General features: G+C 61.3%; 53 protein-coding genes (2 of these 53 only partly in view). 32 read left to right on the top strand and 21 right to left on the bottom strand.

Features of this window, described 5'->3' with window-relative positions:
- The 3 genes in view from dcm to AB8A27_RS16105 are tightly spaced (each overlapping or abutting the next) and all read left to right on the top strand, a layout consistent with a single transcriptional unit that may run on beyond the window.
- Positions 1-898, top strand: partial view of a DNA (cytosine-5-)-methyltransferase gene (gene dcm, locus AB8A27_RS16115; protein WP_441242756.1) — the 3' portion only. Its footprint begins 455 nt before the window's first position; only the last 898 of its 1,353 coding nucleotides appear in the window; the start codon falls outside the window, past its left edge; it ends in the stop codon at positions 896-898.
- Positions 891-1,382 carry a very short patch repair endonuclease gene (locus AB8A27_RS16110; protein ID WP_441242755.1) on the top strand — a complete coding sequence of 164 codons (492 nt, stop codon included), beginning with the start codon at positions 891-893 and terminating at the stop codon, positions 1,380-1,382. Before dcm ends, AB8A27_RS16110 begins: the two co-directional genes overlap by 8 nt.
- Positions 1,343-2,560 (top strand): type II restriction endonuclease, encoded by a 1,218-nt coding sequence (locus tag AB8A27_RS16105; RefSeq protein WP_441242754.1) that lies wholly within the window; start codon positions 1,343-1,345, stop codon positions 2,558-2,560. Before AB8A27_RS16110 ends, AB8A27_RS16105 begins: the two co-directional genes overlap by 40 nt.
- Positions 2,561-2,565: 5 nt before the next feature.
- Here the strand turns inward: AB8A27_RS16105 and AB8A27_RS16100 are convergent, their stop codons facing one another.
- On the bottom strand, positions 2,566-3,450 hold the full coding sequence (locus AB8A27_RS16100; protein ID WP_441242753.1) for a hypothetical protein: 885 nt from the start codon (positions 3,448-3,450) through the stop codon (positions 2,566-2,568).
- 110 nt (positions 3,451-3,560) lie between these two features.
- On the opposite strand from AB8A27_RS16100, the gene AB8A27_RS16095 reads away from it, so the two are divergent.
- Positions 3,561-3,791, top strand: coding sequence for a hypothetical protein (locus tag AB8A27_RS16095; RefSeq protein ID WP_441242752.1), 231 nt, complete (start codon positions 3,561-3,563; stop codon positions 3,789-3,791).
- A 14-nt stretch (positions 3,792-3,805) separates the two neighbouring features.
- Here AB8A27_RS16095 and AB8A27_RS16090 read toward each other — a convergent pair whose 3' ends face one another.
- Both AB8A27_RS16090 and AB8A27_RS16085 read right to left on the bottom strand, forming a co-directional pair.
- On the bottom strand, positions 3,806-4,513 hold the full coding sequence (locus tag AB8A27_RS16090; protein ID WP_441242751.1) for a hypothetical protein: 708 nt from the start codon (positions 4,511-4,513) through the stop codon (positions 3,806-3,808).
- Between the two features lie 281 nt (positions 4,514-4,794).
- Positions 4,795-6,696: a sigma 54-interacting transcriptional regulator gene (locus AB8A27_RS16085; protein ID WP_441242750.1), complete on the bottom strand. Its 1,902-nt coding sequence runs from the start codon at positions 6,694-6,696 to the stop codon at positions 4,795-4,797.
- A gap of 172 nt (positions 6,697-6,868) precedes the next feature.
- On the opposite strand from AB8A27_RS16085, the gene AB8A27_RS16080 reads away from it, so the two are divergent.
- The 4 genes from AB8A27_RS16080 to cynS all read left to right on the top strand — a co-directional run bounded on the left by AB8A27_RS16080 (position 6,869) and on the right by cynS (position 10,682).
- Positions 6,869-8,248 carry a CmpA/NrtA family ABC transporter substrate-binding protein gene (locus AB8A27_RS16080; RefSeq protein ID WP_441242749.1) on the top strand — a complete coding sequence of 460 codons (1,380 nt, stop codon included), beginning with the start codon at positions 6,869-6,871 and terminating at the stop codon, positions 8,246-8,248.
- Positions 8,249-8,430: 182 nt separating this feature from the next.
- A complete protein-coding gene (ntrB, locus tag AB8A27_RS16075) occupies positions 8,431-9,270 on the top strand; it encodes a nitrate ABC transporter permease (RefSeq protein WP_441242748.1) in 840 nt (279 codons plus the stop codon).
- Between the two features lie 5 nt (positions 9,271-9,275).
- Entirely contained in the window at positions 9,276-10,163 is an 888-nt protein-coding gene (locus AB8A27_RS16070) for an ABC transporter ATP-binding protein (RefSeq protein WP_441242747.1), read from the top strand.
- Between the two features lie 30 nt (positions 10,164-10,193).
- Complete coding sequence (gene cynS, locus AB8A27_RS16065) at positions 10,194-10,682, top strand: cyanase (protein WP_441242746.1); 489 nt, start codon at positions 10,194-10,196, stop codon at positions 10,680-10,682.
- Positions 10,683-10,790: 108 nt separating this feature from the next.
- Here cynS and AB8A27_RS16060 read toward each other — a convergent pair whose 3' ends face one another.
- Entirely contained in the window at positions 10,791-11,783 is a 993-nt protein-coding gene (locus AB8A27_RS16060; protein ID WP_441242745.1) for an O-methyltransferase, read from the bottom strand.
- Positions 11,780-13,162, bottom strand: coding sequence for an ATP-binding protein (locus tag AB8A27_RS16055; RefSeq protein ID WP_441242744.1), 1,383 nt, complete (start codon positions 13,160-13,162; stop codon positions 11,780-11,782). Before AB8A27_RS16055 ends, AB8A27_RS16060 begins: the two co-directional genes overlap by 4 nt.
- Before the next feature lie 127 nt (positions 13,163-13,289).
- Between AB8A27_RS16055 and AB8A27_RS16050 the strand changes: the two genes are divergently transcribed.
- Positions 13,290-14,381: a DNA cytosine methyltransferase gene (locus AB8A27_RS16050; RefSeq protein WP_441242743.1), complete on the top strand. Its 1,092-nt coding sequence runs from the start codon at positions 13,290-13,292 to the stop codon at positions 14,379-14,381.
- Between the two features lie 5 nt (positions 14,382-14,386).
- A complete protein-coding gene (locus AB8A27_RS16045; RefSeq protein WP_441242742.1) occupies positions 14,387-14,830 on the top strand; it encodes a very short patch repair endonuclease in 444 nt (147 codons plus the stop codon).
- On the opposite strand, the gene AB8A27_RS16040 is transcribed toward AB8A27_RS16045, so the two are convergent.
- A complete protein-coding gene (locus AB8A27_RS16040; RefSeq protein ID WP_441242741.1) occupies positions 14,827-15,303 on the bottom strand; it encodes a hypothetical protein in 477 nt (158 codons plus the stop codon). The two genes, AB8A27_RS16045 and AB8A27_RS16040, sit on opposite strands and share 4 nt — an antisense overlap.
- Positions 15,304-15,787: 484 nt before the next feature.
- On the bottom strand, positions 15,788-16,453 hold the full coding sequence (locus AB8A27_RS16035; protein WP_441242740.1) for a hypothetical protein: 666 nt from the start codon (positions 16,451-16,453) through the stop codon (positions 15,788-15,790).
- A 218-nt stretch (positions 16,454-16,671) separates the two neighbouring features.
- Here AB8A27_RS16035 and AB8A27_RS16030 point away from each other — a divergent pair, with 218 nt between their 5' ends.
- Positions 16,672-17,736, top strand: a complete 1,065-nt coding sequence (locus AB8A27_RS16030; protein ID WP_441242739.1) for an alpha/beta fold hydrolase — start codon at positions 16,672-16,674, stop codon at positions 17,734-17,736.
- A 34-nt stretch (positions 17,737-17,770) separates the two neighbouring features.
- On the opposite strand, the gene AB8A27_RS16025 is transcribed toward AB8A27_RS16030, so the two are convergent.
- Positions 17,771-19,792 carry a phospholipase D-like domain-containing protein gene (locus AB8A27_RS16025; RefSeq protein WP_441242738.1) on the bottom strand — a complete coding sequence of 674 codons (2,022 nt, stop codon included), beginning with the start codon at positions 19,790-19,792 and terminating at the stop codon, positions 17,771-17,773.
- Positions 19,793-20,065: 273 nt separating this feature from the next.
- On the opposite strand from AB8A27_RS16025, the gene AB8A27_RS16020 reads away from it, so the two are divergent.
- Positions 20,066-21,088 carry an LLM class flavin-dependent oxidoreductase gene (locus AB8A27_RS16020; RefSeq protein ID WP_441242737.1) on the top strand — a complete coding sequence of 341 codons (1,023 nt, stop codon included), beginning with the start codon at positions 20,066-20,068 and terminating at the stop codon, positions 21,086-21,088.
- Positions 21,089-21,253: 165 nt separating this feature from the next.
- Here the strand turns inward: AB8A27_RS16020 and AB8A27_RS16015 are convergent, their stop codons facing one another.
- From AB8A27_RS16015 to AB8A27_RS16005, 3 genes are all read right to left on the bottom strand, one after another.
- Positions 21,254-22,279: an extracellular solute-binding protein gene (locus AB8A27_RS16015; protein WP_441242736.1), complete on the bottom strand. Its 1,026-nt coding sequence runs from the start codon at positions 22,277-22,279 to the stop codon at positions 21,254-21,256.
- A gap of 2 nt (positions 22,280-22,281) precedes the next feature.
- Positions 22,282-24,492 (bottom strand): TonB-dependent siderophore receptor, encoded by a 2,211-nt coding sequence (locus AB8A27_RS16010; protein ID WP_441244927.1) that lies wholly within the window; start codon positions 24,490-24,492, stop codon positions 22,282-22,284.
- A 518-nt stretch (positions 24,493-25,010) separates the two neighbouring features.
- The gene (locus AB8A27_RS16005; RefSeq protein WP_441242735.1) at positions 25,011-25,334 is read right to left on the bottom strand and encodes a DUF1476 domain-containing protein; all 324 of its coding nucleotides are present in this window, start codon (positions 25,332-25,334) and stop codon (positions 25,011-25,013) included.
- Between the two features lie 357 nt (positions 25,335-25,691).
- Between AB8A27_RS16005 and purC the strand changes: the two genes are divergently transcribed.
- The 8 genes from purC to AB8A27_RS15965 all read left to right on the top strand — a co-directional run bounded on the left by purC (position 25,692) and on the right by AB8A27_RS15965 (position 33,248).
- A complete protein-coding gene (gene purC / locus AB8A27_RS16000) occupies positions 25,692-26,459 on the top strand; it encodes a phosphoribosylaminoimidazolesuccinocarboxamide synthase (protein ID WP_170849540.1) in 768 nt (255 codons plus the stop codon).
- Positions 26,460-26,469: 10 nt separating this feature from the next.
- Positions 26,470-26,712, top strand: a complete 243-nt coding sequence (purS, locus tag AB8A27_RS15995; RefSeq protein ID WP_441242734.1) for a phosphoribosylformylglycinamidine synthase subunit PurS — start codon at positions 26,470-26,472, stop codon at positions 26,710-26,712.
- 18 nt (positions 26,713-26,730) lie between these two features.
- Positions 26,731-26,985, top strand: a complete 255-nt coding sequence (locus AB8A27_RS15990; RefSeq protein WP_441242733.1) for a hypothetical protein — start codon at positions 26,731-26,733, stop codon at positions 26,983-26,985.
- Positions 26,982-27,683, top strand: coding sequence for a phosphoribosylformylglycinamidine synthase subunit PurQ (gene purQ, locus AB8A27_RS15985; RefSeq protein ID WP_092146703.1), 702 nt, complete (start codon positions 26,982-26,984; stop codon positions 27,681-27,683). Before AB8A27_RS15990 ends, purQ begins: the two co-directional genes overlap by 4 nt.
- Before the next feature lie 47 nt (positions 27,684-27,730).
- Positions 27,731-28,651, top strand: coding sequence for a tripartite tricarboxylate transporter substrate-binding protein (locus tag AB8A27_RS15980; RefSeq protein ID WP_441244926.1), 921 nt, complete (start codon positions 27,731-27,733; stop codon positions 28,649-28,651).
- Positions 28,652-29,002: 351 nt separating this feature from the next.
- Positions 29,003-30,022, top strand: a complete 1,020-nt coding sequence (locus tag AB8A27_RS15975; RefSeq protein ID WP_441244925.1) for a patatin-like phospholipase family protein — start codon at positions 29,003-29,005, stop codon at positions 30,020-30,022.
- A gap of 4 nt (positions 30,023-30,026) precedes the next feature.
- Positions 30,027-31,481 carry a GntP family permease gene (locus AB8A27_RS15970; protein WP_441244924.1) on the top strand — a complete coding sequence of 485 codons (1,455 nt, stop codon included), beginning with the start codon at positions 30,027-30,029 and terminating at the stop codon, positions 31,479-31,481.
- A 225-nt stretch (positions 31,482-31,706) separates the two neighbouring features.
- Positions 31,707-33,248: a L,D-transpeptidase gene (locus AB8A27_RS15965; protein ID WP_441242732.1), complete on the top strand. Its 1,542-nt coding sequence runs from the start codon at positions 31,707-31,709 to the stop codon at positions 33,246-33,248.
- A gap of 98 nt (positions 33,249-33,346) precedes the next feature.
- Here AB8A27_RS15965 and AB8A27_RS15960 read toward each other — a convergent pair whose 3' ends face one another.
- The gene (locus tag AB8A27_RS15960) at positions 33,347-34,243 is read right to left on the bottom strand and encodes a LysR substrate-binding domain-containing protein (protein WP_441242731.1); all 897 of its coding nucleotides are present in this window, start codon (positions 34,241-34,243) and stop codon (positions 33,347-33,349) included.
- 145 nt (positions 34,244-34,388) lie between these two features.
- On the opposite strand from AB8A27_RS15960, the gene AB8A27_RS15955 reads away from it, so the two are divergent.
- From AB8A27_RS15955 to catC, 4 genes are all read left to right on the top strand, one after another.
- On the top strand, positions 34,389-35,387 hold the full coding sequence (locus tag AB8A27_RS15955) for a Bug family tripartite tricarboxylate transporter substrate binding protein (protein WP_441242730.1): 999 nt from the start codon (positions 34,389-34,391) through the stop codon (positions 35,385-35,387).
- A gap of 93 nt (positions 35,388-35,480) precedes the next feature.
- Positions 35,481-36,686: an ABC transporter substrate-binding protein gene (locus AB8A27_RS15950; RefSeq protein WP_441242729.1), complete on the top strand. Its 1,206-nt coding sequence runs from the start codon at positions 35,481-35,483 to the stop codon at positions 36,684-36,686.
- Between the two features lie 106 nt (positions 36,687-36,792).
- A complete protein-coding gene (locus tag AB8A27_RS15945) occupies positions 36,793-37,944 on the top strand; it encodes a muconate/chloromuconate family cycloisomerase (protein WP_441242728.1) in 1,152 nt (383 codons plus the stop codon).
- Between the two features lie 27 nt (positions 37,945-37,971).
- Positions 37,972-38,262, top strand: coding sequence for a muconolactone Delta-isomerase (catC, locus tag AB8A27_RS15940; RefSeq protein ID WP_441242727.1), 291 nt, complete (start codon positions 37,972-37,974; stop codon positions 38,260-38,262).
- A gap of 72 nt (positions 38,263-38,334) precedes the next feature.
- Here catC and AB8A27_RS15935 read toward each other — a convergent pair whose 3' ends face one another.
- The 4 genes from AB8A27_RS15935 to AB8A27_RS15920 all read right to left on the bottom strand — a co-directional run bounded on the left by AB8A27_RS15935 (position 38,335) and on the right by AB8A27_RS15920 (position 41,980).
- Entirely contained in the window at positions 38,335-39,531 is a 1,197-nt protein-coding gene (locus AB8A27_RS15935; RefSeq protein WP_441242726.1) for a serine hydrolase domain-containing protein, read from the bottom strand.
- Positions 39,531-40,436 (bottom strand): PhzF family phenazine biosynthesis protein, encoded by a 906-nt coding sequence (locus AB8A27_RS15930; RefSeq protein ID WP_441242725.1) that lies wholly within the window; start codon positions 40,434-40,436, stop codon positions 39,531-39,533. Before AB8A27_RS15930 ends, AB8A27_RS15935 begins: the two co-directional genes overlap by 1 nt.
- Before the next feature lie 115 nt (positions 40,437-40,551).
- Complete coding sequence (locus AB8A27_RS15925) at positions 40,552-41,427, bottom strand: helix-turn-helix domain-containing protein (protein ID WP_441242724.1); 876 nt, start codon at positions 41,425-41,427, stop codon at positions 40,552-40,554.
- Positions 41,428-41,494: 67 nt separating this feature from the next.
- Positions 41,495-41,980 carry a PaaI family thioesterase gene (locus AB8A27_RS15920; protein WP_441242723.1) on the bottom strand — a complete coding sequence of 162 codons (486 nt, stop codon included), beginning with the start codon at positions 41,978-41,980 and terminating at the stop codon, positions 41,495-41,497.
- A 227-nt stretch (positions 41,981-42,207) separates the two neighbouring features.
- On the opposite strand from AB8A27_RS15920, the gene purL reads away from it, so the two are divergent.
- From purL to AB8A27_RS15905, 3 genes are all read left to right on the top strand, one after another.
- On the top strand, positions 42,208-44,412 hold the full coding sequence (gene purL / locus AB8A27_RS15915) for a phosphoribosylformylglycinamidine synthase subunit PurL (RefSeq protein WP_441242722.1): 2,205 nt from the start codon (positions 42,208-42,210) through the stop codon (positions 44,410-44,412).
- 201 nt (positions 44,413-44,613) lie between these two features.
- A complete protein-coding gene (locus AB8A27_RS15910; protein WP_441242721.1) occupies positions 44,614-46,122 on the top strand; it encodes a porin in 1,509 nt (502 codons plus the stop codon).
- An 81-nt stretch (positions 46,123-46,203) separates the two neighbouring features.
- Positions 46,204-47,961 carry an MOSC domain-containing protein gene (locus AB8A27_RS15905; RefSeq protein WP_441242720.1) on the top strand — a complete coding sequence of 586 codons (1,758 nt, stop codon included), beginning with the start codon at positions 46,204-46,206 and terminating at the stop codon, positions 47,959-47,961.
- Positions 47,962-47,990: 29 nt separating this feature from the next.
- On the opposite strand, the gene AB8A27_RS15900 is transcribed toward AB8A27_RS15905, so the two are convergent.
- The 3 genes from AB8A27_RS15900 to AB8A27_RS15890 all read right to left on the bottom strand — a co-directional run bounded on the left by AB8A27_RS15900 (position 47,991) and on the right by AB8A27_RS15890 (position 50,655).
- A complete protein-coding gene (locus AB8A27_RS15900) occupies positions 47,991-48,950 on the bottom strand; it encodes a 2-hydroxyacid dehydrogenase (protein WP_441242719.1) in 960 nt (319 codons plus the stop codon).
- A 60-nt stretch (positions 48,951-49,010) separates the two neighbouring features.
- A complete protein-coding gene (locus AB8A27_RS15895) occupies positions 49,011-50,183 on the bottom strand; it encodes an acyltransferase family protein (protein WP_441242718.1) in 1,173 nt (390 codons plus the stop codon).
- Positions 50,184-50,292: 109 nt separating this feature from the next.
- Positions 50,293-50,655, bottom strand: coding sequence for a DUF427 domain-containing protein (locus AB8A27_RS15890; protein ID WP_441244923.1), 363 nt, complete (start codon positions 50,653-50,655; stop codon positions 50,293-50,295).
- Positions 50,656-50,849: 194 nt separating this feature from the next.
- Between AB8A27_RS15890 and AB8A27_RS15885 the strand changes: the two genes are divergently transcribed.
- A complete protein-coding gene (locus AB8A27_RS15885; RefSeq protein WP_441242717.1) occupies positions 50,850-51,086 on the top strand; it encodes a BolA family protein in 237 nt (78 codons plus the stop codon).
- 139 nt (positions 51,087-51,225) lie between these two features.
- Here AB8A27_RS15885 and egtD read toward each other — a convergent pair whose 3' ends face one another.
- Positions 51,226-52,191, bottom strand: a complete 966-nt coding sequence (egtD, locus tag AB8A27_RS15880; protein WP_441242716.1) for an L-histidine N(alpha)-methyltransferase — start codon at positions 52,189-52,191, stop codon at positions 51,226-51,228.
- 42 nt (positions 52,192-52,233) lie between these two features.
- Entirely contained in the window at positions 52,234-53,490 is a 1,257-nt protein-coding gene (egtB, locus tag AB8A27_RS15875; protein ID WP_441242715.1) for an ergothioneine biosynthesis protein EgtB, read from the bottom strand.
- A 325-nt stretch (positions 53,491-53,815) separates the two neighbouring features.
- Here egtB and grxD point away from each other — a divergent pair, with 325 nt between their 5' ends.
- The 4 genes in view from grxD to AB8A27_RS15855 are tightly spaced (at most 45 nt apart) and all read left to right on the top strand, a layout consistent with a single transcriptional unit that may run on beyond the window.
- The gene (grxD, locus tag AB8A27_RS15870) at positions 53,816-54,151 is read left to right on the top strand and encodes a Grx4 family monothiol glutaredoxin (protein WP_092146743.1); all 336 of its coding nucleotides are present in this window, start codon (positions 53,816-53,818) and stop codon (positions 54,149-54,151) included.
- Positions 54,151-54,693 (top strand): O-acetyl-ADP-ribose deacetylase, encoded by a 543-nt coding sequence (locus AB8A27_RS15865; protein ID WP_441244922.1) that lies wholly within the window; start codon positions 54,151-54,153, stop codon positions 54,691-54,693. Before grxD ends, AB8A27_RS15865 begins: the two co-directional genes overlap by 1 nt.
- Positions 54,694-54,738: 45 nt before the next feature.
- Positions 54,739-56,037: a serine hydrolase domain-containing protein gene (locus AB8A27_RS15860; protein WP_441242714.1), complete on the top strand. Its 1,299-nt coding sequence runs from the start codon at positions 54,739-54,741 to the stop codon at positions 56,035-56,037.
- Positions 56,018-56,581, top strand: partial view of a serine hydrolase domain-containing protein gene (locus AB8A27_RS15855; protein ID WP_441242713.1) — the 5' portion only. It continues 717 nt past the right edge of the window; the window shows 564 of its 1,281 coding nt (coding positions 1-564); the start codon lies at positions 56,018-56,020; its stop codon lies off the right edge, out of view. Before AB8A27_RS15860 ends, AB8A27_RS15855 begins: the two co-directional genes overlap by 20 nt.

Below are 56,581 nucleotides of genomic sequence, written 5' to 3'. Positions count from 1 at the left end.
CAACCATGAGATCGGCGGCGACATCCGCAAGTTCTCCGAAAACCCGGACCTGATCCCGCATCACGACGTGCTGCTCGCTGGCTTTCCTTGCCAGCCCTTCTCGCTAGCAGGTGTTTCCAAGAAGAATTCGCTTGGACGCCAGCACGGCTTCCTGGACGAGACGCAGGGCACGTTGTTCTTCGACACAGCCCAGATCATCAAGCACCACAAGCCGGCAGCCTTTGTACTGGAAAACGTGAAAAACCTTGAGAGCCACGACGGCGGCAAGACCTTCAAGACAATCATGAAGGTGCTCACCGATGACCTAGGATATCACGTCCAGTCCCGTATCATCAGCTCAGAGTCATGGGTACCGCAGAAGCGTCAGCGTATCTTCATCGTGGGGTTCCTTAATCCGACGACGTTTGATTTCAAGGCGTTGCAGGTGCCGCCGCCCGAGAATGGTCCCAAGCTCGGAAGTATTCTTGAGGAGGATGTTGATCCGAAATACACTCTATCCGTGAAGCTCTGGGAATATCTTCAGAACTACAAGAAGAAGCACGAAGCCGCAGGAAATGGCTTCGGTTGCAGCGTGTTCGGGCCGAATGATGTCACTCGTACGCTGTCCCAGCGCTATTACAAGGACGGTTCGGAGATACTTGTTGAGCAGAAGGGCAATCGCCCGCGCCGGCTGACACCGCGGGAATGTGCACGTTTGATGGGTTTCGAAGAGAAGGGCGGTACGCAGTTCAAACTGAATGATGTGTCAGATACTCAACTCTATCGGCAGTTCGGAAATGCCGTTGTCGTGCCGGTGGTCAAGTTCGTTGCAACGGGTTTGAAGCCACATATTATCCAAGCCGTTAGCAATAAGTCCGCGGTGCCCGACGCACCGCCTCTCATTGCTGCTAATGGCTGACGTCGTCTCCCCGGAAGTTCGCAGCCGGATGATGTCCGGAATCCGGGGAAAGAACACCAGGCCCGAGATCATCTTGCGCAAGGCTCTCCACGCGGAGGGCTTTCGCTTTCGTATCCACGCGTCACTGCCTGGCAAGCCGGATATGGTATTCCCCAAATGGAAGGCCGTGCTTTTCGTCCACGGCTGCTTCTGGCATGGCCACAAATGTCACCTGTTCAAATGGCCGAAGACTCGCACGGAATTCTGGCTGGCAAAGATCTCCGGCAATATCGCTCGCGACGAGCGCAATATCGCTGCCCTTTTGGATAACGGATGGCGGGTTGGTATCGTTTGGGAGTGCGCGCTGAAGGGCCGCACCCGGCTTGACTCTGACCTCGTAATCAAGCGGTGTTCGACGTGGCTGAAGTCAAACAAGAAGCGGTTCGAGCTTGCTGGGGATGAAGAATGCGCCGGGGTCTCCTCTCCGACTACTTTGAAGGGGTAGCTGTCAAACGTTTGAGTGCTGTCGAGGCCGACCCTGAGAGATCGCACCAGCACGAATTCCAGGGCGGACACATCCGCAAACTCATGGGCGATGATGACAGGCTAAAATTTCCTGCCCGCTTCATCTGGTTGAGTGACGAGCAGGAAGGCATAACCGAGGACAGCGTCGTTAGTTGGTACGATTCCCGTCGTAAACAGCCTCACCGTTCCGCAGAATATCGCCTCTACTATTATGAAAACAGCATCACCGCGCTGATGTCGGAGGGCGACACCTTCTTTCTGGCGATGCGGCCGGACGGTTCCGCGCTGATCATCATCACGCGCAAGGACAGCACAATCCAGAGCCAGTTGATTTACCTGTTCGGGCTGGACGAACAGCCTGACCTGACATTCAGGGTCAAGGAGATCCCGGAAGATCAGTCATCCCGTCTAGACTTCGCCGCACGCTATATCCTGGATGAGATCGGCATCGATGCCGAGGAGCCGGAATCCGAAAAACTCGATATGATCCTCGAACAGTTCGGGTCCGTCTTTCCTGCTACGGCTGAGTTTTCGAAGCTGGCGCGAGATTCCCTCAAGGACGTGGATGTTCGTGACAATGCCGATGCTGCGTTGATGGCGTGGATTGAGCGCGAAGAACTTCTGTTTCGGCGGCTGGAGCGCCGCGTAGTCGCCGATCGACTGAGAGCTGGTTTCTTGGCAGATGCCGTGCCCGACGTGGACGGCTTCATCGCCTTTTCACTCAGTGTTCAAAATCGCCGCAAATCACGGGCTGGAAAATCGCTCGAGCACCATGTTGCGGCACTGTTCTCTGCGAGGAAGCTTAAATTCGAGCGCGGTGCCGAGACCGAGCACCGCAACAAGCCGGACTTCCTTTTTCCGGGGCATGCCGCATATCACGATGAGGCATTCAAGTCAGAGAATCTGACAATGCTGGGCTCCAAATCCACATGCAAGGATCGATGGCGACAGGTGTTATCGGAGGCGCAACGCATTCCCCACAAGCACTTGCTCACCCTAGAACCGGGCATTTCCGAGAATCAGACTGATGAGATGAAGGCGAAGCAACTCCAACTTGTTCTGCCTGCCTCTCTGCATACAACCTACCGTGAAGCGCAGAGAAGCTGGCTGATGAACGTCGAAGACTTCGTGAAGGTCGTTCAGGCTAAGCAGTCATGAGGCCCTTAGAGGTCGAAGCTAGACCGACCAACGACACGGCGCATATCTTCGCCAAAAATGCTCAAGGGCCTGTAAAGTGAAGTGCCGTTAAGATTGACAGCTCTTACTTCATCACCGTCTGCCTTGAGCTTGGCAAATATCGCCTCATGTGTCGTGTCTGGAAGATAGATGGCCGTGAATCCCATACGCTTGAACAGCAGCATCCGGCTCTTGGTCCAGAATTCTTTGGCCTCCTTGAAGAAGCCAAATCCGATGCCTTCGATGCTGTTCGCGGAATACAAAAGACGCTCACGCGCAGCTTCCGTTTTCACCGAAATAAGCAGGTTGGTCGGCGCGCAAGGAATTAAGATGTCGCCCAACGCCTGAAGGGCGCGCATCTTGCTCTCGTTAAGTAACATGTGTCCCGGTGAACGCCATACAGGCCATCCATCCTCATCTAGCGGCATGCGAGGAACACCCTCATTCTCCAGCACTTCGCTGCACAGCATTTCCATGACTGTGCCGCCAATTCTGCATCCTTCAATGGGCGGGAATTTGAACGTCTCTTTCTTAGGATATTGGACTAGAAAAGCATCGTAGACATTGGAAGCATTGATGGTCGTGCCCAGCGTAATCTCGCAAAGATGTACGATAGCCTCCGCTGTCGCTGGCACATCGATCTGATTGAAAAGACACGGGCACAAATGAAGCAGTCGGCTGACTAGGGCTTGATTCGGAACTGGAAGCGCTTTCGCGACCGGGACAGATGTAAGAGCGCCGAAATCAGCCTTAAGAGCCGCAAGTAGAACGGGCTTGTCGTCCTTTCTTGCTTTCAGCTCCGGTGAATCGACAACTTCGTCCCAACTCGCGGCTCCTTGCCCATTTGGGCAATACGGATGCAGACATTTCATGGCGCTCTCCCCCATTGAGCACCTGATAGGCGATTCACGTTCTCACATGGAGTCTAGACATGCTGTCCCGGCTCGGTGCTGATTGACAACACTAAGAGAAGGAAAGGACAATGGGCTACATCGCGAAGCAAAGCGAAATGAAAGAATACCTTAGCAACGCCGAGCGTCCTTCGGGCTCATGCGACCTCCGTCTCGTGCTGAATGATCTTGAAATCGTTTGTGGCCGATTGGCTGAACTTCACGGTGATACTTCGGCCGGGATTGATCTCGTGCTCGCGCAGATTGCGTCGGCCTGCGGGGCTACTCATCAGCTTCGGGCTACTGCGGGCTCGTCTTTGTAATGTACCGCAGTCGTCTATCGCCTCCTCCTCGGCCCCCTCGGCCGTAGCGCCGGGTGGTCCCGCTCCGGCGGCGTATGCGCGTCTTCCAGCAGGGCCATGGCTTCATCGGGGATGCGGTCGATATTGACGCCGCCCCGGCGCATTTCCTTCAGCGCGGTGCGGATCGCGGTGTCGCGGTCGATCCAGTCCTGGCCGGTGCGCGCCGGCGCATCGGGGTGGCGGCGCGGGCGGCGGTTGCCCATGGCTTCCAGCCGCGCCATCTTCACCACCTGCATGGCCTGGATCAGCCGGTCGAGATCGACCGTGGGGCTGTTCCACAGCTCAAGGACGCAGCGCTCGGCCAGCGCCTGCAGCTTCTCGCGCAGCACGCGCAGCTTCAGCCGGCGGCCGGCGCGGGCGCCCCGCAACGTATCGCTGGCCACAGGCGCAAAGGGGTGACGCTGCCAACCGCCCTCGCGGGCCCAGCGCCCGACGGTGCTGTGGGTCGCGCCGGTCCTCGCCGCGATCTGCTTGTAGGTCAGCGTGGTCTCCTCGATCAGGCGGCGCACCGCGGCGACCGTGGCATTGGTGTGCAGCCGCTTGCAGCCCTTGGGGCGGCCGCCCGGAACGGGTGGCGGTCCGTTGTCCACATCATCAGTCACCCGCAGGCGCGCCACCGGGTCCGCGGAGGAGTCGATGACGCGGATCCTGGTGTCGAAGAGCGGGACGAGGGGATATGGCATGGCAGGGAATATAAACCCATTTGCGAGAAGTGCAAGTGGGGCTTCACTTAACCTCTCCCCGCTTTTTGCGGGGAGAGGTCGCCGCGTCTTCGCGGCGGGTGAGGGGCGGTCGCCGGTGCTGCGGCATGCACGGGCTCTCGGGTCGGAAAGTATCGATGGGATGGTGCGATCCGAGAATGGTTCTTCGCCGCATCGCTCTTGCCATGCCCCTCATCCCACCCTTCTCCCCGCGCAGTGCGGGGAGAAGGAGCGCGCCGCCGGTGCGCCGTCTCGGCTGAGTGTTAGCCAGCCCGCTCGCGCGTCGCTTCGATCCCCAGCGCCTTCATCCTTGAAGCCAGTGTCGTCGGCTTAATATCGAGCAGCTCCGCAGCACCACCCGGCCCGAACACCTTGCCCGAGGTCGCCTGCAATGCTGCGAGAATGTTGCTGCGCTCGTGATCACGCAGTTCGCTCGACGTCATCACCGCCGGTCGCGCATCCGTCTTGCTGCGGCCAATGCCCGACGCAGTTTGCGGCCCCGCCGCATCTGGCAGGTCGATCCGCAGCCGGCCGTTCTGCGCCAGGATCACCGCGCGCTCGATGACGTTCTGCAATTCGCGCACATTGCCTGGCCAGTCGTAGCGCGACAGCCGGCGTGCATCGCCTTCGGACAGGCGCAGATCGGATTTCAGCTTCTCGCTGAGCAGGAAGTGCTGCGCGAGCAGGGGAATGTCCTCGCGGCGGTCGCGCAGCGGGACGGACTCCACGGGAAACACGTTGAGCCGGAAATACAGGTCCTCGCGAAACCGTCCGCGCGCCACTTCCTGCTTCAGGTTGCGGTTGGTCGCGGCGATCACGCGGACGTCGACCTCGCGCGTGCGCTCCTCGCCGACGCGTTCGAAATTGCCTTCCTGCAGCACGCGCAGCAGCTTGCCCTGCAGCTCCAGCGGGATCTCGCCGACCTCGTCGAGAAACAGCGTGCCGCCATTGGCGAGTTCGAAGCGGCCGATGCGGTCGCGCACCGCGCCGGTGAAGGCGCCGCGCACATGGCCGAAGAATTCGCTCTCGAACAATTCGCGCGGGATCGCCGCGCAATTGACGCGGATCAGCGGCCGGTCGCGGCGGCCGGAGGCTTCGTGGATCGCGCGCGCAATCAATTCCTTGCCGGTGCCGCTTTCGCCAGTGATCAGCACGGCGGCGGTGGTCGGCGCCACCAGCTTGACCTGCCGCAGCGTCTTCTGGATCGCCGCTGATTGCCCGATGATGCCGCGCGGATTGGTCTCGATGCGGATTTCCTCTTGCAGGTAAGCGTTTTCGAGCTCCAGCCGCTCGCGCAACCGATCCACTTCGGTCAGCGCCGCATGCAGCTTTTCATCCGCCTCGCGGCGCTGGCTGACATCGCGAAACACGATGACGGCGCCCACCACCATGTGGCGGTCGCGGATCGGCGTCGACGTGTATTCGACCCAGACCGGCGTGCCGTCCTTGCGCCAGAACACCTCGTTGTCGACATTGTGGATCGCACCGTCGCGAAACGCCGCATAGATCGGGCAGTCGTGATCGGGATAGTGGCTGCCGTCGGCGTGGCTGTGATGCATGATGGCGTGGATTTCGCGGCCGACCAGTTCCTCGGCGGTCCAGCCCAGCATGCGTTCGGCAGCGGGATTGACGAAGGTCGCCTTGCCCTCGGCATTGACGCCATAGATGCCTTCGCCGGCGGCGCGCAGGATCAGCTGGTTTTCACGTTCGATATCCTGAAACACCCGCTCGACGCGCTGCCAGGCCTTGAGCCCGTCATGCATGTAGTCATCGGCATCGGCGTCGACATGGCGGCGTCGGCGCTCCTCGAGATTGCTCATGGTGAGCACGATCAGCGTGCGCTCGCCCTGTGGAAGGAGCGCGCCGGCATATTCGAGCTGCAGTGGCTGGCCGGTGGCATGGCGCGGCGTCAGCGTGCGGGTCCAGTAGCTGCCCTTGGCGAGCACCGCCTGCGTGAACACGATCAGCGCCGGCAATTGCCCGGCATGCAGCGCGCTGATCTTGATCTCGCGCAGCGTCATGCGGTCATAGCCGAGCAGGGTGCAGGCCGCCGGATTGGCGTCGATGATCGCGTCGGCATGGGGATCGAGCAGCAGGCTGGGCTCGATCGCGTAATCGAAGGCGATGGCGCGGATATCGGGCTCGCGGGTCAGCCGCTCGGCCATCTCCATCTCTGGTAAACTCCGAAAATTCGTAATGCTGCTACGAATTTTCGTGTAGCACGAAATCTCGTGATGGCCAATCCATTGCGGAAATCCCTGCGGCACTTGGGCATTTCGGCAGCGGCGTGGCTGGCACACTCCTTGAATACTCCCTGGGATCACCGGAGGAGGTCTCATGTCCACATTCGACAATCCGTTCGATCCGAACCGCCGGCTCGCCGGCTGCGCTTGCGGCCAGCATGTCAGCCAATCAGATCATGAGGCCGCCTTGCGGCTGCAGTGCGATGTGCCTGCGAGCGAGGACAAACGCTATGAGGGCGTCGTCGCCTCGGCGGTCATGCGGGCCGTGTTTCCGAAAGAGGTCGCGCGCCGCGCCTTCCTGAGGTCGGTCGGTGCGTCGTCGGCGCTGGCGGCGCTGTCGCAGTTCTTCCCGATCAAGACGGCGACCGAAGTGTTCGCGCAGGGCGCGGGCAAGCTCGAGAAGACCGATCTCAAGGTCGGCTTCATTCCGATCACCTGCGCGACGCCGATCATCATGGCCGATCCGCTCGGCTTCTATAAAAAGCAGGGGCTCAATGTCGAAGTGGTGAAGACCGCCGGCTGGGCGGTCATTCGCGACAAGACCATCAACAAGGAATATGACGCCGCGCATATGCTGGCGCCGATGCCGATCGCGATCTCGCTGGGCCTCGGCTCGCAGCCGATCCCCTACACCGTGCCGGCGATCGAGAACATCAACGGCCAGGGCATTACCCTGGCCATGAAGCACAAGGACAAGCGCGACCCGAAGGACTGGAAGGGCTTCAAGCTCGCCATCCCGTTCGACTATTCGATGCACAATTATCTCTTGCGCTACTATCTCGCCGAACATGGCATCGATCCCGACACCGATGTGCAGCTGCGCTCGGTGCCGCCGCCGGAAATGGTCGCCAATCTGCGCGCCGACAATATCGACGGCTTCCTTGCGCCCGACAATATCTGCCAGCGCGCAATCTATGACGGCGTCGGCTTCATGCACATCCTATCAAAGGAAATCTGGGACGGGCATCCGTGCTGTTCGTTCGCCGCTTCGAAGGAGTTCATCACCACCTCGCCGAATTCCTTTGCCGCGCTGACGCGCGCCATCGTCGACGCCACGGCCTATGCCTCGAAGGCCGAGAACCGCAAGTCGATCGCGGAAGCCATCGCGCCGGCCGCCTATCTCAACGCGCCGCCAGTGGTGCTGGAGCAGGTGCTGACCGGCACCTATGCGGATGGACTCGGCGGCATCAAGACCGATCCGAAGCGCGTCGATTTCGATCCGTTCCCGTGGCAGAGCTTCGCGGTGTGGATGATGACCCAGATGCAGCGCTGGGGGCAGATCAAGGGCGACGTCGACTACAAGACCGTCGCCGAGCAGATCTATCTCGCCACCGACACCGCCAAGGTGATGAAGGAGATGGGCCTCACGCCGCCGGCGACGAGCTACAAATCCTTCGCGGTGATGGGCAAGAGTTTCGATCCGGAAAAGCCGAAGGATTATCTGGCCAGCTTCAAGATCAGGAAGGCGACGTGAGTCGATAAGCCTCCACCAACTCCGCATGTCGTCCCCGCGAAGGCGGGGACCCATAGCCTCTGAGGAAGAGATGCAGAATGTCGGTGAGTACTGCGTTTCACATGAGAGTTTGGCGGCTATGGATCCCCGCCTTCGCGGGGATGACAGCCGGAGTATTGGGCGACGTTGAAAGAAACAACTAGATGACCACATCCCTTCGCTTCCGCGCCGCCGTCGTCTCCATCGCGCTATTCCTCGCCTTCATCGGCGTGTGGCACCTCGCCACGCGGCAGACGGCGAGCACCACCACCATGTCGCCGGAATACGCAAAATTGATGGGCATCACCGCAACATCGGGCAAATCCGCGATGCCTGGCCCGTTGGACGTTGGCGTCAAGCTCTGGGAGCACCTGAAGCGGCCGTTCTATGACAACGGCCCGAACGACAAGGGGCTCGGCATCCAGCTCGCTTATTCGATCGGCCGCGTCGGGCTCGGCTATCTCATCGCGGTCATCGTTGCGATCCCGCTCGGCTTCCTGATCGGTATGTCGCCGCTGATGAACAAGGCGCTGGATCCCTTCATCCAGGTGCTGAAGCCGATCTCGCCGCTCGCCTGGATGCCGCTCGCGCTCTACACCATCAAGGACTCCTCGCTGTCGGCCATCTTCGTGATCTTCATCTGCTCGGTCTGGCCGATGCTGCTCAACACCGCCTTCGGCGTCGCCGCCGTGCGCAAGGAATGGATCAATGTCGCGCGCACGCTGGAAGTCGGCACCTTCCGCCGCGCCTTCACGGTGATCCTGCCTGCGGCTGCGCCGACCATTCTCACCGGCATGCGCATCTCCATCGGCATCGCCTGGCTCGTCATCGTCGCCGCCGAGATGCTCGTGGGCGGGACGGGGATCGGTTACTTCGTCTGGAACGAATGGAATAATTTATCGATCACAAATGTGATTATCGCGATCTTGATGATCGGGATCGTCGGCATGTTGCTCGATCAGATATTAGCGCGCTTCACCCGCATGGTCACGTTTCCGGAGTGAATGCGATGACGAACAAATTCATCTCCATCGAGGGCATCGCCAAGCGCTATCCGCAGGCGTCGGGCGGCGCCACCACGATCTTCGAGGATCTCTGGCTGTCGATGCCCTCGGGCGAATTCGGCTGCATCATCGGCCATTCCGGTTGCGGCAAGACCACGGTGCTGAACATCCTGGCCGGGCTGGATGAGCCCTCCGAGGGCACCGTGATCGTCGATGGCCAGGCGATATCAGGCACCAGCCTCGACCGCGCGGTAATCTTCCAGAGCCACGCGCTGCTGCCGTGGCTGACGGTCATGGGCAACATCGCCTATGCGGTGTCGTCGAAATGGCGCAAGTGGGACAAGGCAAAAGTCCGCGCCCATGCGCAGACCTATATCGACAAGGTCGGCCTCACGGGTTCGGAGCACAAGCGGCCGTCGGAACTGTCCGGCGGCATGAAGCAGCGCGTCGGCATCGCGCGCGCGCTGTCGATCACGCCAAAAATCATGCTGATGGACGAGCCGTTCTCGGCGCTGGACGCGCTGACACGTGGGACGCTGCAGGACGAGGTGCGGCGCGTCACGCTGGAGACCGGCCAGACCACCTTCATGATCACCCATGACGTGGATGAGGCGATGTATCTCGCCGACAAGATCTTCCTGATGACCAACGGCCCCGGCGCCGTGCTGGCGGAGATCGTCGAGAACCCGCTGCCGAAGGATCGCTCGCGCATCGATCTGCACAAGCACCCGCATTATTACGCGCTGCGCAACCACATCATCGATTTCCTGGTGACGCGCAGCAAGACGTTCACCGCCACCACGCCGCACCATGATCCGCGCCACGTGCCGGTGGTGCGGCCCGCTTTCACCGAGGCGCCAACGATGCCGTCTCTCACCAGCGCTGTGCGCTAACAAACTGCACGAAGCCTAAGGAGAACCATCATGCTGCGATCCGACCTCACCGAAAAGCTGCTCGACATCAAGCGCGAGAAGGAATGGACCTGGAAATATATCTGCGAGCAGATCGGCGGTTATTCCGACGTGCTGATCGTCGGCGCCATTCTCGGCAACATGAAGCTGACCAAGCCGCAGGCGGCCAATGCCGGCGAGCTGTTCGGCCTCTCGAAGAGCGAGACGGCGATGCTCAACGAGATCCCGATGCGCGCCGAAAACGTGCAGATGCCGCCGCAGGATCCCCTGATCTATCGCTTCTACGAGATGGTGATGGTGAACGGCCCGGCCTGGAAGGCGCTGATCGAGGAGGAATTCGGCGACGGCATCATGTCGGCGATCGATTTCGACATGGTGATGCAGCGCATCGCCAACCCCAAGGGCGACCGCGTGCAGATCACGATGTCCGGCAAGTTCCTGCCGTACAAATATTACGGCGCGTCGGGCAATGTGCCGGAATATGGGTTCAAGGAGGGGTAGGAGCTGCGGGCGCCTATGAGCCGCGAATGGGTTCGTAGTCCATCGCGGCTCTTAATTGTCAGGAAGTATAAAATTTCAAAGGGCATTTCTAGGTTTCCGGAACTGGGTTTAGTCTTCCACGTTCCGAAATTGCGGATAGTAACGATGGAGCAGGCGGTAGCTTTTAATTGCCGAAAGCGAAAGCTCTTCATCCACGGCGGGTAGAAACCTTAAGCCCGAAAGCATGCGCTTGGCGCCGCGATGAAGGTTGGCGTCAAGACGGTATTGCTCCTTCAAAGAGAGCAGCGGTGCCTTAATCTGTGTGATGTGCCTCCAACCTGCGCATGTAAATTTCCACTTGTTGACTTGTGTAGTTGGAAACGTCTCTTTCTCGTTGGTGTCTTGTACTGCGCATGTAATCGTGAGCATGGGCGTTCCGTCGCTATATGACGTCACCAATAACGGTACAAAACGCAAATTATTAGCAAGTCCTTCGGCAGCGCTGGCTGCCAACTCGAAGCTTAACGCTAGTGCCGATGCGAGCTCATCTTTCGAAATCGCAGTGAGATGCGTTGGCATATATTCGGCTATTTGAGCTCGCAGCAATTCGGCGCGATACTCTGCTGGCCCCGATGATCCATTCTTGTTCCAATCTTCGACTTTCAGTGTTCGCGGATCGGCATTTAACGTAATCCGAAAGATGTCGCCATGACGCAATCTCGTCATGGTTTGTATGGCTTCCTGAAGTTGTGTGCGGCGATCGGGTGTCGTGTAGTCCAGCCAGACAATGACGTTCTCCTTCGAGGGAAAACGGGCCATGATCGAATCGATCTCTGACGGTAGATCAGCGCTATTCATTTCGACGCAAATCGTTCCGCCCGTGGGGCGATTTATGCGTTGCCTCGCTACTTCATTCGGGTCGATGTCGAATGAAAAGAGGGCTTGAACGCCGAGCTTGCTGTACATGGCGTGATGGTCGATCAAGTGCCGGCCGCCCATCGATACGTAAATGTATTTTTCGATGCCTCGTGACGCCAAAGTACGTGAAAGAAGCTCGACGAACAGTTGTCTATCGACAAACTTGTTTGGACGAAGCTGATAGGGGATATCCGCCCCACTCATTTTTTAGACGCCTTCAGCATACGATCGAAGCATTCTTGGCCGACGTTCGAAGGTTTCTCGTCCGGTTCGCCGAATAGGTGGGTCGATACTTTTCGAACAACGTCTTCTTTTCGTGTAAACGAAATACGGCGCATGGGATTGCGTTTTTCTGGGATCGGGAGTCCTGCAGAAAGCTTCCTTGCTGTCTTGTCGCCGCGAACGGCGGTGCCGTGTTTCGCAGCTAAGGCAACCTCGGTTCGCACATCCTGTCGTTTGGCTTCGCCGAAGAATTTGCTGGCTTCGTCTTCCATCCCTTTCCACTTATTTGTGAACTCCGTGCACTCTCGGAGTCCTTCCATGCAGAAGCGTCGCGCGTGGAGAAAGAGATCAGTGCCTACGTCCAAGTCGCGTTTGGTAGTTGATATCGGTAATTTCTCTGGATGGTCTGTAGAGAAAATAATGAAGCCTGCGATGCCTCGAAATTGGGGGTGGTATTTGGGAACGCCACCGTCTCCCCATCCAGTCTTGATCGTAATGTCGTTCAAAAGAACTAGGCGGTCATTGCAGATCACGGAGATGCCCGCTTGTTCGGTTTCATGAGGTCGTTCCGCTTCTTCATCTATTTCTTCGATACGGACGAGTGGACGGTAGAAGCCAACGGTCACTCGAATATGGACGCCATCATCGTCCGACTCAAAGTCGTAGGGCCGGATCCCAATGTGCTTTGGAGAATTGGTCGAGAATAGTTGCAATGTACGAGGGCGCAAAGCTTCGCCATTTACATGGATGGAAAAGCCTTTTTGTATCAAGTAGCCGAAATGTTCGGAGATCGCGGTGCGTAGGCCATTTATAAAAGTCGCATTTCCAAATTGGCGGGCTACGTCCGGCCGCAATGTAGGGATGACGACCGTAACGCCCTTCTGCTTTTTATTGCGTACAGTTTCGATCGGTAGATCCCATTCATCATTTTCCGGATCCAGCCAGTCTCTCGTGTAACTAACATGGAAGGCGCCGTCGGCAGCGTAGGACTCTACAGATGCTTCTTCACCGATCTTGAATATCGCGCGTTTCATGCCGATGCCGTACATCCCGATTGTTGGGATGTTTTGCTCGACTTTGGGGCGGCCCAAAAGGAAAGCGTCCTTTATCGCGGCTTGCGGGATGCCGCCACAGTTGTCCGAGATATCGAAGGACTTATTTGAGAGTGTTAGATGGGCGATGTAGCCGTCGTAGGGCCTCGCGCCTTTTAGTTTCCCCTTCAATTGTCGCGTGGCGCCATCCACGCAATTGTCGATCAAATCGAGAATCGCATCTCTCAATTCGATGTCTCTAGTGAGCATTGATACGAAGAAGCGTTTGGTTGGTCCCCCCCAAATCGTTTCGCCAAGCGGTTCCGCCATCGTGCTAATTGTCCCCAAGAATGTTGCAGTGCAGCAAAAATAATCCCGTGTGTTAGGTCTGTATCGCGCTACTCTGGTTGATAAATTCGCTATCAGTCCGGGAGATCATCGGGTCAGGAATGAATTCGTGCAAGAGCAACCTCGGATTGTCGATCTTTTTTCTGGTTGCGGCGGATTTTCCTTGGGCGCGCATGCCGTTGGTCTAGGGCCCACATTGGCATTCGATGTCGATCCTATTCTGACCTCTTCATTCTCGCTAAATCATCCGCATGCGCGCTTGAAACTCGGCGACCTATCAGCTGTGATCGGAGCTGACATCCGCCGGGAGATTGGCGGCCGAGTTGATGGAGTATTCGGTGGCCCGCCTTGCCAAGCGTTCAGCTCGATCGGTCATCGTAATGCGAACGATCCTCGACGTAACCTTCTTGGGCACTTTTTCCGCTTGGTAGCAGAACTTGAGCCGGCCTTTTTCGTAATGGAGAACGTGAAGGGGCTTGGATATGCTGACGCTCGTCCCGTTCTCGATGCGGCGCTTAGCTTGCTGCCCGGTAGATACAAGATTTTGGGGCCGCTCGTGCTGGATGCTGCCGACTTTGGAGCTGCAACACGCCGTCCACGATTGTTCGTGATCGGTTACGATCCTGACCGCGTCGGTGCCATTAGTGAAGCAGATGTAGAAACAAAAAAGCTAAAGCCCACTACCGTTCGTGCAGCAATTTCCGATCTCGCGACGGCTGTTCAGATCGAGAACGACGGGTTGTTTGATCTTTGGAAAATCAAACAACCGGGGCGGCCGAGCGACTATGCAGCCGGACTTCGAGCCGAGGAGGGAGTATTTACTGGTCACAAGCGAACAGCCCATACTCCCGAGGTGATCAAACGGTTCAAAAAAGTGGAACAAGGGGGTGTTGAAGCGATTGGCCGCCATCCTCGCCTGAGTTGGGGTGGTCAGTGCCCGACTTTGCGGGCTGGTACTGGCAATGATCGTGGATCGTTTCAATCAGTGCGTCCCCTTCATCCGGAAGAGCCGCGCGTGATTACAGTTAGAGAAGCGGCAAGACTTCAAGGCTTTCCGGACCATTTTCGCTTTCATCCAACTGTCTGGCACAGCTTTAGAATGATCGGGAACAGCGTGTCTCCGATAATGTCAAAAGCCATATTCTCTTTGATCGCCGAGCGTATAGATAGAAAGATAGGAATGCAGGTCGCAGCGGAGTAGGGATATTGGTAGATCGGCTAACGCCAGCGCGGCGGTCATGGCTGATGTCTCGCGTAAAGGGGAAGAATACGACACCTGAAGTCGTCGTAAGAAAGATTGCTCACTCTTTAGGCCTCAGATTCCGCCTTCATCGGAAGGATCTTCCGGGTACGCCGGATCTCGTGTTTCCCAAGTGGCAAACGGCAATTTTCGTTCATGGTTGTTTTTGGCATCGACATCCCGGGTGCTCAAAGGCGAGCACTCCTAAAACTAGAGTCAGATACTGGCAGGAGAAATTTGACGCCAACGTGAGGCGCGACAACAAGAACATAAGGTTGTTGCGCAAACAGGGGTGGTCGGTGCTTACGGTTTGGGAATGCGAGACAAAAAATCTCGAGAGACTTGGAAGCAAGTTGTCTCGAGCATTTAGGAAGAGGGCTGCGTCTCGTTCAAGCGCCTGGGAAGCTTAGATCTTCCAGCGCGGCACGTAGGTTTGAACGACGATACATTCGCGCTGCTGCCCTTGCCGTTCGGGAAAGACCAAGTACATTCCGCCCGGTAGCAAGGGTCGGTTCGGAACGGGAACCTCTTCCGTCGTAGCCATGCTTTTCCGAATTCCATATTCGCATTCGGCCAGTATCAGATATGCCTGTTCGATACGCGCACCGGGGAAGTCCGCCCAATCATAGCCTTGCATTCGCTTGAAGCACGTAAGTACTTCATCGCTTAAGAAGTAGAATTCTTCTCGTGTAAGACCGCGTTCGACTGCGTCATCCGTAAGGATGCTGTAGAGCCGCTCCATCTTATGGAGTTTTTCTCCATTTTGTGCATCTACAGGCAGGCCCAAATCGGGTCGCCCATTAAAACCTTCGTGCATCTCTTTGTGACAGGAGGTGCAGAGCGTTATGCCGTTTCCGGTTTGAAACTCTGCTGCCTTCAGCAAGGATTTGCGACAGATATGGTGTGCGGATAATCGAAGGCGCGAGTGGCAGTCGACGCAACGGTGTCCGTCGCGCTCGCGAATGAACTCGCTCCAATGCCGCAAGCATCGTTCGCGGGAGGAGCCAGCCGCGATGGCGGTATGGAGCCTTCCCAACTTTGTCGAAATCATTTGGACGTCGGTGGTATCGCTATTTCGCAACTGCGCCCCCGAATAGAAGGTAATTTAGGAATAGCACTTCAGTATTGGGGAAGCGAGCGATGCGTCACCAGCTTCGCACAGCAAGACCGATCAAGACACCGCCACGCCGACGCTGCCGGGCGCGGTGATCGATTTCTATCTGCCGGTGGAGGTGTGAGGGGCTCCGTCCTCTCCGCGTCATAGCCGGATAGCGCGAAGCGAGCTTCGCTGGATGTTCTGGTCATCTACGCCTTCTTTGCGTGAGGCCAGGACGTGGATATCAGGGAAGCCCGCGCATGACGGCGCGCTAATATCGCCGGCTGCCCCGCGGCCGCAGGGCCGGATGATCCCATTCCGGCGGCGTATGCGCGGCTTCCAGCAGCGCCATCGCGTCGTCCGGAATCTGTGTCACATCGACACCGCCGCGGCGCATCTCCTTCAGCGCGGTGCGGATCGCAGCGTCGCGCTCCATCATCTCGCGGCCGGTGCGCGCGGGCATGTCGATGTGGCGGCGCGGGCGCCGGCGGCCCATGGCCTCCAGCCGCGCCATCTTCACGACTTGCAACGCCTGCATCAGGCGATCGATGTCGACATCGGGCTGCGCTTCCAGCTCGCGCACGGCGCGTTCCGCCAGTGCATGGAGCCGCTCGGCGAGTTTTCGCAGTTTGAGTTTCTGCGAGGCGCGGGCGGAGGGCACGGTGTCGGTGGCGCGGGGCGCGAAGAGCGGGCGCTTCCAGCCGCCGTCGCGGGTCCAGCGGCAGATCGAGGCGCGGCCGACGCCGGTTTGCTTGGCGATCTCGCCATAGGTCAGCACCGTCGTCTCGATCAGGCGGCGTACCTGCGCGCATTTGGCATCCGCATGCGGCCGCCTGGAGCCGCGCACGCGCGGGCCGCCCACAAAGGCATCCGGCGCCTCGGGCTCATCGGGCGTGACGCGGAGGCGGAGGATGGGGCCGAAGAAAGGATGGGTCATGCCAGAGAATATATACCTAGTTCCGGATTGTGCAAGCCGGGCGCGTTTCGCCGGCTTTGCCACTGTCCGTCGCCACGGGTGGCGTGGGGGCGCGCATCCGGTCACTTGGCTGCAGCTGTGATGGCGCGATAGGCTGCCGCACGCCGGTCGTGCCTGCCCCGCAGAGGCATGGTCGGCGCGATGCGGAGGACACCCGGCGGGACCAGCAGGGGGACGCCATGGCCAGTGTCGATTACCTGATCACCGCGCGCGGCATCTCGGGCGCTGCGTTCAACGAGAATGTCGGCACCATCCGCTATCTCAGGGTGCCGTCCAATGTGGCGATCCCGACGCCGGCGATGGCGACATCCAGCAAGACCGATCTCGCCAAATGGGTGAAGGAGGTCCGCGACATCGCCGATGGTGATCCCAACCAGAATTCGATCAGCGTGGCCGGCGACATCCTCGTCTTCATCCACGGCTACAACAACGATCTCGACATCATCATGAAGCGCCAGCGCCAGCTGGCGAAGGATCTCAAGGCCGAGGGGTGGAAGGGCCTCGTCATCGGCTTCGACTGGCCGAGCGACAACGAGACGCTGGCCTATTGGCAGGATCGCTCCAAGGGCGCCGAAGTGGCGGTGAAGCTGGTGAGCGATTGCATCACCGTGCTGGCGCAGGGGCAGGAGAAGGACTGCGTCACCAATGTCCATCTGCTCGGCCATTCCACCGGCGCCTATGTGGCCATGGAAGCCTTCGTGCAGGCGGAGAAGGACGGCGCGCTGTTCAAGAGCAACTGGCGCGTCAGCCAGGTCGCCTTCATCGCCGGCGACGTGGCGTCGTCGAGCCTGTCGGTGAATGACTCCTGGTCGGGGCCGATGTTCAAGCGCATCCTGCGGCTGACCAACTATTCAAATCCCTATGACAGCGTGCTGGCGGCCTCCAATGCCAAGCGGCTCGGCGTCGCGCCGCGCGCGGGCCGCGTCGGCCTGCCGGCGGATGCGCATCCCAAGGCCACCAATGTCAATTGCGGCGACTATTTCGCCACGCTCGATCCGAACAAGAGCACGTTCTTCGGCGACTTCACCCATTCCTGGCACATCGGCAACCGCGTCTTCGCGCGCGACCTCGCCATGACCCTCGAAGGCGCCATCGACCGCGACGCGATCCCGACACGCGCGCTGGTCGGCGGCGCGCTGGTGCTGCAGGACAAGCCGCGGCCGAAATTCATGGCCGGTTGGGGCATCAAGGCCGCCGCCACCCGCGGCGGCGCGCCGCGCGACGGGACGGGCGTGCTGAGCTAGCGCCGGGAGCGGGGGCTCCGGCGTGTTGTCGCGCTCAGCGTTTCGACTTGGCTTTTGACTTCTTGGCCTTTGACGTCTTGGTCTTGGCTTTCTTCGACTTGGCCGTCTTGGTCTTTGCCTTTTTGACCTTGGCCTTCGCAACCTTCTTGGATTTGACGGTCTTGGCCTTCTTGGCCGCGGCGGCCTTCTTCACCGTCTTCGCCTTGGCTGTCTTTGTCTTCGCTGTCTTGGCCTTGGCCTTCTTCGCTACAGCCTTCGCCTTCTTCTTTTTCGGCGGACGCACCGGTTCGTCATCGCTATGGGTTGCGGCATTGACGGTCCAGTTGGACGCCGGGATCGTGAAGAACATCTCGCGGCGCCGCGACTTGAAGCCGCCGGGCTTGAAGTAGCTCGTGGTCCATCGGTCGTCCGGATCGAGGAACACCTTTTCCGGCTTCTCGCCTTCCTTGCGTTTGTTGGCCGCGTCATTGGCCACATCGCGGAAATAGAAATGCCGGAACAGCCGGTCGAACTCGGTCATGTAGATGTCCGCCACGCGGGTCGAGCCGCGGATCAGGATCATGTTTTCGTCGTTGGTGGTCAGCGATCCCTCCGAGAAATTCGCCGAGCCGGTGCAGATGAGGGGATCCTTGCTCAGGGGATCGATCAGCAGATATTTCGTATGGACGAAGAAGATATTGCCTTCGTCGCGCGTGAGCTCTTCCTTGAGGAACCAGCGGTCCAGCGGAAATTCCTTCACCTTGCGCTTGGCCTCCAGCTTGCCGTCGACCACCTTGAACTCGGCGCCCAGCACGGCGCCGAACGAGATCTGCAGGTCGCGGTCGCCCTTGAGCGCCTTGCGCTCGTCGGCAGTGGGCGGCTTCTCCTTGAGCACAAAGCGCAGGAAGTCGCGGTCACGCGCCAGCGGCTCGATGAAATCGGCGGCGACGTTGAACGCGGCCGTGAACATGATCGACGAGGTGGCGTCGCTCATCCGGTCGGCATACCAGTTCAGCATCGAGGCCGTCTGGCGCGGCGAGAAGATGCAGGTCATCGATCCCGGCTTCACGAGGGCAGGCGGGTAGGGCGAAATCTCCGCGACGCCTTCCTTCGCCGGCTTGCCGGTCGGGTTGTCGCTCAGGATCGTCCAGTATTTCAGATATTGTTCGGCGACGTCGCTGTCATGGACGAGGTGGCCGACATTCGACTGGCCGAGGAATCCGGACGGCGTGATGTTGGTCGAGCCGGTCCAGACTTTCTGCGGCGCGTCGCCGTCGAGCTTGATGATGAACTTGTTGTGCGGGATCGGCGGCCGCGTGCGCCAGATCACGACCGGCTCGCCGTTATGCTTCGCCTTGACGTCGAGGCCGGCGGCCTTCATCGCCTTGCGGTTCTTGCCCTTCTTGTCGTCATGCACGATCAGCCGGACGTCGAAGCCGTCATCGATCTTCGCCTTGAACGCCTCGATGATGGGCGCATAGGTGAATTCGTAGATGCAGGCGCGCAGCGCCTCGCTCTTCTTCGTCGTGTCGATATAGTCCAGGCAGGCCTCCAGCAGGCCGCGCGAGAGCCAGACCGTGTGCTCGTCCTTCGGATTGTCCATCTCCGCGTCGGTCGGCTTGTGGTTCTTGAACTTGCGCGCATAGGCCTGGCTGGCGATGGCGCCGCGGTTGAACCAGATGCCGTGCTCACCATCGTCCTCCTTCTCCGTCGTGACGGTGAAGGCGAGCTTCTCGGCCTCGCGCAGTTCGGGGGCGGTCGGGTCGCCAAATACGGGTATGACCTCGAAGTGATAGGTCGTGCCGGGATCCGCGGTGTAGTCGCTCCAGAGGAAGCTCTGGATCGGAAACTTGTCGGTGAAATACTCGCCGTGCTCGGTGTCGGGCTCTGGCTCGACCTCTTCGAACACTTTCAGCGAGCGCAGGAATTCGGGCTTTCCGGCACCCTTGGCGCGCTGGAACGCAAATCCCAGCAGCCCCTTGCACGCTGCCTCCTGGCAATTGAGGGCGATCATGATTGCGCGCGTGCCGGCAATCGCGCTCGCTTCGAAATCTCCGGCAGACTTTGTGACACGCATGGCCCCGTCCCCCCGTTTTTCGATGTGACGATGATGCTCGCCCAACGCCGTGTTGTGGTCAACCTATAGAAGATTTATGACAAACTACACGCTTAAGGCGTGAGGGCTGGGAGCGGTGCAACGTCGCGCCGGGGCATGCGGACGTGGGCACGGATCTGGCAGTCCACGAAGATGATCGCTGTACTGGAAACGATACGTTTCCATCGTTTCCCTTTTCTTGCTGCCAATCTGGTCTAGATAGGGAGGCAGCAATTCCACCCCGAGACCATTCCCATGAAAAACATCGGCTTCCTCTCCTTCGGCCACTGGACCCCGTCCGCCTCGTCACAGACGCGCTCGGCGGGCGATGCACTGCTGCAGTCTATCGATCTCGCCGTTGCCGCCGAGGAACTCGGCGCTGACGGCGCCTATTTCCGGGTGCATCATTTCGCGCGCCAGCTCGCCGCGCCGTTTCCGCTGCTCGCCGCTGTAGGCGCACGTACCAAAAAGATCGAGATCGGCACGGCCGTGATCGACATGCGCTACGAGAACCCGCTCTATATGGCGGAGGATGCCGGCAGCGCTGACTTGATCGCGGGCGGACGGCTGCAGCTCGGCATCAGCAGAGGCTCGCCGGAGCAGGTGATCGACGGCTATCGTTACTTTGGCTACGCGCCGGCAGACGGCCAGACCGACGCCGACATGGCGCGGCGGCACACCGAGGTGTTTCTCGACGTGTTGCAAGGCAAGGGCTTTGCGCAGCCCAATCCCAATCCGATGTTTCCGAACCCGCCGGGCCTGCTGCGGCTCGAGCCGCATAGCGAAGGCCTGCGCGAGCGCATCTGGTGGGGCGCCTCCACCAATGCGACGGCGGAATGGGCGGCGAAACTGGGCATGAACCTGCAGTCATCGACGCTGAAGATCGACGAAAGCGGCAAGCCGTTTCATGTGCAGCAGGCCGAACAGATCCGGCTCTATCGTGACGCCTGGAAGGCGGCGGGACATACGCGTGACCCGCGCGTGTCAGTGAGTCGCAGCATCTTCGCGCTGGTGGACGACCGCGACCGCGCCTATTTCGGCCGGGGCAATGAAGGCGAGGACAAGATCGGACACCTCAGCGCCACCGAGCGCGCCATCTTCGGCCGCAGCTTCGCAGAAGAGCCGGACAAGCTCATCGAGCAGCTCAAGGGCGACGAGGCGATTGCGGAAGCGGACACGCTCTTGCTGACGGTGCCGAACCAGCTCGGCGTCGACTACAGCGCCCATGTGATCGAGGCGATCTTGAAGCACGTGGCGCCGGGCATGGGCTGGCGGTGATCTCTTTATCCTCCCTCAAGCGGCGAAGCCGCGTAGTGGGGAGGGTGGATCGAACGCGTTAGCGTTCGAGACGGGTGGGGTGCTTCCACAAGCGCCGGAGCTTGGGGTACCCCCACCCCGGCCTTCGGCCGACCCTCCCCACAAGGGGGAGGGATAAGAACGCCGCTACTTCTCGAAACCAACCTTCCTGATCAATGCAATCGCCGCCTTCTGACTGGCAGCGATCTGGTCGATATCAAGCGTGTCACTCGAAAACTCTCCCATCGCCGCAACCAGCGGCGCGCTCTCGGCGCCTGCGGTGACCGGATATTCCAGCTCGGCCGCGGCATAGATTTTCTGCGCGGCCGGCGTCACCAGGAATTCCAGAAACTTCAGTGCGGCCGCGCGATGCGGCGCATGTTTCGCCAGCGCCGCGCCGGTGAGGTTCACATGCGCGCCGCCGCCCACGAATGTCGTCGGCACCGTCTTCACCTTGTTCGCCCAGGCCGTCCACTCCGCGCCCTCGCGGCCATCGCGGAGCTGCGCCAGCGCCACGGTATTGGCGATGCCGATGCTGCAGCGGCCTTCCGCAAGCTGGCGAATGACGTCGTTGTCCTTGCCTTCGGGCGCATGCGCCAGATTGGCCTTGATGCCGCGCAGCCAGGCTTCGGTGGCGTCCGCACCGTGATGCACGAGATAGGCCGCAATCAGCGCGACATTGTTCTGATGCAATGGCGAGCGGATGCAGAGCTGGCCGCGAAAACGGGGATCGGCGAGATCCTCATAGCGGATCGCGCCCTGCGGCGAGTCATTCCGCACCATCACCACGCGCGGACGCACCGACAGGCTGATCCACTCAGGGCCGCGCACTTGCGACGGAATCGCTCTGTCGAGCAGGGGAGAGGCGGTCGGTTGCGACAGACTATTCGCGGCGAATTGCGAGGTCTTGTCGAGACCGATGGTCATCAGCACGTCGGCGGGGGATGTCTCTCCCTCGGCCTTCATGTGCGTGACGAGATTGTCGGCGATATAAGTGAGCCTGACCGTGATCCCGGTTGCGGCGGTGAAGGCCGCAATGACCGGCTCCAGGAGCTGCGGTTCGCGTGTCGAATAGAGATTGATCTCTTCGGCACGGCTCGTGGCCGAGCCGAAGGGGAGCCAGGTCGCGGCCAGCGCAATCAGGAACGCACTGGTGCGACGTGGCGTGGTCATGATCAGAATTTTACCGTCGCTGCCAGCGAGAAGCGCCGCGCATCGCCCAGTGCGACGTTGGGAAGGCTCACTGCCGACGGATAGTAGACCTTGTCGAAGATATTCTTGATGTTGAATTGATAGATCACAGGCAGAGTCTGGTACTTCGTCTCGTAGGTCGCAAAGGCGTCGGCCACTGTGTAGGACGGCAGCACGAAGCTGTTTGCAGCATCGCCGGGACGGTCACCGACATAATGTGCACCGGCGCCGACGCGCAGGCGACCCGGCAGCATCGAGCCGAAATCATAGACGAGATAGAGCGACCCGGTGTTCAGGGCGACATTCTGCAGGTGATTTCCGGTATACTGCGAGTCCTGCGTCAGCAACGCGTCGGTATAGGCGTAGCTGGCGATTATGCTCCAGCTATCAGTCAGCTTGCCGGTCACGTCGACTTCGACACCGCGCGAGCGCGCTGCAGCCGCGGTGCGTGCCTCGTTGGTCGTGGTGACCGTATTGTATTGCGACAGCATCACGTTTTTCTTGTCGATGTCGTAGAGCGCGACCGTGCCCGACAGGCGCTTGTTGATATCGAACTTGATGCCGGTTTCCCAGGATATGCCTTCTTCAGGCTTCGTCTGCGAGTCGAATACCGCGCCGTTGGGCGCGATGGTCGAATTCGGCTTCAGCGATTCCGTGTAGCTGGCATAGAGCGAGACTTCGTCGGTGACCTTCAGGATCACGCCGCCGAGCGGCAGCGCCTTGTTGCCGGAAAGGTCGGTGTTGGCGATGAACGGTCGCCCGCGTCCCGCCAACTGATCGAAGGTCATGTAACGCACGCCGCCGACCAGTGCGAGCCGATTGGTCAGATGCAGCGTGTCCTGGAAGAACAGGGACTGGGTGTCGAGCTTGTCGGTCTGGTCGCTGTCACTGGCGACAACGGTCGTGCCGGGCAACTGCCGGCCGTAGACCGGGTCGAAGATATTGAAGTTTGCGGCCGACTGTCTGACCAGATCCTTGCGGTAGATCACGCGATACTGGGCGTCCCCGCCGAACAGCACTTCGTTGCGCATGCCGCCGATCCAGAAGCCGCCCTGTATATAGGCGGTGCCGAAGCTGGAGGACGTCAGCGCGCCGTAGGTGCCGTCATTGCTGCGAGTCGCGATGCCAGTCGTCGGGTTGACCACCGTGTTGCGCAACTGCGCAGCATTGTAGGTTTCTACGTTGTAGCTGTAGCCCGCATAGACTTTCCAGTCCTCGTTGATCTTCTGATCGACCGATGCCTGGATGAGATCCGACGTGCCCCACATGCTGTTATAGGGCTCGTCGATGCGGCGTGTCGCCGGAATGGCGAACGGGGCCTTGGTCACACTGTTGAAGGCCGTGCCGCGATCGAACGGTGAATAAAAGTCGCGGTGTTCGTAGTTGATCTGAACCGTGGTCGTGTCGCCATACCAGGCCAACGACGGCGCGTAGAGCGTCTCCTTGCGGGTGCCGAAGTTGCGCCAGTAGTCTTCGTTGATGCCATAACCGACGAAGCGATAGGCGAGGCCATCCTTGCCGAGCGGTCCGGTGATGTCGATCGTTGCGTTACCGCCGCTGCGCGAACCGTAGGTCGCGCCTTCCAGCGTCACTTCGCCGTGCTGATACAATTCCGGCCGCTTGCTGATGGTGTTGACGATACCACCGGGATCCATGATGCCGTAGAGTAGCGACGCCGGTCCCTTCAGCACTTCGATACTTTCAACAGCAGGATTGAACGAGCGTCCCTGCACGATCGGCATGCCGTTGCGCATGATCGAACCGTCGCGATTGTCGCCGAAGCCGCGGCGGATCACGGCGTCCTGGGTACCGGCCAGCGTGTTGGTCTGGGTGATGCCGGAGATGTTGATCAGTGCGTCATCGAGATTGCGCGGACGCTGGTCGCTGATCACCTGCTGTGGCACGACATTGACGACCTGCGACGTGTTGAGCGGCGAGGTGGCGCCGCGCAACGTCGTCGCATTCGGCATCGCGCGATAGCCGAGGATCTGTTCGTATTTCGTAGCCGCTGCAGCGATGGCGCGCTCGGTCGGTGTCGGCGGGGCGGGCGGTGGCGTGGCATTGCGGCGTGCGGCGACGGTGCGTGCCCGGCTCGGCGCTGTCGCGGCGGCACGGGCAGGCCGGCGCGCCTGTGCCGGAGACTCCACAGTGACAGCCGGCAAGGCCGTGCTGGATTGTGCGTTGGCGACCGACATGCCGGTGGAGAGATCGCCGAGCAGGAATGTGGCGCCGATCAACCAATACGCACGGCGCAGCCTGAAGATGCCGCGTGCGTTGCTGTCGAGATTGCAATGGTTGTCCGTCGTCACTTTTGTCGCCTTCGCGTTCGAGAAACATGCGCAGGCGATCTAGCAGTAGCTTTGAATGAAAACTTCGAATGGGAGCTTGAATCGCTCTAAAGCGGCGAGATTGACGATCCTGTGTGTCCCGGATGATGCAGTCGCAAGGTGAGCCGCGACACGATTGAACAATCGACGTGCATTTTGAGCAATTTGTAGCACGCGCATGCGAGCCGTCATCGGCACGCTGTGCGACTCTGTTTCAGAATTTGCAGATCGCAATTCGCGATATTCAGTCAGGCTCTGCGAGTCTGGAACGTTTCAAAAGACAAGTGTCTTCTGATGACAAGAGCCGCAACATCATACGATGCGCGGCTCCATGAAACGTCGTGAGTTGCAGCGAGATGTTTCGTTGCAACTCGAAGCTGTGGATATCAGGCTCCGGCCTTCACCTGCGCGACGGCCTCAGCGGTCAGCTGGTCCATTTTCACGCGCAGTTGCGCTTCGGTGATCGCGATGCCCTTGGCGCCGAGATCGGCGAGCACCTTGCGGACCACGTCGCCGTCGCCGGCTTCCTCGAAATCGGCTGTGACGACTTCCTTGGCATAGGCGGCGGCCTCGTCGCCGGACTTGCCGAGCTGTTCGGCGACCCACAGGCCCAGTAGCTTGTTGCGGCGGGCCTCGGCCTTGAACTTCTGGCTCTCATCGAGCGCAAACTTGTTCTCGAAGGCTTCGCCGCGCTTGTCGAATGATGACATGGTTAAAGTTCCCGTCGGGGTTGTTGAGCGGTCAGGACGACGTTGTAAACGCCGCTTGGGAGCTTAAATAAGGTCGAGGTACCGTTGGAACAATCGGCCGCAAGGTCGCAGGCAACGGTATCGGGCAGGGCTTGTCGGATGAGGCTTGCGCGAGCTTGGGGTAAACCCCCGCCGGACGGGCCGGGTCGATTGTACTGGCAGGGCCGATCGGGTAGGTTGCCGTCAGGCCCGGTTCTCGTTCTGTTTCTTCCCGTACTGATTCCGGTTCCTGGCCTTCACGGCAGCTCCGTCGTGGGTCGATCCCGTTATTCGGAGCACACCACATCCATGGATTTCAACAACACCCGGTACATCCCCATGAGCCGTCGACGTCGCATTTATGAAGGCAAGGGCAAGGTCCTGTATGAAGGCCCGGAGCCCGGCACCCTGATCCAGCACTTCAAGGACGACGCGACCGCGTTCAATGCCAAGAAACACCAGGTGATCGAGGGCAAGGGCGTCCTCAACAACCGGATTTCGGAATACCTGTTCCAGCATCTGAACGACATCGGCGTGCCGACTCATTTCATCCGCCGACTCAACATGCGCGAGCAGCTGATTCGCGAAGTCGAGATCGTGCCGCTGGAAGTGGTGGTGCGTAACGTGGCGGCGGGTTCGCTGTCGCAGCGCCTCGGCATCGAGGAAGGCACCCAGCTGCCCCGCTCGATCATCGAATTCTATTACAAGAACGACCAGCTCAACGACCCGATGGTCTCGGAAGAGCACATCACGGCGTTCGGCTGGGCCACGCCGCAGGAAATCGATGACATCATGGCGCTGGCCATCCGCGTCAACGACTTCCTGACCGGTCTTTTCCTGGGCATCGGCATCCGCCTCGTCGATTTCAAGATGGAATGCGGCCGCCTGTTCGAAAACGACATGATGCGCATCATCGTCGCCGACGAAATCTCGCCCGACTCATGCCGGCTGTGGGATATCAAGTCGAACGAGAAGCTGGACAAGGATCGTTTCCGCCGCGATCTCGGCGGCGTGCTGGAGGCCTATACCGAGGTCGCCAAGCGTCTCGGCATTCTCTCCGAAAACGAACGCCCGATGGGCACCGGCCCGGTACTGGTCAAGAGCTGAGGATCAAGACGTGAAAGCCCGCGTAACTGTTACCCTGAAGAACGGCATCCTTGACCCGCAGGGCAAGGCCATCGAAGGCGCGCTGAAGTCGCTCGGCGTCAATGGCATTGCCTCTGTGCGGCAGGGCAAGGTGTTCGACATCGAACTGAACGGCGCCGACAAGGCGAAAGCCGAGGAGGCGCTGAAGGCCGCAGCCGACAAGCTGCTGGCGAATACGGTGATCGAGAATTATAAGGTTGAGGTGCAGGGGTAACTTTTAAAAGGTCGGGTCATGGCTGGGATCAGCAATGAGTTGATTTATGAAGTGCTCAAATCCGTGCAGGCGCGGCTTGCGCAGGTCGATGGCAAAGCGGACGAAAACAAGAGCGACATGCTGGCGTTGCGGACGCAGATGACATCGATCCATCATGACCTCCTAAGCATTCACCAGGAACTCGGCGGCGTGCATGCGACGCTGATCCGCCACGAACAACGGCTCGACCGTATCGAACGCCGTCTTGAATTGAGCGAAGCACCGACATTATGAAATCCGCCGTTCTCGTCTTCCCCGGAATCAACCGCGAACGCGACATGGCGCGGGCGCTCAAGCTGGCATCGGGGCAGGAGTCCACGATGGTCTGGCACGCCGAGACCTCGTTGCCCAAGGGCACCGATCTCGTCGTCGTGCCCGGCGGCTTTTCCTACGGCGACTACCTGCGCTGCGGCGCCATCGCGGCGCGCTCGCCTGTGATGGACGCGGTCCGCAAGTTCGCGGCTGACGGCGGCCTGGTGATGGGCGTCTGCAACGGCTTCCAGATCCTCTGCGAGTCCGGCCTGCTGCCGGGCATCCTGATGCGCAATGCCAAGCTGAAATTCCTGTGCCACGACGTGCATCTGCGTGTCGAACGGTCCGACACGGCGTTTACCCGCGGCTACAATGCCGGTCAGGTGATCCGCGTGCCGATCGCCCACGGCGAGGGCAACTACACCGCCGATGTCGAAACGCTGAAGCGCCTCGAAGGCGATGGCCGCGTGCTCTATCGCTATTGTTCGCCGACGGGCGAGGTTGGCGACATGCACAATATCAATGGCGCCGCCGCATCGATTGCCGGCATCGTCAGCGAGAAGGGCAATGTGCTTGGCATGATGCCGCATCCGGAAAATCACGTCGAAGACATCATGGGCTGCACCGACGGCCGCGGTCTGTTTGCCGGTCTTGTCGAGCATCTGGAGCGCGCTGCGTGATCGCCGCTGTGGCGCGGCTGTCGAAGCGCGCCGCAGTGCTTGCGCTCATGCTGGCTACGAGCGTGTCGGCGTCCGCCGATGATTATCCCAGGCGTCCTATCACCATGATCGTGCCTTTCGCGGCCGGCGGCACGTCGGACGTGATTGCGCGCGCGGTGGCCGAACAGATGGCGGTGCCGCTCGGCCAGACCATCATCATCGAGAACGTGGTCGGCGCCGGTGGCTCCACGGCGCTGGCTCGCGCGGCGCGGTCTGCGCCCGATGGCTACACCATCGCCATCGGCAATGCTGGCACCAGTGCGGCGACCTACACGATCTATCCGAAACTGTCCTTCACGCCGGACTCCTTTGCTTCCATCGGCATGGTGGCCAAGACTTTCGGCGTCGTGGCGCTGCGCAAGGATTTCCCAGCGAGTGATCTCAAGGGCTTCATCGCCTATGCCAAAGCCAATCCCGGCAAGGTCAATCTCGGCCATGCCGGGATCGGCTCGTCGAATTACCTGATCTGCAAGAGCTTCGTGCAGGCCGCCGGCATCGATGTCACGCTGGTCGGCTATCGCGGCGCGGCGCCCGCGCTCACCGATGCCATCGGTGGCCAGATCGATGGCGTCTGCGATTCCGCGGCCTCCGTCTCGCAGGCCATTGATGACAAGCTCGTGAAGGGCATCGTGGTCGGCTCGACGGTGCGGCTGGCGACGCTGCCTGATTTGCCGACCTCGGCAGAAGCGGGACTGCCCGATTTCGAGGCGCAGGGCTGGAACGGCCTGTTCGCACCAAAGGGCACACCGCCGGAGATCATCGCCAAACTCAACGCGGCGGCGCGGGCGTCGGTTGAAAGCGATCTGGTGAAGAAGCGCTTTCGCGATTTGTCGACCGTGGCGCCCGATGCCGATGAGCATACGCCGCAGGTGCTGCAGCAATTGGTGACGCGCGATGTGGCGAAGTACAACAAGCTCCTGACGCCGTAGTCGTGCGCTGCCCGAAGGCGCTTCGTTGTCGCGCCTTCACATTTCGGCACCGCCCATTGTCTCATTACGGGGCGATGGCCTGATATTTGCCCTCTGATATTTACCAAAGTCGCTCTGAAGGTCGCCGCGCGCGATTGTCGGATCCGCACGATGTTTCCGGTCAGGCCCCGGAAGGTTGCTTTTGGCGCGAGGTGGGCATCAAATAGCACGCAGAGGTCGCAGGGCTCGGTCGAAAGCGATCTGAAGCGAACTTCCCAGTCTATTATGACCACGTCTATTGCGACGCGTGGTTTCTGAAGTGCTCGACGGTTGGCTACAAGCGTGTCTCTCGGCAGTTGGAGAAGCTGCATGATGAACCGAAGTCAGGTGCTCGTGGATTTGGCGCTCCAGGGCGGAGGCTCGCATGGCGCATTCACGTGGGGGGTCATCGATCGGCTGCTTGAGGAGCCGTGGCTGCAAATTGCCGGCATATCTGGAACATCGGCAGGCGCGATGAATGCTGCCGTTCTGGCGGACGGTTGGACCGCCGGAGGAGCCAACGGAGCACGCGAGGCCCTGGACAAATACTGGCGGCGCGTCTCGCGTGCCGCGGCCTTCAGTCCGTTTCAACGCTCCCCTCTCGACCGCCTCATGGGACGCTGGTCGCTGGACACTTCTCCGGCCTATCTCTTCGCCGATCTGATGTCGCGAGTCCTGTCGCCTTACGATCTCAATCCGTTCGGTTACAATCCGCTCCGCGAGATACTGGCCGAGAGCATTGATTTCGAGCGTCTCGCCGGTGCGCCGATCAAACTCTTCGTAACGGCCACGCGGGTACGGACAGGTCGCGGGCGAATTTTCCGTAACGCCGAGATCACCGCGGATGTCCTGCTTGCCTCGGCGTGCCTGCCTACGATGTTCCGCGCGATCGAGATTGAAGGCGAAGCCTATTGGGACGGGGGCTATGCGGGCAATCCCACGATCACACCGCTTGTTCGCGAGACAGATGCGCAGGACACCATCGTCGTGCAGATCAATCCGACCGAGCGACTGGAGGAGCCGCGCACGGCCGCGGACATTCTCAACCGTCTCAATGAAATTTCATTCAACTCGCCGCTGGCAAAGGAGCTACGGATGATTGCGCTGCTCCGTCAGGTGGTGGATCCCGGCACCGGGGAAGGCGCCCGCTGGGCTCGAATGAAGACGCACCGGATCAAGAGCGACATGCTCGCGACTTTCGCCGCGTCATCCAAGCTCAATGCCGAATGGGACTTCGTATCCAAGCTGCGCGACGAGGGGCGGCGAGCGGCGGGTGACTTTCTCGACGCGCACGGCGACGATCTTGGCGAGCGCTCAACGGCCGATCTCGACATCCTGCTGGCAGAGTGCTGACGTCATGGGTCTTCTCGGCATTCTCGTCGGGCTTGGTCTTCTCATCTGGCTCGCTTTCCGGGGCTGGAGTGTTCTGCTGCTTGCGCCGCTCGCCGCGCTGGTTGCGGCGGCTTTCGGCAGAGAGCCATTGCTTGCCAATTGGACGCAGACCTTCATGGGCAGCGCAGCCCAGTTTCTCGCCCAGTTCTTTCCCATCTTTCTGCTCGGGGCCGTATTCGGGAAGCTGATGGACGACAGCGGCGCGGTCACCGCGGTCGCGAACTTCATCACCCGCCGCCTTGGCGAGCGCCGGGTCATCCTCGCCGTGGTGCTCTCGGGGGCATTGGTCACCTATGGCGGCGTCAGCCTTTTCGTCGCATTTTTTGTGATCGTTCCGATGGCCCAGTCGCTGTTTCGTGCGGCGGGGATTCCGCGCCGCCTCGTGCCAGCGACGGTGATCTTGGGAACATCGACTTTCACCATGTCAGCCTTGCCGGGCACGCCATCGATTCAGAATGCGATACCCATGCCCTTCTTCGGCACCACGCCCTTCGCTGCGCCGGGCCTCGGTATGATTGCGTCATTGATCATGCTGGGTATTGGACTGTGGTGGTTGCTTCGCGCCGAGAAGGCGGCCCGGCATGCGAATGAAGGCTATGGTGAGGAGCCGTCGAGCGCGATCAGTGCCGCTGCCGATGATGAACTCTTGCGCGGGCGTGCGACAACGGCGCGTGAATTCGATCCGGCGGAGATATCCCACGGACATCGCAGCAACGCGGAAGTGCCTGTCTTCAATGCCATCCTTCCCCTGGTTGTGGTTGTCGTCGTCAATCTCGTGATGTCGCTCGTTGTCCTGCCCCGGCTTGATGTCTCCTTCCTGGCCGATCAGCGCTGGGGCAGCACGTCTCTGTCTGCCGTTGCCGGGGTGTGGTCCGTTGTCGTCGCGCTCGCAGGAGCGACCGCGACAGTCGTCATCTGCAACTGGACGCGGCTGCCTGCGCTGCGACAGACGATGGATGCGGGGGCCAATGCATCCGTGCTGCCAGCGCTGACGGTCGCGAGCCTCGTTGGCTTTGGCGCAGTCATCGCAGCGCTGCCCGCATTTGACATGGTGCGGGACTGGGCGCTGGATGTTAAAGGCGGGCCGCTGGTGTCGTTGGCCGTGTCCACGAACCTGCTCGCCGCGTTGACGGGGTCGGCATCCGGCGGACTGACCATCGCACTTGATGCGCTCGGCCAGACCTATATGGACGTTGCCATGCGGGAAGGGATCGATCCCGGATTGCTACACCGCGTAGCTGTGATCGGCTCCGGCACCCTGGACATTCTCCCTCACAATGGTGCGGTCGTCAGCTTGCTCGCGATTTGCGGCCTGACGCATCGCCAAAGTTATTTCGACATTGTGATGGTCGGCATCGTGAGCTCGGTTGTCGCTCTTGCCGTCGTGATCGCCATGGGGTCCGCATTGGGCTCATTTTGAACTCCGGCCCCAACCGCTGTTTTGTCCAGATTTCGCAGTCGACCAGGTGCCGGGTGTGGCAGTGAGCCACCTTTGTCCTGCGCCGTTTGTCGGCTACGAATGAACTTTCGCCGTGCTCGCCGCGTCAACGAGATATCGGGCAAGCGAAGCGGCGGCGAATTGATACAATCGCAATCAAACGCCTGTACGATTCGTGCTCGGACAGGCATTTGACCGGGGTACTGAATGGCAAATCGATTGACGACGGCGCAACCCAACGTCGGGATGCGGCACTGGATCTCTCCCGTCGTGGTGTTGGCAACGGTGATTGCGGTGGCCGCTCCGGCGGCTGGAGCCGCTGCAAAGCAGGCGCGTCCCGCCCGCGTCGTTGAGGCGACTGCGCCGCGCGAAGCAGGCGAGCCGATGATGGCGATCGTGTCGATCAAGAGCCAGCAGGTCACGTTCTACGACGCCGATGGATGGATCACGCGCGCCCCGGTTTCGACCGGGGTTTCGGGACGCGAGACCCCGGCAGGCGTCTTTGCGGTCCTCGAGAAGAACAAGGACCATCGCTCCAACATGTATGATGATGCCGCGATGCCGAACATGCAGCGGATCACGTGGAACGGTGTCGCACTGCATGGGGGGCCGCTGCCCGGCTATGCCGCGTCCCATGGCTGTGTGCGGATGCCTTACGGCTTCGCGGACAGGTTGTTCGACAAGACGCGGATCGGGATGCGGGTGATCATCTCGCCGAATGACGCTGCGCCCGTCGAGTTTTCCCATCCGGCGCTTCTGACACCGAAAGCGGAAGCCATCGCCGCTGCGCCTAGCCGTGCCGAGACGCTCGCCCGCGAAGCTGCGGAGGCCGCTGCCGTAGCCGACGCGGCGAAGAAACTCGCAGCGACCTCGGCGCGCGAGACGAAGCCGCTTTCGGGTGCCCTGCGAAAACTGCAATCGGCGAAGGCGCGCGCCGATGCCGAGCTTGCATCCGCTGACAAGGCGATCGCTAACGCCAAGACCGATGAGGCGAAGGTGCGCGCCGAAGAATTGAGGCAGAAAGCCGCCGCCAGGGCCGCGGAGCTCGGGGCGCAATTCGAAACCGCAAAGGCCGATACGGCGTCGAAGCTCGATGCTGCCGCCGCCGCAAAGGACGCCGCCAAGGCCGCCGAGACCAAAAAGGTCGACACGGCCAGGGCGGCAAGCGATGCAAAACTCGCGCTTGAACCTGTCTCGATCTATATCAGTCGCGCGACGCAGAAACTCTATGTTCGGCGCAATACGCACAAGCCGGCGCCCGACGGTGGCGGCGAGGTGTTCGATTCAAGCATCGAAGTTCCAGTCACGATCCGTGACCCCGGCAAGCCGATCGGCACGCATGTCTTCACAGCGATGGCGCGGAGCGACACAGGCCTACGCTGGAGCGCCGTCACGATCGACGAGGGTGACGATGCGAAGGCTGCGCTCGACCGCATCACCATTCCGCAGGAGGTGCTCGACCGGATCGCAGCGACTGCACTGCCACGCTCGTCGATCGTCATCTCCGATGAGCCGCTCAGCAGCGAAACCAACTATCGCACCGAATTCGTCGTCGTGCTGAATAATCAGCCCCAGGGCGGTTTCATTACGCGCAAGCCAACGCCTCCTGCCGATCTCATGGCGAGCAGCGACGATTTTGACGACGGTTTCGGGTCGTTCTTCCAGCGCTGGAATGCGGAGCCCGCGCCCGTGCAGGCTCGCCGCAGGGTCCCGACGTATCAGCGCCAGCCGCAAATCGGCTGGTGGTAGGTCGCGCCAGGCCATTGCACGCATGGGACGCTAAGCAGCCCGGTTGCATTGACGCCGCGTGGCGTTCCTCTGGTAATGCCGATGTCCGCTGTTGTGCGCTACAACGTGCGAGTGGACTGCGCGCTTTTGGTCGTCTTGCGGGCGATCGCCATGAAAGCGCGCGCGGCCGCCGTCTGATAGCGATGGGCGTCCCAGAGCAAGGCTCCGGAACGGCGTATCCATGGAGGCCCGATCGGAATGATCGCAAGGTCTTTCCGGGTGTTCAGGCTTCGGTCGGCAAGCACCGTCGGCAACCCTCCTGATTTGGCGAGTTCGATCAGGGCCTCGACCGAGTTCATCTCGACGCGCACATCGAGCTTCGTATCCGGTGGCAGCGACTGGTCGAGAATGCGGCGGGTCGCAAAGGCGGTGGTCAGGAGTGCCAATGGGCGGCGGGCAAGCGCCTGCAGCGTGATCGACTGTTGCCGTGACTGATTTTGCGACTTTGCAAGCACCAGGACGAGCCGCTCCTCGAACAACAGGTCGACGCCCAGTTCCGCATGCTGGGGCGGGGCGAAAGCAATCGCGAGATCGAGATCCCCGGACAGGATGCGTTGCTCGATACCGTTTGCTGAACCGACCTCCACGCTGAGGCGAACGTCAGGATATTTCTCGCCGAAGCTGCCGATGATCTTCGGCAGGAATGTCGTGCTGTAGGTGTAGATGACGCCGACACGCAGCGTGCCGGCCATGCCGCCCTCCAGCTCGGCGATTGCCGTGCGCGCAGCCTCGGTCTGAACCATCAGACGCTGCGCATGTTCGCGCAGTGCATGTCCTGTCTCGGTCAGTTGCATGCCCTGGGGCGTCCGGTTGAACAGGACGGTGCCGAGGTCCTGTTCGAGGGCGCGTATCTGCTGCGACAGGGTCGGCTGGGCGACGCCGAGGACTTCTGCAGCCTTCGCCATGCGCTTGTGGGTCGCGATTGCCAGAAAATAGCCGAGACGTCTGGAATCCATGGCGATTACAATCTTCTATCGCATCTATAGTTTTACGTGTGTTGGCCTATCACGCGTCTCGTGCCAGTGTTTTGTCAACACCGGACTTGGGCGGCACGGCTTGTGCCGCCGTCTACTTATAACAACCGACCGGGAGGTCTCCTGTATGCTGTCACGACGCACTTTCTTTGCCCGAGCGACCCACACTGCGGTGGCGGCCTGTTTCATCGCCATGGGCGCAAACCGTGCGACGGCGCAGGACTATCCGACCAAGCCGGTCCAGTTGATCGTTCCCTTCGCCGCCGGCGGTGCCGCTGACATCATCGGCCGCACGATTGCGGAAAAGCTGAGCCAGACCTGGGGCCAGCAGGTCGTCGTCGAGAACAGGGGTGGGGCCGGATCGAATATCGGCATCAATGCTGCCGCCAAGAGTGCCCCCGATGGCTATACGCTGGTGCTCGCGTCGATCGCCGTGGCCGTCAATCCGTGGCTTTTCAAGTCGATGCCCTACGATCCCGTCAAGGATCTGACGCCGCTGACGCTGGCGCTCGAGACGCCGAATGTGGTGCTGGTGCCGACCTCGTCGCCGATCAAGAACGTCAAGGATCTGATCGCCTTTGCAAAAGAAAAGGCGGCATCGGGTGGCGCCACCTATGGTTCCGCCGGCGTCGGGTCCTCCCTGCATCTGGCTGCGGAAGTGTTCCGGCAGCAGGCCAAGGTCGAGATGACCCACGTTCCCTATCGCGGCTCGTCGCCGGCGCTGACGGATCTGATGGCCGGCCGGATCGACCTGATGTTCGACAATGCCTCGACGGCGCTTCCGCAGGTCCAGGGTGGCAGCCTTCGCGCCATTGCCGTCACCACGAAGGAGCGTATCGCCGCGCTGCCCGACGTGCCGACGATCAGCGAATCCGGTCTGCCGGGCTTCGAACTCGCCAACTGGTGGGCCATTTTCGGTCCCGGCCAGATGCCGCCGGCGCTCGCAGAGCGCATCAGCGGCGATATCCGCAAGGTTCTGGCAGATCCCGATGTGCAGAAGCGCTTCGCCGATGTCAGCGGGCGCGTCATCGCGTCGTCGCCCCAGGAACTGGCTGCGCACCTCACCCAGGAAAGCGCCAAGTGGAAGCAGATCGTCGAGACCGCAGGCATTCGCGGCAGCCAGTGACGACAGACGTCCGACGCCCATAGGGCGAGCGATAACCAACGAATAACAAGCAAGAAAAGCGCGCTGGGGATCAGAGCGCTGATGGAGAATGATGTGAAGAAGCTACTTTCAGGCTTGATGGCATCGGTCATGGTCGTTGGCACCTCGGCTGCCATGGCACAGAGCACCGCGCCGCTGAAACTTGGCGCAGTCCTCGATATGTCCGGCCTCTTTGCCGACATTACGGGGCCGGGCAGCGAGGCTGCAGCCAAGATGGCCGTTGAGGATTTCGGCGGCGAGGTTCTCGGGCGCAAGGTCCAGATCGTGGTCGCCGATCATCTCAACAAATCCGACCTCGCCGCGAATTTCACCCGTGAGATGATCGACAACCAGAATGTCGAGGCCATTGTCGATGTGGCCGGCTCTGCCACGGCGCTGGCGGCGGCTGAAATGGCCAAGGCACGCGGCAAGATCATCATGTTCAACGGGCCTGGCGCTGTCAGGCTGACCAACGAGGCGTGCGGTCCCTACATCGTCCACTACACTTACGATACCTATGCGCTGGCCAGCGTCACCGGTCTGGCCACGGTGAAGCGCGGCCTCAATAGCTGGTTCTTCCTCACGGCCGACTACGCGTTCGGCCAGGAACTGGAGCGCGACACCTCCAGCGTCGTAACCAAGGCGGGCGGCAAGGTCGTTGGCAATGTGAAGCACCCGATCAACACGTCGGATTTTTCGTCGTTCCTGCTCCAGGCACAGAGCACCAAGGCAAGCGTGATCGGTCTGGCCAATGCGGGCGGCGACACCATCAATGCGATCAAGCAGGCCGCGGAATTCGGCCTGACCCAGTCCGGGCAGAAGCTGTCGCCGTTGCTGGCGTTCATTTCCGATATCGATAGCGTCGGGCTTGAGACCGCGCAGGGCCTGTTGCTGGCTGAGGCGTTCTATTGGGATCTCAACGACGAAACGCGCGCATTCGCGAAGCGGTTCATGGAGCGGACCAAGCGTGCGCCGACCTCGGCGCAGGCCGGCGTCTATTCCTCCGTCACGACCTATCTGAATGCGGTGAAGAAGGCCGGCACCACCGATGCGGCAGCCGTGATGAAGGTCATGAAGGAAACGCCGATCAACGACATGTTCGCGAAGAACGGCCGCATCCGCGAGGACGGCCGCATGGTGCACGACATGTATCTGTTTGAGGTGAAGAAGCCGTCGGAATCCAAGGCGCGCTGGGACGACTACAAGCTGCTTGCGACGGTCTCCGGCGACGACGCGTTCCAGCCGCTATCCGCCTCACGCTGCCCGCTGATCAAGAAGTAAGGCGGGGCAGCAGACAGCACATCGACGGATCGCCGGAAAGTTGGCGGCGATCCGTTCGAGGCTCCACCCTTCGAACTGCACCCTTGGACAACAGGAAAACGCCTTCATGAGCACCAGCGTGGCAGTCCGCGTCGACGAGGTCGAGACCATCCTGGTCGACGTGCCGACGATCCGTCCCCATAAGTTGTCGATGCATACGATGAACAGCCAGACCCTGGTTCTGGTCATCATCCGCTGCTCCGACGGAACGGTCGGCATCGGCGAGGGGACGACCATCGGCGGCCTCAGCTACGGCGAGGAGAGCCCCGAGGGCATCAAGCTGACCGTCGACACCTATATCGCTCCGGCCATCATCGGCATGGATGCGTCACGCGTTGCCGCGCTCATGGCCGACGTAAAACGGCGGGTGAAGGGCAACCGCTTTGCCAAATGCGCGGTGGAGACGGCGCTGCTGGATGCGCTGGGCAAGCGCCTTGGTCTGCCGGTGTCGGAACTGCTGGGCGGGCGCCAGCACGACACCTTGCCGGTCGCCTGGACACTGGCCAGCGGCGATACCAAACGCGACATCGAGGAAGCCGAGCGGATGCTCGATACGCGTCGCCACAATATCTTCAAGCTGAAGATCGGCCTGCGCTCCGTGGACGACGATGTGGCGCATGTGGCGGCGATCAAGCGCGCTCTCGGCGATCGCGCCAGCGTGCGGGTCGACGTCAACCAGGCCTGGAGCGAGCCAGATGCACGGCGTGGTATTGCCGCCCTGGAGGCGGCCGGCGTGGATCTCATCGAGCAGCCTTTGTCGCGCGACAATCGCGGTGCACAGGCCCGCCTCAGCGGTCGCTTCGCCGTGCCCATCATGGCTGACGAGGCTCTGCACGGCACGACGGATGCCTTCGACATCGCGGCGCGCGGTGCCGCCGACGTGTTCGCCCTGAAGATCAATCAGGCCGGCGGTTTGTACGATGCCGTGAAGATGGCTGCGATCGGTGATGCCGCGGGTCTTGGCCTGTATGGCGGCACGATGCTGGAAGGCGGTGTCGGCACCGCGGCGTCGGCCCAGGTTTTCTCCGTGTTGCCGAAATTGGCATGGGGCACCGAACTGTTCGGCCCGCTGCTTCTGACCGAGGAAATCCTCGCGACGCCGCTGCACTATGGCGACTTCGTGCTGCAGGTGCCGACGGCGCCCGGCATCGGCGTCGAACTGGACATGGACCGTGTCGCATTCTTCCGGCGCGACGGTTACACGCCGCGCGCTCAATAGGCGAGCGCAACAACAGGAGTTTGATCGATGCTGTTTCAGGTCGAAATGGACGTGCAGATCCCGCCCGGCATTGCGCCGGATGTGGTCGAGCAACTGAAAAAGACCGAGCGCGAACGCGCACAGGAGCTGCAAAAGACGGGCGAGTGGCGCCATCTCTGGCGCGTCGCCGGACGCTACGCCAATGTCAGCATCTTCGATGTGGCGAGCAACGAAGCGCTGCACGACATTCTGTCGACATTGCCGCTCTTCCCTTTCATGCGCATCAGCGTGACGCCCTTGTGCCGGCATCCGTCGTCCATTCGTGTGGACGACAAATAGGCGCGGGGAGAGCCTCCGCCAGCGACAGCCCGCACTTTCGCGGCGACGTGCTGCTCACGCAGAGGTGCGCCATCAGCACAATCTTGCAAGCGTATCGAACAGCGCGAGGTTGAGCCGCTTCAGGTTGTTGTCCACCGGCTCCGGCTGGGACGAGAATTTGGCGACGACCATTTCGGCGCGCGGGTCGACATAGAGATACTGTCCGTGAATGCCGAGTGCGAAGAAGGCGCCGTTCGCATTGCCCGTCTGATACCATTTGTTGCGATAGCGGCCCTCTGGCAGCCATTCGAAGAACTTCCCCGCGCGCCAGGCTTCGGCAGAGCCATTGGTGGTCGTATCCGATACCCAATCCTGCGAGACGATCCGGCGGCCGTTGGCCATGCCGCCCAGTCGCATCATCTCGCCGATCCGGGCGAGGTCGCGCGGGGTCATGCAGAAGCCGCCGCCGGTGCGCGGGGTGCCGGCCGCATCGACCGTGATGTAAGCGTCCTGCCGCGCGCCGAGCGGCTGCCACAAGCGCGCAGCCGCAAAGTCGGTGAAACGTTGACCCGAGGCGCGTTCGACCACCAGACCCAGCACATCCGAATTCGGCGAGCAGTAGTGGAAGGGACCGTCGTGATCGCCGGCACCCTTCTGCAGCGAGGCGAGGAAGGCCAGCAGGGAGTCCGGGGTGTCGCCGAGCTTGGACGGCTCGAGCAGGCCGGCGCGACGATATCTGGCGAAGTCGCCGCGCGGATCCTGATAGGTCTCTTCGAAATCGAGACTTACCCGCATATCGAGGATATCGCGTATCCGCGCATCCGCAAAGGCCGAGGATTTGAGTTCCGGAATGTAGTGCGAGACCGGCGCGTCAACATCGATCAGGCCATCGCTGTATAAAATTCCCGCGACGACTGACGTTACCGACTTGCTCGCGGAGAACAGAATGTGCCGGGACTGCGCCGTGAAATTCGGCGCATGGTAGTCCGCAACGATACGGCCGGATTTCATCACGACGACGGCATCGGTCGAGGTCCTGCGCAACACATCGGCGACGCTCGCAGTGCCGTCGCCGACCGGGAATGTCTGCTCGAGGAGATCTGCGGGATCGACAGGTGGATACTCGGTCAGTCCCGGCGTTGCAGGGATCAGGGCCGTCGGAATGAGTTCGGACACGTGACGGAATGCCCAGACATTCCAGGGGGCCTGGCGCCAGTTGCCGAGACGAACGTCGCTTCGCGCAAAACCATAGGCGGCTTCGAAAGCGGAAGATGGGGCCGGATCGGTCATCACGCGATCTTCTCGCAGTCGGTCGGCTGAACCTCGCCGCCGAGCCAGCAGCCGTTGACAGCGCCGTTGTCGAAGCTGAAGCGAACCTTGATCGCGGACGGGCGTTTCATCGCGCGCCCCTGACGAATGGTGATCTGGCGCTCCGACGCCTCCACCATCCGGTTCGCGAGGAGGCCGAAGGATAGAGCGGAAGCCGCGATCCCCGTTGCCGCATCTTCCGGATAGCCCGACGAACTCGGAAACTGCCGTGCGTCAATGATCTGGTTGTCCTGATCGGACACGGCATAGGGATAGAGGCCGGTGGAGTCGATGCCATTGCACAGGCGTTCCATCCGCGAGAAGTCGGGCTTGAGACCATCAAGGATGGAGACGCTCTTCAACGGGATGAGGGTCTTGATCCGGCTCGTCCGCGCATTCTGGATCGGAAACGGTGCCAGGCAGTCGGCACCGATGCCGAGGACGTCGAGAATGTCATCGATGCAGCGGGGCGTATCCGGAAGCGGCTCGACGATCCCTGCGGGCTGCGAGACCTCGACCGAGAGGTCCTGTCCGGCCGACTGGCCAATCCGCGCCTCAACGCGGCCGCTCTTCGTCAGGATCGTGATGCGGTCGCGGCGCAGCCGGCCGAGCTGCTGGAGCAGCCATGTCGCGCCGACGGTGGCGTGTCCGCACATAGACATCTCGTGATTGGGTACCCAAAAGCGAAACTCGAAATCGCAACCGGAGTCCGGCGGTGCCGGCAGGACAAATCCGCTCTCGTGACCGTAGTCACGCGCGACCTGCTGCATCTGCGCATCACTCATGCCGGCAGCATCGACGACGATCGGCGCGGGATTGCCGCCTTGCGGACCCGCCGCAAAGACACTGACAAATCGAACCTGCGGTTCGGCGGACGTTGCGGCCATGTGATGCACCTTCCAAACGGTTCGCGCGTTCGCTGTACGCGTCAGCCAACGCTGCACGGAATTCACCGACACCAGGCTACGGAGGACGTTGCTGCGGCGCGCGTTCCAGCGGGCCCTAGATTTTGATCGGCCGGGCCAGGCGCTTGCGGACTTCGCTCGGCGACTGGCCATCGGCCCGGCGCATGGCATGAGCGAGCGCCGCGCCGCTGTCGAAGCCGACGCGGAGCGCGATCTCGCCGATCGGAAGATCGGTTGCCTTCAACAGCTCGCTTGCATTGTCGAGGCGGAGGCGTTGCTGGAATTCGCCAATCGACGCGCCGGTCCCCGCGCGGAACAACCGCGTGATATGACGCCGCGACACGCCGAAGCGCTCTTCCAGGGCATCGAGCGGAATATCCCGGTCGGCATGAAGGGTGAGATAGTCCTTCAGCTCCGCAACCAGCATCATGCCGTGTTCGCGATGTGAGGCGCTGGATACGGCATCGCCGGCAAGAGCCTCGGCGATGCACTGAACGAGCAGGGCAGAGGACAGTCCATGCCGGACATGCGCATTGCCATAGGCATGTCTGCCATCCCCGACCAGCAGCCCCTGCAGAGCGCGCAGTCGGTCTGACCGGTGAAACAGCCGGGTCGTCGATGTCCTGCGGCGGAATTCGCTCAGCGAGCCGTTCTCTCTTTCGAGGCGCTTCAGGACGGAGCCCGTTGCGTAGATGGCGACGTGGCTGTGTGCGCCGATCCCTGCGCGCGTCTCATGCGCCTGGTTCGGCGGAACGATCGCGAACCGGTCCTGCGACAGCCATGTGCCTTCACGTCCGGCTTCGTGCTTCAGTTCGATCGTCCCGCAGCTTGGCAGGATGAACATCAGGCAATCATGCCAGTGCCACGGCATGGCGTAATCGCCGCGGCCGGCGACGGCCGCATGCTCGTCGTCCGCCGAGATCAGGAGATCCGCGTTAGCCGTGTGACGCAATCGTTCGAATGAACTCAGCATGTTCGGACCCACATATGTCGCCAACGAACCTGGCGGGGTGCGGCAATGCCCGCCAATCGTCGCCCGGTTACTCCGCCGCGACAGCCACCGGCTTCTCGCGCTTCTTCACGCGCTTGATGGTGCCGGAAAACGTCAGCAGCGAACGTTCGCCGGCTTTCAGGATGCCGCGCAGGAAGATCAGCGAGCCACCCACACGTGTCATTTCGCCGTGGCACTCGACCAGCTCGCCTTCCTTGGCGGCGTCGAGGAATTCGCAGCCGAACGAGACGGTGATGCCGGGGCCCTGCAGCTCGCGGGAGGCCAGCGCAAACAGGCAGTAATCGGCGAAGGTCATGAAGCAGCCGCCATGGACGTTTTTCATGCCGTTGAGGTGCTTTTTCTCGACCCGGAAGGCGCAGCGGACGGAGCCGTCGGCCTCCACCTTGTGCCAGAACGGGCCGGAGACCGATTCGAAGGAATCCCGCTTCCAGGTGGTCCAGCCCGCAAATTCCCCCTCCGTCGCGGTATAGGCGTCGGCGCGGAACGGGATGGTGCTATCGAGGGCGACATTCACGGTCTGAACTCCTTGGATTGGCTGCGAAAAGTGTTAAATCCGATCCATCCGGCGGGCGCAATCCGGCGCCGGCGCAGGGCCTTATGCGGGCTCTTTTTCGGGCAATGAGGGCATTGCCCGGGCAAAGCTTGGGACATGCGAGGAACGGGCCTGAATAGGCCTTTTCCGCATGCTCCGATCTCCCTATGAAGAGGCCTTACAGAGCCAGAAAGCCGACGACTGACCCCATGACCGAGCCAAAGATCACCCCCGAACTCGTCGCCAGCCACGGCCTCAAGCCCGACGAGTACGAGCGCATCCTGAAACTGATCGGCCGCGAGCCGTCTTTCACCGAACTCGGCATCTTCTCGGCGATGTGGAACGAGCACTGCTCGTATAAATCCTCGCGCATCCATCTGCGCGGCCTGCCGACCAAGGCGCCGTGGGTGCTGCAGGGGCCGGGCGAGAACGCCGGTGTCATCGATATCGGCGACAACCAGGCCATCGTGTTCAAGATGGAGAGCCACAACCACCCATCCTATATCGAGCCCTATCAGGGCGCGACCACGGGTGTCGGCGGCATCCTTCGCGACGTCTTCACCATGGGCGCACGTCCCATCGCCTGCCTCAACGCGATCAGCTTTGGCGCGCCGGAACATCCGAAAACGCGACATCTCGTCTCCGGCGTCGTCGCCGGCATCGGCGGCTATGGCAATTCCTTCGGCGTGCCCACCGTGGGCGGCCAGACGCGTTTCCACACCCGCTATGACGGTAACAACCTCGTCAACGCGATGGCGGTCGGTTTGGCCGATGCCGACAAGATCTTCCTCGCCGCGGCCTCCGGCGTGAACATGCCCATCGTCTATCTGGGCTCCAAAACGGGCCGCGACGGCATCCACGGTGCGTCGATGGCTTCGGCCGAATTCGACGATGCGTCGGAAGAGAAGCGTCCGACCGTGCAGGTCGGCGATCCCTTCGCCGAGAAGCTGCTGCTGGAAGCCTGCCTCGAAATCATGGCCGCGGATTGCGTGATCGCGATCCAGGACATGGGCGCGGCGGGTCTGACGTGCTCCGCAGTTGAAATGGGTGCCAAGGGCGACCTCGGCGTCGAACTCAATCTCGATGCGGTGCCGACGCGCGAAGAGGGCATGACGGCTTATGAAATGATGCTGTCGGAAAGCCAGGAGCGCATGCTCATGGTGCTGAAGCCCGAGAAGGAAAAACAGGCCGAGGCGATCTTCAAGAAGTGGGGTCTCGACTTTGCCATCGTCGGCTATACCACGCCGACGCTGCGTTTCGTGGTGAAGCACGGCGGCAAGACCATGGCCGACCTGCCGATCAAGGAATTGGGCGACGAGGCGCCGCTCTATGACCGCCCGCATGTGCCGTCTCCGGTGCTGCCGGTGATTCATGCGCGCGACATCGCTGCGCCGTCCTCGGTCCCCGATGCGCTGGAAAAACTGATCGGCACGCCGGACCTGTGCTCGAAGCGCTGGGTGTGGGAGCAATACGACCATGTCATCGGCGGCAACACCGTGCAGCGCCCCGGTGGCGATGCCGCGGTGGTGCGCATCGAGGATGGTCCGAAGGGCATCGCGATGTCGGTCGACGTCACGCCGCGCTATTGCGAAGCCGATCCGTTCGAGGGCGGCAAGCAGGCCGTGGCCGAAGCCTGGCGCAACATCACGGCTGTGGGCGGCAAGCCGCTGGCAGTGACCGACAATCTCAACTTCGGCAATCCCGAGCGGCCCGAGATCATGGGCCAGTTCGTCGGCTGCCTGAAGGGCATCGGCGAGGCCTGCGTGGCGCTCGACTTCCCGATCGTGTCCGGCAACGTCTCGCTCTACAACGAGACCAACGGCCGCGGCATTCTGCCGACCCCGTCGATCGGCGGCGTCGGTGTGCTCGACGACTTCACCAAATCGGCGACGCTGGCTTTCAAAGCCGAAGGTCAGGCGATCCTGCTGATCGGCGAGACCAAAGGCTGGCTCGGCCAGTCGGTCTATCTGCGCGACATCTGCGGCCGCGAAGAGGGCGCTCCGCCGCCTGTCGACCTCGCCACCGAGAAGCGCAATGGCGACGTGGTTCGCGGTATGATCCATGCCGGCACTGCGACTGCCGTGCATGACATCGCCGATGGCGGCCTGCTGGTGGCGCTCGCCGAAATGGCGATGGCTTCCGGCATCGGCGCCAAGCTCGATGCCGCGCCGTCATCCATCGTGCCCCATGCATTCTGGTTCGGCGAAGATCAGGCGCGCTACGTCGTAACTGTCGCGGAAGATCAGTTGCTGACGGTGCTGTCGAAGCTGAAGAATGTCGGCGTGCCCTGCGTGCAGATCGGCAAGACCGGTGGCCACGCGGTGGCCATCGCCGGCGAGCGCGCGGTGGATGTCAAGGCGCTCGTGCATGCGCATGAAAGCTGGCTGCCAAACTATATGAGCGGCAAGGCGTAAGCGACGTCGGTCTCAAGCTATTGTCGCCCGGTCAGACCGGCGACAATAGCGATGACGTTCGAGAACAGTTGTCCGGGCCAATGTGGCGCGGTTGCAAATCGTATCGAAATTTACCTTCATTCACCCATATGTCGTTTTTCTCGCACTTGCCGCCCGGCTCTTTACAGGCATAACCTGCACGGAGCTAACGGGAGGCTTGGAGTGCAAAGCGCGACATTGCCTGCTGCTTTGATCATTGCAGCCGCTGCCGCCTGCTTCCAGGGGGCCGCGTGGGCCGCTGACGTTGCCGCAAACGGGACTTCTGCGGCAACGACGATTTCCCTGCCCAGGACATGCGCTGATGGCCGGGACTTCATCAGCACGGATTGCCAGCTAACCTGGCACGGCATCACGGTCTACGGCACGATCGACACGGGGGCCGGCTGGCAGAGCCACGGCGCATCGTGGGATCCGCGATCCGCCGTCGGAGCCTCATACCTGATCCAGAAGCAGAACAATTCGCCGCGTTGGAGCCTTGCTCCCAACGGTTTGAGCAATTCCACCATTGGCGTCAAAGGGGCCCTGCCGATCGGCGGCGACGTCTCCGGTGTCTTTGCTGTCGATGCGGGCTTCGACCCATACTCGTTGCGACTATCGAATGGGCCGGGATCGGTCGCTGCAAACGCCGGCGTCCCGCAAAACCTCGCAACCGCGTTCTCCGATTCCAGCCGGGCGGGGCAGTGGTACAACGGCGTCGGTTATGTCGGCGTCAGTTCTCCAAGCTACGGCACTCTGACAGTTTTCCGACAGAACTCGCTGACCCTTGACGCTGTCTTCGATTACGATCCCTTCGGCGGCTCCTACGCCTTCTCCCCTATCGGCTTTCAGGGAATCACATGCGGCGGTGGCAATACCGAGAACTGCAGAAACTCGACGTCATTGAAGTATAAGGTCAATGTCGGTCAATTCCACGCAGCTGCGCTATGGCAGTTCGGCGGCTACGCCGACAACAATGGCTCGAATGGTGCGTATCAGTTCCAGGTCGGAGGCGACATCCGATCGTTGGGCACCGGCGTGCTTTCGGTCGACGTGATTTACAGCTTTGTCAGGGATTCGGTGTCGCTCGCACTTGCGCCGGGAAGCAACAACGCCAACGGCGTGCCGATACCGCCGTTCTTGCCGCAGACTCTGACAGCGACGATCTCCGACAATGAAGCTGTGATGCTTGTGGCGAAATACACCAACGGACCGTTGAAGCTCTACTCGGGTTACGAACATATTCGATATGCGGCGCCGAGCAATCCGCAGACAGCCTTTACCACTATTGCAGGTGACTTTGTTTGTCAGGGCTGCGCGGGATTCAACAACACGAATATCAACAACACTGCATTCGGTATGAATGGTCTGGGAAACAAGACATTCCAGGTGATGTGGGTGGGCGGCAAATACGCTGTGACTGAAAATCTCGATGTGATCGGCGCCTATTATCATTATATCCAGAACTCCTTCTTCGGCACCGCCGCCGGGGGGCTCGCCCCCTGTTCGGGCACCGAGCATGCGCAATGTGCCGGAACGTTCGACGGGATTTCTGCCGCTGTCGATTGGCGGTTTGCACCGAAGTGGGATCTCTATTCGGGCATCATGTTCACGCAGGTGAGTGGCGGATTGGCCTCTGGCTTTCTCCAGCGCAACAACATCGCTCCAACGGTGGGCTTGCGGTTCCGCTTCTGAAAGCCGGGCAGAAAAATCTGCGGGAGCGGCGTTGGCGTGGCGATGCTAGACTGCATCCTGCAGTCGCGGGGAGACGACGTCATGGCTCGCTTGCTTTCGGTCAATGTGGGCCTGCCGCGCGACATCCCGTGGCAAGGCAAGACCGTTCACACCGCGATCTGGAAAGCCCCGGTTCAGGGCCGGCGCATGGTCCGCCGCCTCAACATCGACGGCGACGGGCAAGGCGATCTGGCGGGGCATGGTGGCGAGCACCGCGCCGTGTTCGTCTATCAAATGGACTCCTATCGCTTCTGGCAAAGCGAACTCGGCCGCAATGATTTCAGCTATGGACAATTCGGCGAGAATTTCACCGTCGACGGCCTGACGGACCGCGAGGTCTGCATCGGCGACCGCTACCGGATCGGCAGCGCGTTGTTCGAAGTGACGCAGCCGCGCGTCACCTGTTATCGCGTTGGCATCCGCATGAATGAGCCGCAAATGGCCGCGCTGCTGGTTGCGCGCGGCAGGCCCGGTTTCTATCTGCGCGTCATCGAGGAAGGCGAGGTCGGGGCCGGCGACGAGATCGTTCAGGTCACGACCGGTGCTGAGCGCATGAGTGTCGCAGAGATTGACGCGCTGCTTTACAGGCCCGGTCATCCTCGCAACGAGCTCGTGCGTGCACTGCGCATTCCCGCGCTCAGCGCAGGCTGGCGCGGATCCTTCGAGGCGCTGCTCGCGCAAGAGGACAATGGCGGGGCTACTGGAAATGCCGGGCTTGGTCCGGCGTCCACGCCACCGGCCTGGGCCGGCTTCCGTTCGCTGCGCGTGTCGCGCAAGGTCCGCGAAAGCAGCAGCGTGATGTCCCTGGAGCTTGAATCGGCGGATCAACGTCCGCTGGCGACGGCGCTTCCCGGCCAGTTCGTCGTGTTGCGCCTTGGTCTTGCGCCGGGCACGCCGGCGCTGCTGCGCAGCTATTCGCTGTCCGGCGAACCCAGCGACCTCCGCTATCGCATTAGCGTCAAGCGCGAGCCGCACGGCGTAGCCAGCGGCTATATCGACGAGAACGTGCAGATCGGCGATGTGCTGGAAGTGAGTGCGCCGCGCGGCAACTTCACGCTGCGGCTGGGCGATGGTCCGGTCGTGTTGCTGAGTGCTGGAGTCGGAGTGACGCCTGTCATGGCCATGCTGCACGCATTGGCGGCCGAGGCGTCGCCGCGAAATATCTGGTGGCTCCATGGCGCCCGCCATGGACGCGAGCATCCGTTTGCCCAGGAGGCAAAAGCCATGCTCGAGGTCTTGGCGCATGGCCATCGCCACATTCGCTACAGCGCGCCCGATCCCGCCGACAGGTTGGGTACGGATTTCGATGCCCAGGGACATCTGGATATCGCAGCGCTGCGCGAGCTCGACGTCCCGCGCGACGCCGACTTCTTCATTTGCGGGCCGACGGCCTTCATCAACGAACTGACAGCGGGGCTTGCAGCCTGGGGCGTTGCCAAAACCCGTATCCATGCCGAGCTGTTCGGCGCCGGTCCTTCAAGCACTCCGGGTATCGCCGCCTCTCCGCAGCGGCTGCCGCATCTGCCGGAAGGAGCCGTGGGTGACGGACCAATGGTGTCGTTCGCACGCAGCGGCCTGAACGTGCATTGGGGGCCGGCGTTTCAGAACCTGCTCGAGCTTGCCGAAACGTGCGATGTGCCGGTGCGGTGGTCGTGCCGCACGGGCGTCTGTCACTCCTGCGAAAGCGGGCTTGTGGCCGGGACAGTCGCGTACCAGCCTGATCCGGTCGATTTGCCAGCGGCCGGCAATGTCCTGATCTGCTGTGCCCGGCCCGAGGGCGATGTGGTCGTGGATCTCTGATGTTGTCGCGGAGGCGCCATGCCAGTGTCTCAATAGCTCAGCGTCCGATCCACCACATGCAGCAGTGGCTGCCCGCTTTCAGCCCGTGCGATATTCTCCGCGATTTTCTCTGCTGCGGTCGAGACCCGCGTCGCCGCTGCGATGTGGGGCGAGATCGTGAGGCCCGGATGCGACCAGAACGGGTGGCCGGGTGGTACGGGCTCGGTGCGGAAGACGTCCAGCGTGGCGTGGGCCACTTGTCCGCTGTCGAGCGCTGCGATCAGCGCATCGTCGTCGATCAGCGTGCCGCGTCCCGCATTGATGATGAAACTCGCCTTGGGCAGCAGCGCCAGCCGTTCGGCATTCAGGAGGTCGATGGTCTCCGGGGTTTGAGGCAGCAGTCCCACAAGGATTTCCGCCGAGGCCAGCGCTTGTGGCAGGCTTTCCATTCCTGCGAGACAGCGCACGCCCGGCACCTCGCGCGCGCTGCGGCTCCAGCCGGTGACGCGGAAGCCGAGTTGCGCAAGCGCGGTCGCCGCAGCCGATCCCAATTCGCCGAGACCCAGCACCGTCACCGATCGATCTGCGGCGAGCGGCGGCACATGCTGCTCCCATGTCAGCGGCTTCTGGCAGACATAGCGGTCCGTCCCGAGATGCGCGCGCAAGGTGTGGCCCACGACCCATTCGACCATGCCCTGCCTGAGGCCGTCATCGACCATGCGACACAAAGGCTGCGTCAACGTCGTATTGCCGACGATCTTCTCGACGCCAGCCCAAAGGCTCAATACGGCGCCCGCATTGCTGAAAGGGGCGAAATCGGTGATGGGACCGCCGGTGGCATGGATGATGTAGTCGACATCGGCAGGCGCGATCTCGCCCAAGAGGCCGACGCACGCTTCAATCTTTCGGTCCCGAAGCGCATCGCGAATGGGCTCGCGATAGTCATCGAACAGCGCCGGCGTGACGTTGAAAAGAAGAGTGATCGCTTTGTCGCCGTTACGCGCGCGCATGTCGGTCTCCTGCAGATTACTGTCAATGTCGGATATCGGAAAAGGGCGCTGTGAAACGGATTACAATACCCTTTTCACGCCAGGGATCGCGCGCAACGCCCGCGTTGCCGCCCAGCTTGCCGCCAGCGTTCCCGCGAAGGCGATGAAGGCTTTCGATCCGGCACCCAGCGGCGCGTTCAGCAGTGCATATTGCAACCACAGCATCGGAATGTAGTGCAGCACGAAGATGCCATAGGCATCGCCGCGCAGTGGGTCGAAGATGCTCTTCTCGCGCTGGCCGAAACGCAGGAACAGTGCCAGCACCGCGAGGCAGATCAGCGTGCAGGCAACCGCATAGATCACGCCATAGCTGGACTGCCACCAGAACGGCGGCGCGCCGGTGAGGTTGGCGAGCTTCATGCGGCGGAAGTTGACGAGATAAGCGAGCGAGGCAAAGGAGGCGGCGGCAGCGATGGTCCACCACAGCCATCGCCGCGCCAGCGCGCCGGTGCGGGCCAGCAGGCCCTGGTCGATATTGGCGGCGCCGATGCCCATGCCGGCGAAGAAGAACACGCCATAGATCGCCATGCGGCTGAACTGGACCTGCAGCGGCCCCCAGCTGAACCAGCGCACGGCGCCGACCGTGAACAGGAAGGGGACATAGGAGATCACCGCGACGACGGCGAGCGCGGCGGCGAACAACCACGGGCGTTCGAAGGCACGGATCGACAGCCGGTTGATGCCGTCCACCAGTCGCGGCGCGAGCAGGAAGACCGGGATCGCGACCAGGTCGAGAAACAGCAGATACCAGATGAACCAGCCGGGGCCGGCGAACCACTGGCCCTGTTTGAAATTGTTGACGTAGAATTCGACAAAGCCGGTCTTGTGCGTCGACAGGCTGAACGACGCGTAATAGGCGATCGGCATCAGCACGAAGATCATCGCCAGGAAGGGCAGGCCGAGGCGGAGCGCGCGGTCGCGCAGGAAGTCGCCGATGCCCTTACGCTTCAGGCTTGGCCAGACGAACAGGCCCGACAGCATGAACATCAGACACATGAAGAAGGTGTCGTTGAACAGCGTCAGGATGTTGAAGCCGATCCAGCGCTGGCTGTCGACGATCGGTGCCGTCGACCACAGATAGTGGTTCGGGTAATAGCGCCCGAAGGCGGTGTAAGCGACCGCCGCGTGGTTCGCCAGCACGAGCAGCGTGACGAAGGTGCGGGCGCGATCCAGCGCGGCATTACGGTCTGACATATGAACGGCGAGCCCCCTCGCTTCCGCGCGCAACAGGCGCCGCCGGGCGCATCAAGGATGCGCACCGTCATGATAAATGTCGAAAGCCGCTTCGGCAATCAGCCGAGGATCAAGCGGGCACTTCCTCGATTTTCACCTTGTCTGGATAAAATGCCAGATAATCCTTGATCTCGGCCATCGCCGGAAACGGCGTCTCATAGGTCCAGATCGCGTTGTCCAGCACCTTGTCTGATGTCTTGATGCTGTAATAGTTCGCGTCGCCCTTGTACGGGCAATGCGTCACACGGTCGGTGCGCGATACCGCGTCCATATTGGCGTCCGTGCGGGGGATATACACCACTGCGGGGTAGCTGGCCTCCTTGAGGGTCAGGGCATTGGTCGTGTCGGCGATCACGATGCCCCCGGCAGAAACGCGGATATGTTTGCCGGCGGGTGCAATGGTGATCGGGTGGTCCGGGCCGGGAAGCTTCATAGTCAAACCCTCATGCAGGCGCATTGTGACGGTCATGGTTCACTCCCTCAGATGTGCGATCCCTCCGGCCTTTAAAAGGGGCATGCAAGGGATTATCATCAGAAAGCCGTGACGTCGTGCAGCAGCCGCGATAGGCTTGCAACCCGAGGCGGCACCGACTGGCCGCGATTCGAACCTTTCTGGAGACCCGATTAATGCCGATGGACGCCCGCGATATCGAGACCATGATCAAGGCCGCGATTCCCGACGCGCAGGTGACGATCCGTGATCTGGCCGGTGACGGCGACCATTACGCAGCAACCGTGATCTCCGAATCCTTCCGCGGCAAATCCCGCGTCGCCCAGCACCAGATCGTCTATCAGTCGCTGAAAGGCCAGATGGGCGGTGTCCTGCACGCGCTGGCGCTGCAGACGGGTGTGCCGGAGGGGTAGGCTCAATCCTCATGGTGAGGAGGCGCCACTTGGCGCCGTCTCGAACCATGAGTTGTGGAGCACCTGAGCCTGCCGCCATCCTTCGAGACGCGCGCAACAGCGCGCTCCTCAGGATGAGGGCTGAGTGTGGAGCAGTTTTTTACTCCACCGCCATCAGCGCATGCACCGAGAAGTGCTTGTCCGCATCTGTCCATGACGCCTTTGGCTCCCAGCCCGAGCCGCGGGCCAGCGCCGCAAAACGCTCGATGCTGTATTTGTAGCTGCTCTCGGTGTGGATGCTTTCGCCGGCACGGAACGCGAAGCTGCGGCCGAGCACATGCACGGTCTGCGGCTTCCTGGCGATCAGGTGCATCTCGATGCGGTGGCGTTCCTTGTTGTAGATCGCGCGGTGCGTGAAGGCCGAGAGATCGAAATCGCCGCCGAGTTCGCGGTTGATGCGCACCAGCACATTCATGTTGAACTTGCCGGTGACCCCCGCCGCATCGTTATAGGCGGCGTGCAGCAGCTTCTCGTCCTTCTCCAGATCGATGCCGATCAGCATCAAGGCGTCCTTGCCGAGAATGGCGCGGGCGGAGCGCAGGAAGGCGCAGGCTTCGTGCGGCTCGAAATTACCGAGGGTCGAGCCCGGGAAGAAGCCGACCTTCGGCATCATCCGGATATCGCCGGGAAGGTCGAAAGGTGCGGTGAAGTCGGCATTCACCGGCAGCACCTTCAGGCCCGGGAAATCCTTGCGCAGCTCGGCTGCCTGCGCCTGCAGGAAATCGCCTGAGATATCGACCGGCGCATAGGCGCCGACGTCGCATTCATCCAGCAGCAGCCGCACCTTGGTGGTGGCGCCGGCGCCGAATTCGATCAGTGCGGCGTTCTTCGGAATGATGGCGTTGATGTCCTTGCCGCGCGAGCGGAGAATGCCGAGCTCGGTACGGGTCGGGTAATATTCCGGCAGCCTGGTGATCTGTTCGAACAGCTCGGAGCCGGCTTCGTCATAGAAGTATTTCGGCGACAGCTTCTTGGGATGCTGCGACAGGGCTTCGGCGACATCCGCAGCAAATGCGGATGCCGACGCATTCAGCAGCGACAGTGCCAACGGGGCATGAACGTTCATGTCATTCTCCTCAACGCTTTCAAGCGCCGTGATGTCAGGAAATCAGCTGCCGTAATCGGCCAGCCGCAGGCCCGTGAATTGCCAGCGATGGTGGGGATAGAAGAAATTGCGATAGGTGACGCGGCTGTGATCGTCGGGGGTCGCCAGCGACGAGCCGCGCAGCACCAGTTGATTGATCATGAACTTGCCGTTGTATTCGCCGAGGGCGCCTTCGATGGCGCGGTAGCCGGGATAGGCTGAATAGGATGACCGCGTCCATTGCCAGACGATGCCAAAGGCATCGTTGAGCTGACCGGCGCGCGCTGCGACTTCCCATTCCATTTCGGTGGGCAGATGCTTGCCGCTCCAGCGTGCAAAGGCGTCACATTCGTAATAGCTGACGTGGCACACCGGCGCGTCGAGATCGATCGGCTGCAAGCCGGCGAGGGTCATGATCTGCCACTCGCCATTGACCTTGCGCCAGTGACCTGGCGCCTGCCACTCCTCGCGGGCGACGGTGGCGAAGCCATCCATCAGCCACAGCGTGGCTTCGGCGTAGCCACCCGCTTCCATGAAGGAGAGCCATTCGCGATTGGTGACGAGATTGCGTGCGAGCTTCACCGGGCCGACGAGGGCGCGGTGCGCGGGTTTCTCGTTGTCGAAATGGAAGCTGTCCGAAGCATGGCCGATGGTGTGGATGCCCTCGGTGAGCGTGGTCCACGCATCGCCCGATGTTGTCCGTGCTGGAAACCGCCAGTTGGAATCATAGGCTGGCGGGATCGGGTTCTGCGCGAAGGCATGCAGGATGTCGGTCAGCATCAGCTCCTGATGCTGCTGTTCGTGGTTGAAGCCGACTTCGAGGAGGGGGATCAGCGAGGTCAGTTTCTCGTCCGACGTCTCGTTGAAGAATTTGATGACCGCCGCATCGACATGTCGGCGATAGGCGGTGACTTCGTCAGCGGTGGGCCGGGTGAGGTGGCCGCGCTGGGCGCGGGCGTGGCGCGGGCCGGCGGAGACGTAATAGGAATTGAACAGATAGGCGTAGTCGGGGTGATAGACCTTGTAGCCGGGGGCGTGATCGCCGAGCAGGAATTGCTCCCAGAACCAGGTGACGTGGGCGCGGTGCCACTTCGCTGGCGAGGCGTCGGGCATCGACTGCACCAATTGATCCTCCGGGGAGAGCGGGGCGGCGCGACGTTCGGTTTCGTGGCGGACCGTCAGGAAGGCGTCGCCCAGTCTTTGGGCCAGAGAGCCTGCGGGGCCGGACTGGGACGCAGGGGACGCGGTACCTGTACTCGCGGCGGAAGCTGGATTCGTCACGAAAGTCTCCGATTTTGGAGAGAACGTTGCTCTTGGTGATGGGTTCCCGAGCAGCCTGTCCTAAATAGGTCGTCGGATTGGTTATAAAAGGCCCGTCGTCATATGATCTTTGGCCCGGCGGGACTTGGCAAAAACTGCGGAAAAGTGACCGTGGCGGGCCGGCAATGGGGCTCCGAGGCTGTGATGTCAGCCCGGATCACGTGCTTAAGACTTGGGGTGCGGAACGGATTCGGCTACATATATGACAAGTCTGACCGGGCGGTACGCCCGATGGCTGGGCCGCCAACTCCAGACCTTGAATCTGGACTTTGAACAGGGACGTGACATGAGCATTGAGCAATTCATCGAGAACGAAGTGAAGACCAACGACGTGGTGCTGTTCATGAAGGGCACGCCGCAGTTTCCGCAGTGCGGTTTCTCGGGCCAGGTGGTCCAGATCCTCGATCACGTCGGCGTTGGCTACAAGGGCCTCAACGTTCTCGAATCTGCCGATCTGCGTGACGGCATCAAGACCTATTCGAACTGGCCGACCATTCCGCAGCTCTATGTGAAGGGCGAATTCGTTGGCGGCTGCGACATCGTGCGCGAGATGTTCCAGGCCGGGGAATTGCAGCAGATGCTGGCCGAGAAGGGCGTGATCGCCGCCCCGGCGTCGGCCTGATTTCAACTCGACAGATAGGCACGGCGACCCTGGACGTCGTCGTGGCCGACATCACGACTCTCCGCGTTGACGCCATCGTCAACGCGGCCAATTTGTCGCTTCTCGGAGGCGGCGGCGTGGACGGCGCCATCCATCGGGCCGCCGGTCCCGATCTTCTCGCCGAATGCCGTACCCTCAAGGGTTGCGAGACGGGCGATGCCAAAATCACCAAAGGTTACAAATTACCGACATCGCATGTGATCCATGCGGTGGGTCCCGTCTGGCATAGCGGCAGCAGCGGCGAGGATGAGGCGCTGGCGTCCTGTTACCGGCGGGCGCTGATACTGTGCCAGGCGCATGGTCTGGCTTCGATTGCGTTTCCGGCCATCTCCACGGGTGTCTATGGCTTTCCGGCCGCGCGTGCGGCTCCCATCGCGATCGGTTCAGTCATCCTAGCCCTGAAGGACGCGCCGGTGGTTACATCCGTGACCTTCTGCTGTTTCTCCCAGCCATCTGCGGACCTGCATCGTCTCGCGCTCGCACGCGCACTTCCCCTTGTCTGATACCGTCCGGCCGTTACACTCCGCCGATCAGGAAAAGGAGTGGCGATGAATTTGCGGCACAGACTACGCGCGCTGCTCTGCGGAGCGCTGTTGCTCGCCGGATCGCCCGTCCTCGCCCAGGATCGCTTTGCTGCCGAAGGCACCTTCGACATTCCCGCCGGCGCAAAATTCTCGCAGGAAAAACTCGCGAAGATCGGCGAGTTCTTCCGTAAGCAGATCGCCGACGGCAAGATCCCCGGCGCCATTGTCCTGATCCAGCAGCATGGCAAGCCGGTCTACAAGGAATTCTTCGGCGTCCGCGATCCCGACACCAAGCAGCCGATGACGGATGATACGATCTTCCGGCTGCATTCCATGACCAAGCCGATCACGTCCTTCGCGGCGATGATGCTGATCGATCAGGGCAAGCTGAAGCTCGATGATCCCGTCTCCAAATACATTCCGTCTTTCGCCAAGGCCAAGGTCGGCGTCGAGAAGAAACTGGAGAACGGCGAGAAGGCGCTGGACATCGTCGCGCCCAATCGTCCGGTGACGGTCCGCGACCTGCTGCTGCATACGTCCGGCATCACCTATGGCTTCTATGGCGAGAGCCTGGTGCGCCGTGCCTATGGCAATGCCGATATCTACAATGGTGATTTCGACAACAAGGAATTCGCCGACCGCATCGCGCAACTGCCGCTCGAACATCAACCGGGCACGCTGTGGGACTATGGCCATTCCACCGACATTCTCGGCCGGGTGATCGAGATCGTCTCGGGCAAGTCGCTGCTCGATTATGAGGAACAGGCGTTTCTCGGTCCGCTTGGCATGAAGGATACCGGCTTCTTCGTGAAGGAGAAGTCCAAGGAAGCGATGCTCGCCAAGCCGATGGCCTGGGACCGCGACTTCCGTACCGGACGGCAGGGCCGTCCCGACACCTATCAGAAATGGGAATCTGGCAGCGGCGGCATGGTCTCGACGCTGGCTGACTATACGAAGTTCGCGCAGATGCTGCTGAACGGCGGCGAATATGACGGCAAGCGCTATATGAGTGCAGCAACGTTCAAGGACATGACCACCGATCACATCGGCAAGGATTCCGGCGTCGCGCGCGACTATCTGTATTTCCCCGGCGACGGTTTCGGTTTCGGCTATGGCTTCGCCGTCCGCACCGATCCCGGCAATGCCAAGCCGCCGCCGCCGGGATCGCTTGGCGAATTGAAATGGGACGGCGCCAGCGGTTGCTATTTCGTCATCGATCCCAAACAGGATTTCTTCTTCATCCTGCTGGAGCAGACGCCGTCGGAGCGGCAGCGCATTCAAAGGTCTTTGAAGCTGTTGGTCTATGAAGCGCTGGAGAAATAGCCGCGCCGCAATCCTGCTGCTGATGCTGTGCAGCGTTGGCACGCTTGCCGCGCCTTCGCCGCCCGCCCGGGCCGAAAAACCGCAATCCATTGCGCGCGAATTCTCTCCCGAAAAGCTACTGGCGCTCGATCGCTACTTTCTCGACATGGTCGCGGAGCGGAAGATCCCCGGCGCGGTGGTGCTGGTGCAGCAGCACGGCAAGCCCGTCTATTTTGATACGTTCGGCAATCTCGACAGCGGGCATCCGATGACCAGGGATGCGATCTTCCGCCTGTATTCGATGTCGAAACCGATCACCTCGGTGGCCGTGATGATGCTGGTCGAGGATGGCAAACTGCGCCTCGACGATCCCGTTGCGAAATATATACCGGCCTTCGCCAAGGCGAAGGTGGGCGTTGACGTCAAAGGCGGCGATGAACACGCTACGTTCGGCCTTGTGCCGCTGCAACGGCCGATTACCATCGCCGATCTGCTCAAGCACACATCGGGCATCACCTACGGTTTCTATGGCGACGATCCCGCGCGCAAACGTTATGCGCAGCTC

The sequence above is a fragment of the Tardiphaga sp. 768_D3_N2_1 genome (assembly GCF_052076105.1).
In the GTDB taxonomy this organism is placed as follows: Bacteria; Pseudomonadota; Alphaproteobacteria; order Rhizobiales; family Xanthobacteraceae; genus Tardiphaga.
The sequence above is the reverse complement of the archived record's forward strand: the minus strand, read 5'-3'. Positions and strand labels throughout refer to the sequence as shown.

Excerpts from the sequence above, each read along its gene's own strand:
- purQ (WP_092146703.1), top strand. The coding sequence starts at position 26,982 with ATGAAATCCGCCGTTCTCGTCTTCCCCGGAATCAACCGCGAACGCGAC.
- AB8A27_RS15980 (WP_441244926.1), top strand. The coding sequence starts at position 27,731 with ATGCTGGCTACGAGCGTGTCGGCGTCCGCCGATGATTATCCCAGGCGT.
- AB8A27_RS15925 (WP_441242724.1), bottom strand. The coding sequence starts at position 41,427 with ATGCTGAGTTCATTCGAACGATTGCGTCACACGGCTAACGCGGATCTC.
- purC (WP_170849540.1), top strand. The coding sequence starts at position 25,692 with ATGAGCCGTCGACGTCGCATTTATGAAGGCAAGGGCAAGGTCCTGTAT.
- AB8A27_RS15885 (WP_441242717.1), top strand. The coding sequence starts at position 50,850 with ATGCCGATGGACGCCCGCGATATCGAGACCATGATCAAGGCCGCGATT.
- AB8A27_RS15975 (WP_441244925.1), top strand. The coding sequence starts at position 29,003 with ATGAACCGAAGTCAGGTGCTCGTGGATTTGGCGCTCCAGGGCGGAGGC.
- AB8A27_RS15930 (WP_441242725.1), bottom strand. The coding sequence starts at position 40,436 with ATGGCCGCAACGTCCGCCGAACCGCAGGTTCGATTTGTCAGTGTCTTT.
- AB8A27_RS15960 (WP_441242731.1), bottom strand. The coding sequence starts at position 34,243 with ATGGATTCCAGACGTCTCGGCTATTTTCTGGCAATCGCGACCCACAAG.
- AB8A27_RS16055 (WP_441242744.1), bottom strand. The coding sequence starts at position 13,162 with ATGGCGGAACCGCTTGGCGAAACGATTTGGGGGGGACCAACCAAACGC.
- AB8A27_RS16090 (WP_441242751.1), bottom strand. The coding sequence starts at position 4,513 with ATGCCATATCCCCTCGTCCCGCTCTTCGACACCAGGATCCGCGTCATC.
- AB8A27_RS15900 (WP_441242719.1), bottom strand. The coding sequence starts at position 48,950 with ATGCGCGCGCGTAACGGCGACAAAGCGATCACTCTTCTTTTCAACGTC.
- AB8A27_RS15935 (WP_441242726.1), bottom strand. The coding sequence starts at position 39,531 with ATGACCGATCCGGCCCCATCTTCCGCTTTCGAAGCCGCCTATGGTTTT.
- catC (WP_441242727.1), top strand. The coding sequence starts at position 37,972 with ATGCTGTTTCAGGTCGAAATGGACGTGCAGATCCCGCCCGGCATTGCG.
- egtD (WP_441242716.1), bottom strand. The coding sequence starts at position 52,191 with ATGAACGTTCATGCCCCGTTGGCACTGTCGCTGCTGAATGCGTCGGCA.
- AB8A27_RS16035 (WP_441242740.1), bottom strand. The coding sequence starts at position 16,453 with ATGACCCATCCTTTCTTCGGCCCCATCCTCCGCCTCCGCGTCACGCCC.
- AB8A27_RS16025 (WP_441242738.1), bottom strand. The coding sequence starts at position 19,792 with ATGCGTGTCACAAAGTCTGCCGGAGATTTCGAAGCGAGCGCGATTGCC.
- AB8A27_RS15895 (WP_441242718.1), bottom strand. The coding sequence starts at position 50,183 with ATGTCAGACCGTAATGCCGCGCTGGATCGCGCCCGCACCTTCGTCACG.
- AB8A27_RS16105 (WP_441242754.1), top strand. The coding sequence starts at position 1,343 with ATGCGCCGGGGTCTCCTCTCCGACTACTTTGAAGGGGTAGCTGTCAAA.
- AB8A27_RS15945 (WP_441242728.1), top strand. The coding sequence starts at position 36,793 with ATGAGCACCAGCGTGGCAGTCCGCGTCGACGAGGTCGAGACCATCCTG.
- cynS (WP_441242746.1), top strand. The coding sequence starts at position 10,194 with ATGCTGCGATCCGACCTCACCGAAAAGCTGCTCGACATCAAGCGCGAG.
- AB8A27_RS15970 (WP_441244924.1), top strand. The coding sequence starts at position 30,027 with ATGGGTCTTCTCGGCATTCTCGTCGGGCTTGGTCTTCTCATCTGGCTC.
- AB8A27_RS16010 (WP_441244927.1), bottom strand. The coding sequence starts at position 24,492 with ATGTCGGTCGCCAACGCACAATCCAGCACGGCCTTGCCGGCTGTCACT.
- AB8A27_RS16080 (WP_441242749.1), top strand. The coding sequence starts at position 6,869 with ATGTCCACATTCGACAATCCGTTCGATCCGAACCGCCGGCTCGCCGGC.
- AB8A27_RS15990 (WP_441242733.1), top strand. The coding sequence starts at position 26,731 with ATGGCTGGGATCAGCAATGAGTTGATTTATGAAGTGCTCAAATCCGTG.
- AB8A27_RS16020 (WP_441242737.1), top strand. The coding sequence starts at position 20,066 with ATGAAAAACATCGGCTTCCTCTCCTTCGGCCACTGGACCCCGTCCGCC.
- AB8A27_RS15860 (WP_441242714.1), top strand. The coding sequence starts at position 54,739 with ATGAATTTGCGGCACAGACTACGCGCGCTGCTCTGCGGAGCGCTGTTG.
- AB8A27_RS15955 (WP_441242730.1), top strand. The coding sequence starts at position 34,389 with ATGCTGTCACGACGCACTTTCTTTGCCCGAGCGACCCACACTGCGGTG.
- AB8A27_RS16110 (WP_441242755.1), top strand. The coding sequence starts at position 891 with ATGGCTGACGTCGTCTCCCCGGAAGTTCGCAGCCGGATGATGTCCGGA.
- AB8A27_RS15965 (WP_441242732.1), top strand. The coding sequence starts at position 31,707 with ATGGCAAATCGATTGACGACGGCGCAACCCAACGTCGGGATGCGGCAC.
- AB8A27_RS16070 (WP_441242747.1), top strand. The coding sequence starts at position 9,276 with ATGACGAACAAATTCATCTCCATCGAGGGCATCGCCAAGCGCTATCCG.
- AB8A27_RS16030 (WP_441242739.1), top strand. The coding sequence starts at position 16,672 with ATGGCCAGTGTCGATTACCTGATCACCGCGCGCGGCATCTCGGGCGCT.
- grxD (WP_092146743.1), top strand. The coding sequence starts at position 53,816 with ATGAGCATTGAGCAATTCATCGAGAACGAAGTGAAGACCAACGACGTG.
- AB8A27_RS16085 (WP_441242750.1), bottom strand. The coding sequence starts at position 6,696 with ATGGCCGAGCGGCTGACCCGCGAGCCCGATATCCGCGCCATCGCCTTC.
- AB8A27_RS16060 (WP_441242745.1), bottom strand. The coding sequence starts at position 11,783 with ATGAGTGGGGCGGATATCCCCTATCAGCTTCGTCCAAACAAGTTTGTC.
- AB8A27_RS16015 (WP_441242736.1), bottom strand. The coding sequence starts at position 22,279 with ATGACCACGCCACGTCGCACCAGTGCGTTCCTGATTGCGCTGGCCGCG.
- AB8A27_RS15905 (WP_441242720.1), top strand. The coding sequence starts at position 46,204 with ATGGCTCGCTTGCTTTCGGTCAATGTGGGCCTGCCGCGCGACATCCCG.
- AB8A27_RS16005 (WP_441242735.1), bottom strand. The coding sequence starts at position 25,334 with ATGTCATCATTCGACAAGCGCGGCGAAGCCTTCGAGAACAAGTTTGCG.
- AB8A27_RS16095 (WP_441242752.1), top strand. The coding sequence starts at position 3,561 with ATGGGCTACATCGCGAAGCAAAGCGAAATGAAAGAATACCTTAGCAAC.
- AB8A27_RS15890 (WP_441244923.1), bottom strand. The coding sequence starts at position 50,655 with ATGAAGCTTCCCGGCCCGGACCACCCGATCACCATTGCACCCGCCGGC.
- purL (WP_441242722.1), top strand. The coding sequence starts at position 42,208 with ATGACCGAGCCAAAGATCACCCCCGAACTCGTCGCCAGCCACGGCCTC.
- ntrB (WP_441242748.1), top strand. The coding sequence starts at position 8,431 with ATGACCACATCCCTTCGCTTCCGCGCCGCCGTCGTCTCCATCGCGCTA.
- AB8A27_RS16100 (WP_441242753.1), bottom strand. The coding sequence starts at position 3,450 with ATGAAATGTCTGCATCCGTATTGCCCAAATGGGCAAGGAGCCGCGAGT.